This window comes from Agreia sp. Leaf210, assembly GCF_001421485.1.
In the GTDB taxonomy this organism is placed as follows: domain Bacteria; phylum Actinomycetota; class Actinomycetes; order Actinomycetales; family Microbacteriaceae; genus Agreia.
This window is the reverse complement of record NZ_LMKK01000001.1, coordinates 1,193,149-1,238,530: the sequence shown is the minus strand read 5'-3', so window position 1 is coordinate 1,238,530 and position 45,382 is coordinate 1,193,149. Positions and strand designations below refer to the sequence as shown.

Here is a 45,382-nt window from a genome sequence, read left to right as displayed (position 1 = left end):
GGGGGTGTTACTTGGTGTTGACGGTGATCTTGGCGACTCCGACGAGGAGGCCGGCCTTGACGGCGTCGGTCTTGAACGTGTCGTTCAGGAGGCCGGCGGCGTCGGAGGAGATGTGGACGGTGGTGCCTTCGAGGATGGCGGTGTCGTTCGGGCCGGTCTGGAGSGGCTTCAGGGTTCCTCCGTGGAGGTCGAAGAGCAGGGCCTGCTTGACGGCGGAGGTGCCGTTGACGGCGACGTCACCGTAGAGCTTGGAGGTGCCGGGGTCGATGGTGAAGTTGGTGAGTTCGACGACGGTGTCACCGGCGGTGAGGGAGAAGCCGGAGCCTTCGTGCTCGATGGTGCCCTGGACGTAGGGGCGGTACGACTCGTTGGGGTCGTAGTAGTCGACGTTTCCGCCGGTGATGGGGAAGATGAGTGAACCGTCGACGAGGGTTGCGGTGCCGACGGTGCCGGGGGTGAGTCCGAGGGTGGTGAGTGCGGAGGCGAATCCGGCGTCGAGCTTGACGGCGGTGTCGACTCCGGTGAGCGACGGGATCGACGCGACCGGTGTGGGGGTCGACTCGGCGGACGACGTGGGCGACGACGAGGTCGACTCCGTCGACTCACGTTGCGATCGTCGACGATCACGAGTCGGTCCTCCTCGGGCTNGCGGTGTCGACTCCGGTGAGCGACGGGATCGACGCGACCGGTGTGGGGGTCGACTCGGCGGACGACGTGGGCGACGACGAGGTCGACTCCGTCGACTCGGATGAGCTCGAGCAGGCGGCCATCGAGACGGTCAGGATGCCGGCGGTCAGAAGACCGAGTGTTGCTTTCGTGAAGTTGCGCATGGTGTTGATTCCTTCGCTGGGTGGTGTTGCAGACACGAATGATTCGGCACCCTCCCGCGGATGGTTTGGTTCGATTCGAAAGAAATCAGACCAACGACTTTTCGAACAGCAGATAGTCGGTGTCGTAGTAATCGCGCGTGGCGCCGTTTTCGGCAAAGCCGAGCCGCAGGCAGACGCGCTGGGAGGCGAGATTTCGCGGGTCGGTGACGGCGATCACGAACTCGAGCCCCCGCGCCGCTGCGTCGCTCAGCACCGCGTCGGCCGCCTCCGTCGCGTAGCCGTGGCCATAGGTATCCGGATGCAGGTGCCAGCCGATCTCGACAGGCGCCGGCCGGGAGCCTCCCGAGCTCACCGAGACCGGCTTGAGCAGCAGATTGCCCAGGAGCCGACCGGTCTCGGTGAGCGTGATCGCCCAGATCCCGTGCACAGGATGATCGATGGCGCGGCGACGGAGGATCGATGCGGCTGCCTCGTCGAGCGTCGCCATGGTCGTGGGATCGGGAGTGAGATAGCGCACGGTCTCCCAGCGGGACTCGAGATCGAGGAGAAAGGAGGCGTCGCCCGACTCCCACGGCCGCAGGGTCAGGCGGGGGCTCCGAATGATGCGCACGACCCCATCATGCCCCTCAGGCAGGTCGCTTCTCGGCCAGCCAGCTCGTGATCGTGGTGGCGACGAGGTCGAGGTGGGATTCGAGGAGGAAGTGTCCGCCGTCGAGGAGCTCGAGGCGGGCGTTTGGTGCGTCACGCAGGAACGCGTGGGCGCCGGCGGCGTCGAAGATCTCGTCGTTGCGTCCCCAGATCGCGAGGACGGGCACGTTCGAGGTGCGGATCCACTCGTGGACGGCCGGGTAGAGATCCCTGTTGCTCGAGTAGTCGCGGAAGAGAGCCAGCTGCACGTCGTCTTGACCCGCCCGGGCGAGGAGCGCGAGGTCGTGCTCCCACGCATCCGGATCGACGGTCGACGGATCGGGCACGCCGTGCGTGTACTGCCATTCGACGGCCGCACGACCGAGGGCCGGACGAAGCGCGTCGCGCGTCTCGGCGGTACGCTCGGCGGCATCGGCCCAGATCGGGTTCCAGAACTCGGGGACGAATCCCTCTTCGTAGGCGTTGCCGTTCTGCGTGATGACGCCGACGACCGCGGCAGGGTCGCGGAGCGCCAGCCGCCAGCCGATGGGGGCGCCGTAGTCCTGCACGTAGATCGTGTACCGCGTCACGCCGATGGTGCTGAGGAACCGAGCCGTCGTCTCGGCCAGGGCGGCGAAGGTGTACTCGAAGTCGTCGACGGATGGCGCGGACGAGCGACCGAAGCCGATGTGGTCGGGCGCGATGACGCGATAGTGCTCTGCCAGCCTCGGGATGAGGTGCCGGAACATGTGCGAGCTGCTCGGGTATCCGTGGAGCAGGACGAGCACGGGTGCGTCGGCGGGCCCGGCTTCACGCCAGAAGACCTCGAGCCCGTCGACAGAGACGGTGCGGTGGTGGACGGTGACCATTGCTAACCCCTTAAGTTTGTTTTACTGGTTAGCCAGACGGTAGCATAGACGGGACGCTGCACACGGAGCACGGGAGCGAGGAGCCATGGATCGGGACGAGGAACTGCTGTTGGCCGTCTTGAACAGCGCGCCCGTGGTCGACGGACGACCGCTCGACGGCCTGGACGGCACAGCCGGGCGAGAGCTCGCGCGCAGCTGGGGCGGAACCGGCACGGCGAACGAGCTCGCTCAGCTACGGCGCGCCCGCGACGCGATCCAGTCGGTGATTCGCGAAAACGATCCGGCCGCGGTGAATGAACTCGCCGGCCTCCTCGCCGGCACCGCGCGTACGCCGCGTGTCACCCCAGACGGTGTGATGTGGGAGCTCGACGCCCCGACCGAGAGCCGTCTTCCCGTGCAGACCGTTCTCGCCTGGTCGACCGTGACGACGCAGCTGCGCGGCCGGCTTCGCGCGTGCGCGAACGACGAGTGCAACCTGTTTTTGGTCGATCACAGCCGACCCGGTACCGCCAAGTGGTGTTCGATGACCACGTGCGGCAACCGGATGAAGGCACGCACGCACGCGAGTCGGTCGCGACCCTGAGGTCGGCCGCGGGGCTACCCGATCGACGCGGATGACGCCGATGCGGATGCTCGTCGGCGCCGCAGGTACACGACGCAGGCCGCCGCGGTGAGGACCGCGACCCCGGCCCAGAAGAGCGCCAGGTTCAGCCCGTAGTCGAGCGGCAGGATCGTGGGGTTCTTCGTGCCGAGCGATTTCTTGTAGATCTCGGGCAGCACCAGCATGCTCATGATCGCGCCCACCACGACGCCGCCCTGGATGATGGCGAGCACACCGAACGGTATGCGGCGACCGGCGCGGCGCATCCAGACATCGAGCAGCAGGAGCAGCGGCGACAGGATGCCGTCGTGCACGATGATGGCGGCGACGATCCAGACGACGACGCCCACGATCTGGTCGGGGCGCTGCTTCTGAACCATGATCAGGGCGCCCAGGAACAGCCCGGCGAGGCCGAGCACGATCAGGATGACGCGTGTGATCTTCATGCCTCGACCTCCAGCTTGCTGAGCCACTTGGTCTGCAGAACGCCCGGTCTGCCGGGAGCGATCATGCGCGCCGGGTAGCCGTGGTCGATATCGAGAGTGTCGCCGTTGACCTCGAGCGCGACGAGGGTCGACGCGTCGAAGGCGTACTCAGGGCCCATCTGGGTGACCCGGTAGCCGCCCTTCTTCTCGAGGCTCGTGAGCTTGAGTCCCTGCGAGGTGTCTGCTCCCACCTTGTTGAGCAGCTCGCGCAGACGCACGCCTTTCCAGGTGGCCATCTGGCTCCAGCCCTCGACGCACGAGATCGGCAATTCGACGGTGGTCTGGGGCAGTGCCAGCAGCTCGGCGCGGGTCAGCATGACCGTGCGGGGTCCGTTCGAGATGGTGAGCGCCCAGTCGGGCGACACCGCGGTGTCGAGAACCTGCGCCGCCTTCGCCGTGCGGTTCACGGGCAGGGCGTTCGGTCCGGTTCCCTTCACGCGCGGCGCGAAGATGTTGAAGGGGCTGAGCGCGGCGAACGACTGCCCGGCTGTGAGGGCCACGACGGTGGCCGTGGAGACGCCGACCGCGGTCATGAATCCACGTCGACTCACCGCGGGCTCGGGTGACGGCGCGCCGTCGATCCAGCGGAAGATGCGACCCGTGACGCCGCCGACCGGAGCCGATTCGGCGACGGGAGCAGTGGCATCCGGAGCGGTTTCGCCACCCGGTGTTTCGCCGCGCAGCTCGCGCGTGCCCTCGGAATTGCGCGTCCAGAAGCGGGCGATCATGGGCAGCTTCACCGCGATGTGGATGGCCAGCGACCCGATCACGACGAACGAGAGCGCCCAGTGCACCTCGCGGAAGCCGAACTTCCACGGGTACCACTGGTAGGTGTTGAGCAGGCCGATGGTGATCTGCACGAGAGAGGCGCCGACGAACAGCGCGATGGATGCGCGCTCGAGCAGGTGCAGCGGACTCTTCACGGGCGGCGTCTGGAACAGCTGCGGGTAGATCGTGTAGAGCTTGCCGAGGATCAGCGGAAAGCAGGCGATTCCGGCGGTGATGTGGATGCCCTGGGTCACCTGGTAGAGCTGCGCGGGCACCGTCGAGAACCGCATCCACGGCTCCGGCTCCTGCAGAAAGTGACTGTAGAGGCCGGTGCCGAAGCAGAGGAGGAAGGCGATGGCGAGCAGGCGGCCGATGACCACCGCCATGCGGGGGTTGCGAGGGGGCGCCGCGAGAGCCTGCTGCGTCGCTGCGAGAAGGCGTCTCACGATGTCGGCCTAGGCTCTGCGGTCGAGTTGCAGGTCGCGCACGCCAGCCCTGACACTGACGCGGTCGAACACCTCGGCGAACCGTCCGTCGGGAGCGATCGAGGCGACCTCGCGCGCGTCGTCGATCGAGTCGACGTCGTTGATCTCTGCCAGCAGCTTGACCCGTAGCTCGGCCTCGAGCAGGCGTTCGAGCTGATCGCGCCCTGTCTCTGCCTCCGACATGGCGACCCCGCGGATCAGGGAGCCGTCGGGCTCGCGCATGCCGAGAGCCCAGAATCCGCCGTCGCTCGCGAAGCCGAACCACGCGTCGATGTCGTCGTGCCACCGGGTGAGCGCCGGCTCGAGCAGCTCGCGGGTGACCTGCGGTGTGTCCATGCCGATCATCAGCAGAGGGCCGTCGACCGAGTCGAACAGATAGCCCAGGCGCTGGTCGAGCGTTCCCTCGTTCTGCTGCAGAACCTCGAAACCGCCGGCTTCGGCGGGAGGGTTCTGGCCGTCGAAGAACAGGATGCGCCGGTCGGCGGGGATGGCCGACACGACGTCGAGCGTGTCGCCCAGGCTCGCGGATGCGATCTCAGCCGCCTCCTCGAGCGAGAACGGCGGGTGCAACCGCGTCTTCACGCGCCCGGGTATGCACTCCTTGGCGATGACTGCGATGGTGAGCATGAGGCCTCCTGGCTTGGTCTCCGGTTGGTCTCTGTAGCGAGGCACGTTATCGAGCGACCCTTACTGGTCACTGTATGTACTTCGTCGCGAAGGCCCGATCGGATTCCTTTCGCCGATGATGTGCGCTATGTGGCGTCTCGGTCGTACTGCAGGTCGAGGAACGTCGGGCCGGGATCGTGCCGTGGTCTGACGCGGCTCGGATTCACGATTCGTAGAGTGACATCATGCCCGGAGACACCTCAACTCACCCGTCGACCACGCCCCGCACGCCGGAAGACAGACGGCGGCGTCGACGTCGCGCGGGGATCATCGTGGGCGTCGCCCTGGTCGGTGTGGCCGCGCTGGGAGTCGGGGGCATCGTCGCGGCCGCTCCTCTGCTGCGCACATACGGCATCTACGTCGCGCCGCCGTCGCCTCAGCAGTACGCGGAGTATGCGCTCGACGACATGCGCCGCGGACTCGAGGCGACGCCGAGCCGGTATGACGACGTGCGGGCCGAGACTCTTTCCGAGGTGGCGAACGCCACTGACTACGCAGACACCTACGACGCGCTCGCCACAGCAGCCACCGAGCTGGGCGGCCCGCACACGACGTTCGCCGATCCGGTGAAGGCCGCCGAGATGTTCGGCCCGTCGTCGGGCAGCACGTCGGCGAACCAGCTGCCGACGGTCTCGAGTGCCGACGGCGTCACGACCATTCGGCTTCCCACGCTGATCGGCGGCGGCACCGGGAGCGACTCCTTCGGTCAGAAGTACATCGACACGGCCGTCTCCGCGATCGGCACGGCGGCCCCGACCACCTCGGCCTGGGTCGTCGATCTGCGCGACAATTACGGCGGCAACGTCTGGCCGATGCTCGCTGCCGTGGCACCTCTTCTCGACGACGGCACCGTCGAGACGTTCGAATCCATCGACGCCTCGACCGTCATCTCCGTCGACGGAGGCGCGGTCTCCTCCGGCGGCACACAGCAGAGCGAGGCGAGCGCCCCTCATCCGAAGGTCGACGGGCCGGTCGCGGTGGTGGTCAACGGCATGACCGGCAGTTCAGCGGAGGCGGTCGCGATCGCCTTCATCGGCCAGTCGAACGTGCGCGTCTTCGGGCAGCCGAGCTACGGCTTCAGCACGGCGAATCAGCCGTTCAGGCTCTACGACGGAGCGGTGGTGAACCTCACCGTGGCGGTCGACGCCGACCGCACCGGCAAGCGCTACGGCGTGCCAATCGAACCTGACGAGACCGTCGACGACGATCAACTCGACGCCGCGATCGGCGTGTGGCTGGCGACGCGAAGGTAGTCCTCTGACGGAGCGTCAGCCTCGGCGTTCCACCTCGCGCAGCAGCTTCGACATGTCCTTCACGGCGATGTAGGTGCCACGGATCGTTCCGGTGACCTTCGACCGACCGACGCGCGGGCTGTAGGGGGTGTCGAACTCCTCGATGCGCCAGCCCGCGGCGGATGCCTTCAGCAGCATCTCGAGCGGATAGCCGCTTCGGCGATCTGCCAGGTCGAGCGACAGCAGACCCTCTCGACGGGCCGCGCGCATGGGCCCGAGATCCTTGATCGCGATGTGCGCCCGGCGCTTGATGAGAAACGAGAGGGCACGGTTGGCGAAGCGCGCGTGCAGGGGCCAGGCCCCTGCTGTCGTCGGGATGCGTCGGCCGAGCACGAGATCGGCTCGATCGGCCGTGATCCGCTCGACGAGTGTCGGCAGCTCCGTGGGATCCATCGAGGCGTCGGCGTCGCAGAAGGCGACGATCGGCGCAGTCGCGGCGAGCAGGCCGGTGTGCGCTGCCGCGCCGAAGCCGCGGCGCGATTCGGCGACCACCGTGGCGCCGGCCGCGCGCGCGATGTCGGCCGAGCCATCCGTCGAGCCGTTGTCGACGACGATGGCCCGATAGCCGTCGGGCAGTCGCGACAGCACCCAGGGCAAGGCCTCGGCCTCGTTGAGGCAGGGCAGCACGACGTCGACGAGGGCGGCGTCGGTCACGATGCGGCCGAGCGTAGCGGGGCCGTGGCGAACTCGGCCATTCCGGCGTCGAAGTCGACGGCCGCGCGCCAGCCGAGCTCGCGGGCGATCTTGTCGCTCGATGCGGTGATGTGACGCACGTCGCCGAGGCGGAACTCGCCCGTCACGACGGGGTCGGCTCCGGCGGATGCGCGGGCGATCGCGGCCGCCATGTCGCCGATGGTGTGCACGACGCCGCTGCCCACGTTGTAGGCCGCGAACGACGACGATCCGACCGAGGCCGTCGCGTCGAGGGCCGCGAGGTTCGCTGCGGCCACGTCGCTCACGTGCACGAAGTCGCGGCGCTGGGCACCGTCTTCGAAGACCCTCGGCGCCTCGCCGCGAGCGAGCGCCGAACGGAACAGCGAGGCCACTCCGGCGTAGGGGGTGTTCTGCGGCATGCCGGGCCCGTAGACGTTGTGATAGCGCAGAGCGATCGCGCGCCCACCGGCCGAGCGGGCCCACGACGCAGAGAGGTGCTCCTGGCCCAGCTTCGACGAGGCGTAGACGTTGCGCGGATCGAGCGGCGCATCCTCTGTGATGAGCTCGGGGATGAGGGCGGTCTCTCTGCTCGGGTCGAGCGGCTCGAAGAGTCCGGCCTCGAGGTCGGCCACACGTCGCGCGGGAGGACGCACCTTCTCGCCCAGTTCGTTGCGGTAGCTTCCCTCGCCGTAGACGACCATCGACGAGGCCACGACGAAGCGGTCGATGCCGGCACGCGTCATGGCAGCGAGCAGCACGGCCGTGCCGAGCTCGTTCGACGAGACGTAGTCGGGGGCGTCGTAGAAGTCGACCCCGAGGCCGACCTTGCCGGCCTGGTGGCAGACCGCGTCGATGCCCTCGAGCGACCGCGCCACGGTCTCCTCGTCGCGCACGTCGCCGAGCACGAACTCCGCGCGCTCGTCGAGCGCGGGGGCCGTCTCGTGCACGTCGGCCCGCAGCGAATCGAGCACGCGCACCGACCATCCGGCATCCAGAGCCTGGCGCACGATCTCGCTGCCGATGAAACCGGCGCCGCCGGTGACGAGCAGATGCGGCATGTGATGACCCCCAAAGACGTGGATGATCAGCCTAACCGCCACTGCGCATCCAGGCGGTTCCCCGAGCGCGCAGCCCGAGGGTGACCGCCCTCGCCGTCATGTAGCCGAAGCCGAATGCCAGCCACAGCCAGATGAGCCCGGTCGTGCCGTCGGGGCCGAACAGGGCGACGAGCAGCAGGAGCGGCGCGTAGATCAGAACGGTCGCGAGCCCGGCGAGGCCGAGGTAGCGGGCGTCGCCGGCCCCGATCAGCACGCCGTCGAGAACGAAGACGTAGCCGGCCAGAGGAACGCCGACGGCCATCACGAGCACGAGCGCGACCAGGGCCTGCTGCACGTCGCGGCTCGACGAGAAGATCGGGCCGAGCAAGGGAGAGAGGGCGGCGATACCGATGCCGAGAGCGAGCCCGGCGCCGATTCCCCACAGTACGAGGCGCCGCATCACGCCCCGCACGCGCTCGACATCCTGAGCGCCGAGGCCGTGGCCCACCAGGGCCTGCCCCGCGATGGCCAGCGCGTCGAGGATGAACGCCAGCGTGAAGAAGAGCGTCGATGCGATCTGGAACGTCGCGAGTTCGACGACGCCGAGGTCAGACGCGACGACGACCGTGGCGAGCAGGGCGGCGCGCAGGCTCGCCGTGCGCAGAAAGAGCCAGCCGCCGGATGCCGCGGCGCCGGTCACTCCCGCCAGCCCGGGCCGCAGGCTGACGCCGTTGCTGCGGGATGCCCGCACGGCGATCACGAGATACACGGCGGCCATCGCCCACTGGGCTACGACGGTGCCCGCGGCGGAACCGGCGATGCCCGCGCCGAAACCATAGATGAAGAGCGCATTGAGGCCCGCGTTGGCCGCGAAGCCGCTGACCGCGACGATGAGCGGGGTCTTCGTGTCCTGCAACCCGCGCAGCAGTCCGGTCGCGGCGATCACGAGCAGCATCGCGGGCAGCCCGGCGAGCGAGACCGTCAGGTAGATGACGGCCTGCTCCTCGACAGCTGCAGTCGCGCCGAAGAGGTGCACGAGGGGCCTGGCCGCGACGAGGCCGACGACGACGAGCACGACCCCGAGCGCGAGAGCGAGCCAGAGACCGTCGATGCCCGCGCGAATGGCGCCGGGCCTGTCGCCGGCGCCGAGTCGACGTGCGACCGCGGGAGTCGTGGCGTAGGCGAGGAAGATCAGCAGGCCGATCGCGGTCTGCAGCAGGGCGCTGGCGATGCTGAGGCCCGCCAGGGGCGTCTCGCCCAGGTGCCCGACGAGGGCGGTGTCGGTGAGAAGGAACAGGGGCTCGGCGACGAGGGCCCCGAGGGCCGGAACGGCGAGACGCAGAATGTCGCGATCCAGAGCCTTCACACTGCGAGCCTAGCTAGGCTTGCCCAATGACGACTTCCGGCATCGATCTGAACGAACTCGACCCCTCCATCCGCCCGCAGGACGACCTGTTCAGGCACGTCAACGGCAAGTGGATAGCCCGAACGGTCATTCCCGACGACCGGGCTCGAGACGGCTCGTTTTATCAGCTGCACGAAGAGGCCGAGAAGGCCGTGCGCGACATCATCATCGAGGCGCAGGATGCCGAGCCCGGCACAGAGGAGCGCACCTTCGGCGACCTCTACGCCAGCTTCCTCGACGAGGAGCGCGTCGAAGACCTCGGTACCACGCCGATCGAGGCCCAGCTCGCCGACGCGGCCCGCGTCTCGACTGTGCGCGAGCTGCTCGAGACCGCCGCCCACCTCGAGCGCCAGGGAGTCGGCGGCTTCTTCCGCCTGTTCGTCGACAACGATCCGGGCAACCCGGAGCGCTACCTGGTGTTCCTCGAGCAGGGCGGCATCTCGCTGCCCGACGAGAGCTACTTCCGTGAAGAGAAGTTCGCCGACATCCGAACCGCGTACCTCAAGCACATCGAGCGGATGTTCGCGCTCGCGGGACTCTCGGAGCCTGCCGTTAGCGCGCAGCGCGTTTTCGACCTCGAGACCGCGATCGCCGCGACGCACTGGGACAACGTGCGCACCCGCGACGCCCAGGCCACCTACAACCTCGTCGGCTGGAACGACTTCGCCGCGTCGGCCCCCTCCGTCGACCTCGAGCTGTGGCGCTCGGCGCTCGGCGCCCCCGAGGGTGTTTTCGACGAGCTCGTGGTGCGCGAGCCGTCGTTCGTCTCGGGCATCGCAGAGCTGCTCACCGAGGATCGCCTCGATGCGTGGCGCGACTGGCTGTCGTGGCAGGTCGTGCACGGCGCCGCGGCCTATCTGCCCGCCGTGTTCGTGAACGAGAACTTCGACTTCTACGGCCGCACCCTCACGGGAACGCCGACGATGCGCGCTCGCTGGAAGCGCGGTGTGTCGCTCGTGGAGGGTGCCATGGGCGAGGCCGTCGGCCGTATCTATGTCGACCGCCACTTTCCGCCGACAGCCAAGGCGGCCATGGATGTGCTCGTCGCCAACCTCATCGAGGCGTACCGGGCATCCATCACCGACCTCGAGTGGATGACCCCCGCCACGCGCGAACGGGCGCTCGAGAAGCTCGACAAGTTCACCCCCAAGATCGGGTTCCCGGTCAAATGGAGGGACTACTCCACTCTGGTCATCGACGCCGCAGACCTCGCGGGCAACATCCGGGCCACGAGCGAGTTCGAGTTCCAGCGCGAGCTGGGCAAGATCGGCAAGCCCCTCGATCGCGACGAGTGGTTCATGACCCCGCAGACGATCAATGCCTACTACAACCCCGGCTTCAACGAGATCGTCTTCCCGGCGGCCATCCTGCAGTACCCCTTCTTCGACGAGAGCCGGGATGCCGCGGCGAATTACGGCGCGATCGGCGCGGTGATCGGCCACGAGATCGGGCACGGATTCGACGACCAGGGCTCGCGCTTCGACGGCGACGGCCGGCTCACCGACTGGTGGACCGAGGCCGACCGGGAGGCGTTCGAGAAGCGCACCTCGTCGCTGATCGACCAGTACAACGCGCTCGCTCCGGCGCAGGTTCCCGACCAGCACGTCAACGGCGCGCTGACGATCGGCGAGAATATCGGCGACCTGGGCGGCCTGAGCATCGCGTGGGACGCGTACCTGCTGTCGCTCGATGGCGAGGAGCCGCCGGTGATCGACGGCCTCACCGGCGTGCAGCGCTTCTTCCTGTCGTGGGCGCAGGCCTGGCAGCAGAAGTCCCGCGACGAAGAGGTGGTTCGCCTGCTGTCGATCGACCCGCACTCGCCGAACGAGTTCCGCTGCAACCAGATCGTGCGCAACATCGACGAGTTCTACGGTGCGTTCGACGTGAGCGAGTCGGATGCCCTGTGGCTGGCTCCCGAGGAGCGCGTCACGATCTGGTAGCTCACGCTTTCAGGCGTGAGAGGTTCACCCTGTTCGCCATGCCGCTTCGGCGAACGCGGGTATGGCGTCAGCCGGAACCGGTGGCGAGATCAGGTACCCCTGGGCGTAGACGCAGCCGATCTCGGCCAAGAACGTGAGCTCGTCGTTGTCTTCGACTCCCTCAGCAACGGTGTCGATACCCAGTTCTCGAGCCAATCCGACGACGGATCGCAGCAGGGCTCGCGCTCGGGCATCGGCAGTGAGCGTGGAGACAAAGCTGCGGTCGAGTTTGAGTTCGTCGACGACGAGACCGTGAAGCGACGTGAGGGAGTTGAATCCCGTACCAAAGTCATCGAGGGAGATACGGACACCCGCTTCGCGGAGAGGCGAGAGGGCTTCTCCGACACGTTCGGCATCGTCGATGACCTGTTGCTCTGTGATCTCAAGAGTGAGCAGAGCAGGGGAGAGTCCCCGATCGTGGAGCAGCGGCAGCACCCGATCGACGAACCCGGTTCGGTTGAGGGAACTGCCGGAGACATTCACGGCGACCCCCATCGTGAGACCCTGCGTCGCCCAGGCAGCTGCCTGATCAAGGGCGTCTGTGAGGATGTCGTGCGTCCAGCCGGCCATCAACTGCGCATCTTCGAGCAAAGGGATGAACTGATCGGGTCCGAGTAGGCCCCGAGTCGGATGCTCCCAGCGAGCCAGTGACTCGACCCCTTCGGTCACTCCCGTGGAGATGCGGATCTTCGGCTGGTACCGGAGGACGATTTGCTCCCGCCCGATCGCAGACCGGAGTTCGTGGAGGCTTCGGAGTCGGTTGAGTGCCTCGGAAGGCCGGTCGCTGCCGCTTTCACGCGTTGTCTGACGGGGCTTCTTAGCGCGTCGGACTAGAGCCTCAGCGTGTTTGAGTAGCTCGACGAAGTTGTCGCCGTTGTCGGGGAATGTGGATAGACCGATCGTCGATCTCATCACAAGGTCGATGTCGGCGACCCGGATCGGATGGCCGACCGCCGCTCGCGCCGCGGCGCGGACTTCTTCCTGCAGGTCACTCGGAAGCTCAGGGGCGAAGATCACGAACTCGTTCCCGCTGAGTCGGCCGATCGTCGCGTTCCTCGGCGCGGCCGCACGCACGGCTGCTGCCACTGCGCGGAGGACGTCGTCTTTGACCTTGTGGCCCAGCCCCTCGGATATCTCACCGACATCCTCGAGCTCGATGAGGATCACAGTGGCGGTCGACAGGGTGGGCAAGATTTCGTCGGCGCGATGCTCGACCAGGCTGCGATTTCCCAACCCGGTGAGGGGATCGAGATCTCGTTGAACGCGTAGATGACGGCGACGGATGGCGATGGGGGCGATCGTGCACACAATCGTCGCTACCGCCAGGAATATCGCGACGACCGAGCCCGACACCGCGGGAGCGATCACGAGCACAGCCAGAGCGCAGACGATGGAGAGTACGGCGATAGTCGTCCCCACCCTGCTCGGCAGCGTGGGGGACCGTGCAGTCTTGCCCGGCTCGGTCCAGAGACAGATCCACAGAACGATCAGGAACACTCCTATGCTCCATGCTGCGTCGAGGATCGTTCCCACCACGTAACCGGAGTCGGGCACGTTCATCGCGTAGACGATGTCGGCACCCGCGAAGAGCACCAGGCCGAGAATGAGGGAGAGCCAGGGCGCGCCTGACCGATCGGAAGCGCACACACCGACGAGGACCGCGATCAACAGCACGTCCAGAACTGGATACGAGAGCGCCAAGATGGAAGCGAGGGGGTCCGACTTGATGACCGTGCTATCGAGAACGGGTGTGAGCACGAGGGCCAGAATCGATGCGGCTCCGAGCGAGCCCACCACGACATCGAACACGACGACGGCACCCCGGCCTGCCAGGAGATTCCGCGCCGCAGAGACGATCGCTACCAGCATCAAGACGTAGAAACCGAGATAGAGGAGGTCGGCGAGCGAGGGGAATGGTGTCGTGCCGTCCCCGTCGGTTGCCGCGAGAAAAAGCGTATCGCCGAGCACGGTCGATGTCACCGCGGCCGATGCGATGATCGGCGTGACCCGATTCGAGCTCATCAACGCGACTGCTGTCCAACAGGCGGCTACGGCGGTCCACTCCGCGATCATCGACACCCACGCGTCTACGACCAGTTCTGCGCCAGCTACCGGGAAGACAAGCGTGAGGAGGTAGACGATCTGGGTGGAGGCCGCGATCAATGTCAGGGCGCGCACCGGCGCTCGAAGAGACACAAACCTGAGTCGCCTCATAGCCGTTGCTTCGCTTGATCTCTCGACATATTTTGCCCCCGGCTCGAGCGTATTGGGTCAACTGGGCGTGAGGTATCCCGGGGACGACTTTGACGGTCGCGTCCGCCACTGCTCGAAGGGCGAAGAGAAAGAGATAGATCGTCTCTACGCGGTGACCGGGGTCTTCTTCGGCCAGAGCGTGTAGCCAGTAGCCCGAACGAGTTCCACTGCGGCGATGATCCCGAGGATGCCGAACATCGAGGTCAGCGCAGCTGATCGTTGTGGATCACTGCTGATGGTGATGAGTAGCCAGAGAACGCCTGCCGCGATCGCGACCGCGATGCCCGTTCGCACCACATCCCGCCAGCACTCTGCGGTGTAGGTCCATCCGTATCGTTTCGCCGGGGCGGGGCCGTTGGCGAAACGATGGGCGAAACGCGTGTCCGCCCACTGGATCATCTTGTGGCCGTAGGCGACGGAGATACCCAAGTAGATCGCGGCGAGACCGTGCGCGAATGTGGCGGTCGATCCGCGGCTCAGGTCGATCGCGTTCGCAGCCAACAGGATCACATCGAGTACCGGTGTGAGGGCGAGCAGCACAAGCCCGAGGCGTCGTCTTTTCAGGGGGTAACGAGCGATGAGGCCCGCCATGATCACGACCCAGAAGCCGACTTCGCAGGCGATGATGATGGCGAGAATGTGAGGGCTCCTTTGTCGGTACGGTCGTGCTATCAAAAAACTAGCACGGTCGTGCTAATCTCGACAAATGCCGCGACTGATCGACCGTGACCAACGCAAAGTCGAGTTGGCTGAAGCGGTGTGGCGGGTCATCCGGGAGCGCGGGATCGGCTCGGTCTCGGTGCGAATAGTTGCCGAAGAAGCCGGCGTCGCTGTCGGCTCACTCCGTCACCTGTTCCCCAACCGGGCGGGCTTGCTTCGCTACTCGGCGGAACTGATGGCTCAACGCGCAACGGAGCGCATACGCGGCCTTTCCCCGGCCTCGGACCCCATCACGCACGCCGAGGACATCATCCGAGAACTTTTGCCGTTGACGCCAGACAGTCGCACTGAGCTGGAGGTCAACCTTGCCCTCATCGCAGAGACTCCCGCTCTGCCAGAGTTGGCGGACGTGCGCGATGCCGCCACCGCGGAGTTGTTCGGAGCGTGCCAACTCATAGTCGCCGGTCTGCAAGGCGGGCCGCGCCCGACTCAAGAGATCGTCGCCCGGCGGCTCCATGCTCTTCTCGACGGGCTCGCTCTTCATCTCCTGACACAGCCCATCGGTTCCGACACCACGTGGGCAACTCAGATCATCAGTACCGAGATCAAGCACATCGCAGCCAGCTGAGGGTGATGCATCGGGCTGGGATACGAGCAACCTAGGTTGACAACCGGATCGTTAGCAACGTAGGTTGACGACATGGAGTCTTCACAGATCGCGTCGGTGGCAGCCGACACCAGCGACCCCAAAGCTGGATTGCGGGCAGTGACAACGTTGCGCGTTCTCGCGGACACATTGGAGCTTCGGCAAGTCGAGGCCGCACTGCGGGCAGGGATGACTTGGCAGGACATCGCTGACGCGCTGGGGGTCACCAGGCAGGCCGTGCACAAGAAGTACTCCAAACGAGTCGATTCGACGATACCGATCCCCAGGAGGAACACATGAGCAAGTTCGTTCTCGCAGCGCAGACCAGTCAATCTCTTTCACTCGCCGCAATGGAGGAAGCATCTCGAGCGGGGCTCCGCGTAGCAGACCTCGAACACCTGTTCCTTGCCCTCGTGATCAGCGATCAAGCTGCTGGAGGCTCGCTGCGCAGCATGGGCATCGATATCGACGGCGCCCGCCGCGCTGTCGAGGAAGCACACGCGGCCCAACTGGCATCACTCGGAATCGAGGCTTCATTCCCCGAGGCCGGACGAATCGTATTTCACGAGACGGACGGATATGACTGGAGCAAGCGTGCTTACGACCTCATCGCCCGCTCCGTCGACAAAGACAAGAACGGCGACGCCGCCGCAGTGCTTCGAGAGCTTGTCTCGGAGCCCAGCGGACTGATCGCCAACATCCTCGAGCGCCTCGGCACGACTCCTCAGGCCGTGCTCGAACACCTCGACCGGTTCGACGCTGCTGCCGAAAGAACTGCGACAAGGCCCGCGAAGGTGAAGGGACGGGTGTCAGGGTCGATCGAGACATTCGTTCCCGCACCGATTGACGGAGTGTGGCAGTTCCTCGTCGACCCGGAGCGCATCCCCGATTGGGAGATGAGTGTCGGCTCCATCGATCACGTGGTGCAGGGCTTCACGCCCGGCATGGTCTGGCAAGGCCTCGCGCCGGAAAGTCGTCCGGACGGGAAGCCAGTGAACGTGAAGCCCCGGTTTCGCCGCCGCAGCATCGAACTCGTCACGGCGCACCAACCGGAGAGGATCGCGTGGAGCTTCACCTACCCGGATGCCCCAGAAAGCAGTGCGATTCTGACGGAGTTCATCTTGGTGAACACGACCGGAGGCACCCAGGTCCAGATCAGCAAATCATGGTCGCGACGCCCGGGTTGGCGGAGGCTCGTCGCTCTTCCACTGCGTCCCCTTCAGAAGTTCATCGTGTGGATCACCCTGTTCCAGACGGGCGGTGCGGTCAGCCGGGCATTCCGTTGACTCGAAAAGCGACACCCCGTAGACGAACTCGGTGGCGTGAGCGGCTGCTGTCGCGCGTAGGTGCTTTCACGGAAGGTCGGTGCCCGCGCGCTCGGCGGTGCGCACGCGGTCGGGACTTCTGAGAGCGACAAGGCTGACGATCGCATCAGCAACGGCCAGGTGCGCTAGACGACTGGAAGCCGCAGCCATCTGGTCGTCGAGGTCGTCTCCGCCGACGGCAAGAGAGACATCTGCAAGCAGGGCGAGAGGCGACTGAGCCTGGTTTGTCACGGCCACGAGGGACGCCCCACTGGAGGTCGCGGCATCGCATACCGACAGCGTGTGCGGAGTCCTTCCCGTCGCGCTGAAGGCGAGCACGACGTCGCCTTCTCCGAGGAGCCGAGCCCCCACGAGCGCAGACATATGGTCTGAAATGTTCATCGCCGCGATTCCGACCGTGGTGAGTCGGAACGCGATATCGAGGGCGACGGCGGCAGAGGTGCCCGCTCCGACGACAATGACCCGGCTCGAGGCGCTGATCCGCTCGGCTGCATCATCGATCGCGGCAGGGTCGAGGATGCCCTCCGCTGCACTCAGTGAGCGCCTGCCTCCATCCATGACCATGACAACGACCTCGGCTGGTGTGGAGCTGGAGTCGAGGGTGCGAGGTGGGGTGAAGAATCGTGCTGAGCCTCGAGCATAGGCGAGCCCTAACTTCAGGTCTGCGAAACCATCGAACCCGGCCGCTCTCGCCGCGCGCACCACTGTTGGGGGAGAGACGCCCGCGCGCTTGGCCAGCTCCGCCGTGGTCGCCTCCGCCGCGAATCGTGGATCGTCGATCACGAGCCGCAGCACATCCGCCTCACTGGAGCTCATGCCCGCGAGACGGGACTGCAGATACCCCCGCAACTCATCGACACCGAGACGCATCTCTGTAACTGGATTACTCAGTTGTGCTGCCATGTGTAACAGCGTACCATCCTGACCGTGACCTTCGATCAGAGCTATCGCGACCGACTCCGAAAGCCCAACGCCCCTCAGGAGAACCGATGACCGTCATTGCCCATCTCAGTGATCCGCACCTCGACGGTTCACCTCAGCGGCGTCGGCGCTTTCAGGCCACTCTGGAATGCGCCGTCAGCTTGAAGGTCCTCGACGCGGTCGTGATCAGCGGCGACCTGGCAGACCACGGTAGTGCAGCGGAGTACGAGCAGCTCTTCGCTTCATTTCAGCGCGTTGTTCCGTTTCTTCTGATTGCGGGGAACCACGACCTCTCCAGCGCCCTCGTCGACGCGCTCGACCATCATGGATTTCCCGCCACTTTGAACTCCACCCTGGATATCGCGGGGGTCCGGCTCATCGGACTGGATTCCCATATCGACCACCACGACGAAGGCCTCCTCTCCGCCGCAGCCCTCGAGTACGCCCGCGCGCACATCGAGGGCAGTCAAGGCCCGGTCATCCTCGTCATGCATCACCCACCGGTCCCGGTAGGTCACCACGTCATGGATCGCTTCGGCCTCGGAAACTCCGACGAGCTCGCCGAGCTCATCCACACCCACGACAACATCGTCGGCGTTTTTACCGGGCACGTTCACACGGCCCTGGCGACAACCTTCGCCGGCGTTCCACTGCTCGGTGCGCCCGGGATCGCATCGACAATGCGCCTCGGCAGTAGAACCGACCCCATGGCCGATCCGGATGCGATGCCGGGACTCGCCGCGCACACCTTCGATGGCACGACGATCAGCACCGTTTTTCACTACCTCAGCCCATCTGCGCTGTGACTCTGGCGCTCCTAGCCCTGACGGCCCTGCCCTTCGTCGTCAGTCCCGGAGCAAGTTTTGCGATCACCGTCGACGCCACGAGCAAGGGAGAGCTCCGGGCGCCGACGAAAGTCTGGGCAGGAACAAGTGTCGGCATCGTCGCGGTTGCTTCCGCAGCAGCTCTCAGCGGCATCGGCTCGTTCCTAGACGGCCAGCCGACCGTGCGTCAGATGTTCACCGTCGTGGGCGCAGCGGTCCTGATGGTTCTGGGCATCACCTCGGGTGTACGCGCAGTCAGGTCGATACGCAGACCCATGACCGCATTCCGATCGTCACGCGGGCTCATACCCTGGGCATTCATCGCTCTCGTCACAAACGTCAAGGCACTGACTCTCTACATCGTCGTCGTTCCACACCTGCGCGCGGGAGACCTGGGATCAGGGGCCGTCATACCCACATTCGCGGCAATGCACATACTGATGCTTCTCGCATGGCAGGCTCTGCTCGGGCAAGTAATTCGACGCATTCCTCGCCTCAGCACATCACCCCCACTACGCGCTTGCCTCGCAGGACTGGCTTCCGCCTCGCTCATCGCGATGGGCGCCCAGGTTCTCGTTAGTGTCTTGCCATAGGCGTCAGGGACTTTCACGCCGGAGCGCATTGGCACAACGGTCCCGTCTTCGGCGTCATCGAATCAGGGTCTGCGTACTTCCAAGTGGGAGTCAACGCCCAGCGCGTACTCCACCCCGGCGACACCTTCTACGAACCGGGAAACGAGACAATCGCCCGCTTCGACGCGACCAGCGAGGGCGTTACGTTCCTCGCCTGGTTCCCCGTTCCTGCCAACGCAGAACCGGAATTGACGATGGGTGCGCGCGTCGGCTAGCCGACCTTCATCTCGCACGCGTTGTCGCCCAGGTAGTTGCTGAGCAGCACCGAGCCCGACTCGGCACCCGAGGTGGGAACGTACACGGCGATGTTCCCCGTGACGGACTCTCCGGGGGCGAGGTCGGGTGCGAACAGCAGCCACGGCTCGGGCACGACGGCGAACTGGGCAGGCGCCGCGAGGTCTTCGGCGACGCCCTTGAAGGTGGCCCGGGTCGCGCCCGCCGGGAACGACTCGGTGCCCAGCTGCTTGACCGTCACGGAGAAGAGGCCATACCTGTATCCATCGGGAGGGGTCTCGTTGAACGAGTTCTCGTTGAGCATCTCGTCGGTGGCGTCGAGGTTCGCCTCATCGATGGTGACCTCGGCCTGGTTCTCGCCGTTGTAGGTGAAGATTCCGGCCTTGCCCAGGGCGATCGCGGTTCCGTCGGTGCAGACGGTGGCGCCGGCCGATTGGGTCGGATCTCCCGGCACGGCGGTCGGGTCACCGGGCTGGGGAGCGTCGGGCGAGTCCGTCTCGGAGGGGTCGCTGAACGGGCTCGACGTCGACGGGCTGTCGTCGTAGTTGGGAACCGAATCGATCGCCTGGAAGAACGAGACCGTGTAGGTCACGATGAACACGATGCTCAAGACGAAGGCGAGAGCCGAGACGATCGTGCCGATGAGCGACAGCACGCGCGATCCGAACTTGCGGAACACGGCGATGAGTCCGAACACCAGGCCGCCGATCGCGCCGAAGACCGTGATGAAGTTGAGGAACGGGATCCAGCAGGCGAGAAGGGCGAGACCACCGAGGATGAGACTGACGGTGCCCATCCAGCCACCCTTGTTGCGCGGCGGAACCTGGCCGGGCGCGTAGGGAGTCGTGTAGGGCAGCTGTCCCGAGGGTGGTGCGCCGGCCGGCGACGATGTCGAGCCGTAGACGGGCGTCGGCGCAGACGCGTTACCGGATGCTGGGGTTCCGTAGACCGGGGGCGCTCCGTATGACGGCGCAGGCGAGGAGGAACCGGTGGTACTGGGCGGGCCGTACGACGGTGCCGACGGTGCCGCGGGTGCCGACGGTGCAGAGCCGCCGGTGCTCGGCGGACCGTAGCTGGGTGCGCTGGGCGCCGAAGGTGCGCTAGGCGCGGAGGAAGGCGTCTCGATGGGAGCCGGGGGAGCAGCTGCCGGGGCCGGAGGTGTCGGCGGCGACGCGGGCTCGCCAGACGGGAACGGCGGCATGCTCGGAGTGCTTGGCGCGGACTCCGCGGGCGTCGCGGGGGTCTTCTCGGTGGACTCGGGCTCGGAGGGCTCACGGGGATCGGACATGGATCGATTCTGTCAGAGGTCTCCCACCAAGAACGAGGCTTGCGCACCCGCGGCAGACAGCCGACTCGATGGCCGATCACAGGTGAATGTGGCACGATACCCGTTATCCCTCACGCGAGATTCGATCGGTTCGGGTGTGCGGAGAGTGTTTCGGGAGATGTGGGGACGGTATGGCGGAGTCCACCAGAAGGCGCAACAGGCGGGGCGATTCCCCGGATGCGCCCACGGCCCGTCGCGCACGCTCCGGAGCCGCGACCGCCGGAGATGACGCCTTCCGTCGAGGCTTTGCGAGTTTGACCCAGCTCGCCCTCTCGGGGGTTCAGATCACGGCCTGCGTCATCGACGTGAAGACCGATCGACTGTTGTTCTCCGTCGACGACCACCTCTCTGTTCCCACCGCGTCGATCGGCAAGGTCCTCTTGCTCATCGAGATCGCGGCCAGGCTGAGCGCCGGCGACAAGTCGGCCCACGGCATCCTGAATCGCACGGCCCAAGACTCTGTGGCCGACTCGGGTCTCTGGCAGCACCTGCAGGTGCCGGCTCTGCCTGTCGCCGACGTCGCCGCCCTCGTCGGTGCCGCGAGCGACAACCTGGCGACCAACGTGCTCATCCGGCGAGTCGGTCTCGACGCCGTGCGCGCTCGCGGGGAAGCACTCGGCCTGACCCGCACGTTCCTGCTCGACACGGTGCGCGACTATCGCGGGCCGGATGACGCGCCCCAGCTCTCCGTCGGATCGGCGCGCGAGCTCGCGACCCTCTTCGCGGGCCTGTCGCGCGGTGAGATCGTGAACGTGGCCACCAGTCAGCAGGTCATGGAATGGCTCGCGCTCGGCTCAGACCTGTCGATGGTCGCCAGTGCCTTCGGCCTCGACCCGCTGGCGCACCGCACCAGCGATCACGGCCTGCTGCTCACGAACAAGACGGGCACCGACACGGGAGTGCGCAGCGAGGCGGGCGTTCTGCGCGGGCCGAGCGGCTCGGTGGCCTACGCCGTGACCATGCGCTTCAACGACACCGACCTCACGGGTCGTCTCGCCGTGCTCGACGGCATGCGCACCCTCGGAACCGACATCCTCGAGTACGTCTTCTAGTCAGGCGCGCGCTGTCGCAGCCGACCGTCGCGGCACTCTGACGATCAGTCCGTGGTGCTGCACCGAGAGGGACGCAGCGGAGATGAGTCCGTGGGCGTCGCCGTCGAGCTGGATCTCCTGCGCCTCGGGGAAACGCACCCGCATCTCGTAGGCCTGTGCCCAGCGGATCGCCCGCGGCGTCGGGGTGAGGCTGGCGACCAGGCGGCCGAACCGGGTGCGGTGCAGCATCCGGTTGAAGGCGAGGCGGTAGCCGATGTTGGTCCATCCCGACCCGCGGCCGGGGCGGAAGATCACGGCGTCGAGTCGGCCGTCGTCGATGACCGCGCAAGGGAGCAGAAGGAGGCCGCCCGTGAGCATGCCGGAGTTTCCGACGATGACGGTGTGCGCTCGAGTCTGCACCGCCGGCCTGTCGTCGAGGCGGTAGCTGAGGTCGAACTGTCTGTTGCCGAAGATGCTGCGCGCGATGGGGTCGGAGTACGCGAGCCAGCCGATGCGTTTCTTCAATCGTTCGTTGGTGTGGCCGGCCATGTGGGCGTCGAGGCCGATGCCGGCCATCACGAGAAACGCGTGCTGCGACTCGCGCCCATCCGCCCGCTCGAGTATCGCGATACCGGCGTCGACCGGCCGGTCGACACCGCGAAAGGCCGTGGCGATGGATGCTGTCAGGTCGTTCAAAGGCAGGCTCAGCTCCCGGGCGAACAGGTTGCCGGTGCCCGACGGCACCAACCCGAGCGGGATGCCGCTGCCGGTCAGCGCCTCGGCTGCCGCCCGGAGGGTGCCGTCGCCACCGGCCACCACGATGAGCTCAGGTGCCGACCGCACCGCGTCTTCGGCCGCCGCTCTGCCATCGTCGCTGGCGCTCGTCTCGAACCATGCCGAGGGAGACCAGCCCGCGAGGCCCTCTTCGCGAGCAACGGCTGCGCGCAGAGTCTCGATCGAGACCTTGGCGGGATTGACGACGATAGCGGCCCTCCGTCGGGGCGACTCCTCAGCTCGGTCTCCTGAATCTGCGTTCACGCCAGCCAAGAATAGTGCCGCCGAGCGTGCCCGAGGCTGTGTGCGACGGGTGTCAGTCCTCCGGCGAGAGCGATCGGGGCCAGGTACCGTAGCGGGCCTCGAGATCGTCGCCGATCATCGACAATGAGGACTCGGTGTACGGCAGCCAGCCGATATCGAGCTCCACCAGTGCGGTCGCCACGTCGGGTACCGTCCGACCCGCTCCGGTCACGCGGATGACCGCATACCGTTCTGGCGCGACCTCGGTCTGCGACCACACCTGCCTGAGCACCAGATCGAGCAGATCGCGGTCGGAGCCCGTGAAGTCGTCGGAGAGCTCGATGTTGATGCTCATGTACGTCTGAAAACCGTCTTTGGTGGGGCCGATGCGAGCGTCGTCGACACCCGGGATCGCCTCCAGCGTCGCCTCGGCCTCGTCGGCGCTGCGCTCGACCGAGTGGGAGGGCGTCGTGCAGCCCGCGAGCCCGAGCCCGAGAGCGCAGGCCAGCAGTGACGCCGCGAGGGCGACGCGGACTCGGGAGACCATGTCTCGACCCTATCGTCGGCCGTGTGCCACTCTCGATTCATGAGTCCTGTGCGTCTGACCGGCCAGCTCGTCTGCGGCACCGCGGAACAGCGTCGAGCGGTCGAGGAGAATCTGCCGTTGCACACGCGACTCACTCGCGCGGAGCCGGGGTGCGTCTCGTTCGAGGTGACGCAAACGCACGACCCGCTGGTGTGGCAGGTCGACGAGCTCTTTAGTGATGCGGAGTCGTTTGCGGCGCACCAGCGACGCGTCGCCGACAGCGCGTGGGGCCGCGCGACGGCCGGCATCGAGCGCCACTACGAGGTCGAGGGCGCGTAGGCCGCGTTCGTGCTCGAATGCCTCCATTCGTGGCCGGGGGGAGACGCACGTTTGGAGGTATTCGGGCACAAAAGCCGCCGTCAGTGCTGGGTCTCGAGGCCCCAGGCGGCGGCATCCAACGACTGGATCGCGGCGATCGTCGCGCCGATCGCGGGCACGGCGGTGGCGCCCTGCGCGGTGACGAGGTGAACGGTGCGGTAGTCGGTGGCGGCCGGCGGGCGCGTCGCGACGCCGGCGGGCAGCGGCGTGGCCGCAAGGGCGAGCGAGGGCAGGAGCGCGACACCCAGCCCTGCCGCGACCATGGCCAGAACGGCCTGCACATTGTCGGTCTCGTAGCCGAGGGCGGGGGTGAATCCGGATGCCTCGCACAGCTCGACGAGGTGACCGCGGCACCGCGGGCACCCGGCGATCCATCCCGAGTCGGCGAGACTCGACAGCTCGATCGCCCCGTCGCCGAGCCCGGGAGCATCCGGAACCACGAGCAGCATCTGCTCGCGCCACAGCGGCATGGTGACGAGGCCCGACGCGCTCGCGCGGTGCGGATCGTCGGGGTCGCCCGGGTAGCTGAAGGTGAGGGCGATGTCGGCGGCGTGGTCGCGCACGGCCTGCACCGCCTCGGGCGGCTCGGCCTCGAGATAGCTGAAGCGCACCCCGGGATGCCGCCCGGTGATGTCGCCCAAGAGCCTCGGCACGACGGTCGACGAGGCGGAGGGGAAGGCCGCGATGCGCACCAGACCCGAGCGCAGCCCCGACAGATCGGCGAGCTCGTCGGCCGCCGAGTCGATGGCGCGCAGCACCGTGGCCGCGTGCCGGGCGAGCACCTCGCCGGCCTCGGTCAGCTCCACCCCGCGGGCCACGCGAGTGAGCACGGGCATTCCCAGTTTCTCTTCGAGGCGCTTGATGTTCTGGCTGATCGCCGGCTGGCTGTAGCCGAGCGCCGCTGCTGCTGCCGTGATCGATCCACGGTCGGCGATCGCCCTGATCACGCGGAGCGTCTGGGAATCGAGGTCCGTGGCGACGGCGGAGCGTGAGGCGGGCGCAAAGGTCATGGACGCATCATAACGAGCGCTTATGCTCATGATCTCGAAATTGCCGTTGTCGAATGGCTTGAACGCGATCATTCTTGATGCATGACAACACTCGCCGAGGCTCGTTCACAGTTCGTCGGTGGCCGGCGCTACCTCGGCGCGTGTTCGCTCGGCCTGGCGGGCACGGCGACCCTCGCGGCGATGCAGGCCGACCAGGCCGACTGGGCCGCCGGGCTCTGCTCGCCCGCCAAATACGACGCGACCATCGACCGCACCCGCGCATCCTTCGCCCGCATGATGGGCATCGAGGCCAGCCGGGTGGCTATCGGGTCGCAGACGTCGGCCATGGTCAGCGTTCTCGCGGCGGCGGTGCCCGACGGCGCCGAAGTGCTCTGCGTCGACGGAGATTTCAGCTCGATGGTCTTCCCGTTCGTGGTCGCCGAGAAGCGCGGCGTCGTGGTGCGACACGTTCCTCTCGAGGCGCTCGCGGCATCCATCACCCCGACCACGCACCTCGTGGCCTTCTCTCTGGTGCAGTCCGCGTCGGGCAAGGTCGCCGACGTCGATGCCATCGTGTCGGCGGCCCGCCAGAACGGCGCGCTCACCGTGTGCGACACCACGCAGGCGGCGGGCGCGATGCCCGTCGACGCCTCGCTCTTCGATGCCACCGTGTGCCACGCCTACAAGTGGCTGTGTGCCCCGCGAGGAGCCGCCTTCATGACTCTCTCAGAGGAGTACCAGCGCACGCTGTCGCCCATTCAGGCCAACTGGTACGCGGGCCAAGAGATCTGGGGATCCTGCTACGGCCCCACCATGAACCTCGCCGCCGACGCCCGCAGCTTCGACGTGTCGCCGGCCTGGCCCGTGTGGGTGGGGGCAGAGCCCGCTATCGAACTCTTCGCATCGCTCGACCTCTCAGAGGTGCACGCGCACAACGTCGCCCTGGGCGATGCGCTCTGCGACGGGCTCGGCATTCCCCGGCGCGGTCAAGCGATCGTCACGTGGCCGGATGCCGATGGCCGGCACCTCAGGGCGTTGATCGCCGCCGGCATCGTGGCTTCGGGCCGTGCCGGATGCGCGCGGGTGGCATTCCACCTCTGGAACGACGAGCAGGACGTCGCCGACATACTCACAGCACTCGCCGTGGCCCCAACGTCGAGTTGACGTTATAGGCGCCCCGGAGGTCTCGTGTTGCCAGTTCCGTTGGTCTGAACTGGCAACACCCTGGACTCCTCGGCGATCGAATCGGCAACTCGCGAACGACCGACGAGGCGCTAGCTGTCGGCGCGGCGGGTGACGTGCACGATCGCCGTCCCGACGGCCCAGCCGAGCACGGTTCCCGTGGTGTTCGTGAGCAGATCGTTGACGTCGGCGGTGCGGCCCACCTGGGCGAGGTACTGACTCAGCTCGATGCCCACCGACAGCAGCAGCCCGATCAGCAGAGCCACAGAGAAACGTACGCCCGCCGCGACGAGTAGCAGCCCGAGCGGAATGAACACGCCCACATTGAGCACCGCGTCGACGACCGCGCCGGGCCCCTGGAACGACAGCGGCACGAGATTGAGCAGCGTGCCCTTTCCGGAGCTCGGACGCATCGTCAGAAAGAGCAGCCCCGCGAGCCACGCGGCCAGCGAGAGGGCGACGGCGGCGCGGTCGCCACGCGGAGTGCCGTCGGCGCCTCCATCGCCCGTGGTTCGATCGCTCGCGGTTCGACGCGCACGGCGCACCACGAGCACGACGCCCGCGATGCTCACGACGACGAGCACGGCCGCGAATGCGAGCTCGGCAGAGAAACCGGTCACGCGGTGATGCGCAGGCTCACGCGCTTCTTCTTGCCCTTTTTGCCGAGGCGTTCGATGAACATGAAGATGCGGTACTCGAACCGGTATTTGGCCAGGAAGATGCGTTCCTGGCTGGCGCGGGCCGCGTCGCTGTCGACGATCTCAGCGTGAGCCGCGACGGTCGGGGCGCCGTCGGCGACCTTGCCCATGCGGTCTGACGGGCGCAGCTCGACGCGGTCGTTGTTGCGCAGTCGCTTCACCTTGCCGGTTCCGTCGGGTGTCGTGACGATGAGCGCGTCGCCGTCTTGGGCGATCCACACCGGCGTCGGCACGCCCTCGCCGGTCTTGCGAAAGGTGGTGAGCGACACGAAACGCTCGTCGGCGATCGAGGCGAGGCCGGCATCCAAAGTCATGCGCCAACCCTAACCGGTGCCGCAGTCAGTCGATCAGGTCGAGGGCGGCCAGCCGGGCGAGGGTCTCGCGGCCCGCCGGCGGACAGCGGTGGGCGTCGGCGGTGGTCACCCAGTGCACCGCGTCGACCTCGGCGGATGCGACGGGCTCGTCGTTCGTCGACCCGGCGAAGACGCGCATCTCGACGAGCCGGCCATCCGGTTCGCCGTGCGCCTGCACCCTCACAGTGAAGAGCTCGTCGACCGACGCGCGCTCGAGTTCGACCGATACCTCCTCGCGAGCCTCACGGATGGCCGCGTCGAACGCCGTCTCGCCCGGATCGATCTTGCCGCCCGGCATGTAGATGACGTCGCGTCCGCGCGCCGTGACCATGAGAACCCGCCGGTCGCGCACGAGGGCCACAGCCGCGACGAGAATGGTCGGAAGCTCAGCCATCGATCGCGTTCCGGGCGTTCCACTCGACGTCGAGGATCGCGTAGACGGCCAGGTCGGCCCACTCGCCCTTGAAGATCTCGCTGTGCACGAAGTGGGCCTCGTGGCGCATGCCGAGGCGGGTGCAGAGTGCGGCCGACGCCGTATTGCGCGGATCGAGTTCGGCGACGACGCGGTGTGAGCCGAGGTCATCGAAGGCCAGGCTGAGAACCCGGGATGCGGCCTCGGTCGCGAAGCCTCTGCCCTCGTACTCCGGGTTCAACACCCAGCCGATCGTGGCCTGATGGTGTTCGATGCTCGAGAGCACCAGCGTCATGTCTCCGATGATGCGGGGGCGCGCGGTCGGATCGCTCGGCGATGGCGGCAACTTCATGCCGAGAACGATCACGTCGCCGTCGGCGGCCAGCGTCGTGTTGAGCCTGCGCGACAGATGCTCGGCGACCTCGTCGCGATTGCGCTTCGGCCACGGCAGATAGCGGATCACGTCGTCGCGCCCCGCGTAGGCGAAGACGTCGTCGAGATCGTCAGGAGTGAGCGTTCGCAAGACGAGGCGCTCGGTTCGGAGAGGCTCCGTCACGCGCAGCACGGCCTCGTCGCCCACTCAGGCTCCGGGTGCGCGGTGGGTGAGGGGCAGGGTGGAGGCGACGACAGCCTCCGCCGCCACGGGGGAGGCCTGCAGGCCGAACAGCGCCTCGACGGCCGCGAAGACCGTCTCGGTTCCGCCCGTGCGGGCGAGGTCGCGGGCTCTCACCGACGGTGTGTGCAGAATCACGCCGACCAGGTGTCGAAGCGCTCGCTCGGTCTCGTCTGACGAGTCTCCGCGCGATCTGGCCCGTTCGATCTCGGCGTCGAGCAGGTCGAAGAGGTGCGAGCGCAGGGCTACCACGGCGGGGGCGACCTCGGCCTCGGCGCGGGATGCGCGGTACTCGGCCGCGGCCTCGCCCACGAGAGCGCGGGCGTGCGACTCGGCGTTCAGCTCTTCGAGGGGAGCGTGCAGGCTGACGGTCTCGAGGTCGAGCAGTTCGGTTCCCGAGACCGTGGCGACCGCCGGGTCGACGTTGCGCGGCAGACCCAGGTCGATCACGAGGCGGCGCTCGACCGCGCCGTCGATGTCGGCCGCGGCTCCGAGCTGCTCGGCGGTGAGCACGACCGTGGGCGCGGTGCTGCAGGTGACGATCACATCGGATGCCGCAATGGCCCCGACCAGCTCGGCCTTGGCGACGGCCTGCAGCTGATGAGACGCGGCGAAGTTCGCTGCGCGGCCCGACGGCGAGTAGACCCGCACGTTGGTGACGCCGCGGTCGCGGAGGGCGGCGAGGCTGGCACGGGCGTAGCGACCCGTGCCGACGAGAAGAACGGTGGTGCCGGCCCAGTCGGTGACGCGGCTCTCCGCCAGGTCGAGGGCGAGGCGAACCAGGCTGCGCCCCGCTCCGCCGAGGCCGGTCTTGGTCTTGACTCCGCGTGAGGTCTTCGATGCGCGTTGGAACAGGCGCTCGAGATCGCCCGAGGTGGTGTGCTCGACGCGGGCGGTGGTGAGGGCGCGACGAACCTGCCCGGCGATCTCGTCTTCGCCGATGGCGACCGACTCGAGGCCGCTCGACACAGAGAAGAGGTGCTCGGCGACGGTGTCGCCGCAGAGAACCGTGAGGGTGTCGCGCACGTCGTCGACGTCGACGACGGATGCCTCGGCCAACACTTCGATAGCCTGTTCGGCTGCCAGGGCGGCGGCTGCGGTGAGCGGCTCGTCGACGTCGAGGTAGGCCTCGAAGCGGTTGCACGTGGCCAGAACCACGGCGCCCTGAATGAAGTCGCTCTCGGTGACGAGCGAGGTGGCGAGGGAGGGTGCGCCGATCGACAGCTTCTCGAGAAGATCGAAGCTGGCGTTGCGATGGTTCGCAGTCAGGCAGAGCAGCACCTGATAAGTCTACGTCCCGTAGAACACCGCTCAGGTAGCGCAGCTAAAATCGCCCGGTGACTTCGACAACCGCCGCACCCGCCCTGCCCGCCGAACACCCCCTGGTCGACGGGCGCACGGCATCCAGCGCTCTCGTCACCACCTACCGGGGCCGACGCGGCGACGTGACGCCCGTGTGGTTCATGCGGCAGGCGGGCCGCTCGCTGCCCGAGTACCGCGAGCTGCGGGTCGGAACGCAGATGCTCGATGCCTGCCTCGACCCCGAACTCTCGAGCGAGATCACGCTGCAGCCCGTGCGTCGGCACGGAGTCGACGCCGGCATCTTCTTCAGCGACATCGTGATTCCCCTGAAGCTCGCCGGAGTCGACGTCGACATCGTTCCGGGCCGCGGGCCCGTGCTCGGCAAGCCGGTTCGTACCGCCGCCGACGTTGCCGCGCTGCCCACGCTCGATCCCTCCGCCCTCGCTCCTGTGGCCTCGGGCGTCGCACGAACTGTCGCGCAGCTGGGTACCACCCCGCTCATCGGATTCGCCGGTGCCCCCTTCACCCTGGCCGCGTACCTCGTCGAGGGTGGTCCGTCGAAAGACCACCTGCGGGCGCGCACCCTGATGCACGCCGATCCGGATGCCTGGGCCGGCCTGCTCGATTGGGCCGCGACGGTCACGGGTCAGTTCCTGCGCGCGCAGGTGCTCGCCGGCGCTTCCGCCGCGCAGCTGTTCGACTCGTGGGTGGGATCGCTGTCGCTCGCCGACTACACGGCCCATGTGCAGAAGCACTCCGCGAAGGCGCTCTCTTACGTGGCCGACCTCGGTGTTCCCCGCGTGCACTTCGGCGTGGGCAGCGGCGAGGTCCTCGAGGCCATGCACGACATCGGCGCCGACGTGATGGGCGTCGACTGGCGCATCCCACTCGCCGAGGCGAGCCGTCGTCTCGGCGGGGGAGTGCCGTTGCAGGGCAACGTCGACCCCGCGCTGCTCTCCGCGCCCTGGCCCGTGCTCGAGAGGCACGTGCTCGACGTTCTCGAGAGCGGAAAGGCCGCGCCGGCCCACGTGCTCAACCTGGGCCACGGGGTTCCGCCCGAGACCGACCCCGATGTGCTGACTCGCATCGTCGAACTCGTTCACTCGCGATGACCGCCTCGGCCAAGAGCGACGGGCACGCTTCTTTCTCAGAACAAGAGGTCGTCGACGTCGTCGTCATCGGCGCCGGTGTGGCCGGGCTCGTCGCGGCGCGGGAGTGCGCGCGCAAGGGCCTCCGGGTGGTCGTGCTCGACGCGGCCGAGACCCCGGGTGGTTTCGTCGCCACGCACTCTGTGGCCGGCATCCGGCTCGACAGCGGAGCCGAGAGCTTCGCCACCCGAGGGGGGGAGAAGGGCAAGCCCGGCCCCGTCGCGAGCCTGATCGCCGACCTCGGCCTGGGTGACGACATCGTCGCTCCGAACCCCCGCGGCGCGTGGGTGCAGCTGCCCGATGGTGCTGCTCCGCTGCCCAAGCTCAGCCTCCTCGGCATCCCCGGCGCCCCGCTCGCCGACGACGTGCGCCGCATCCTCGGCTGGAAGGGCGCGTTGCGGGCTCAGCTCGACCGCTACATGCCCCTTCTGCGCGTGCGACCCGAGACCGACCTCGGCGGCATCGTGCGCCGCCGTATGGGTCGGGCGGTGCTCGACCGCCTGGTGACGCCGATCGTGGCCGGAGTGCACTCCGCGTCGCCGCTGGTGGTCGACGTGCACGCCGTCGCTCCCGGGCTCACGAAGGCGATGACCAATCAGGGTTCCCTCTCTGGAGCGGTGCTCGCCCTGCTCGAGGAGCGCGGCACCAAGGTGAAGGCCGGATCCGCGGTGGGCGGCATCGACGGCGGTATGTTCCGGCTGGTCGAGGCGCTGGTCGCCGACTGTCAGAAGTTCGGCGTCGAATTCCGGATGTCCACCGCCGTTCGAAGCACCGGCCCGCTTCCCGAAGGCAGCGGCCTCTGGAACACCACGACCGCACCCGTCGGAGACGAGTCCGAGCCGCTCGCGATCACCTCGCGCGCTGTCGTCGTCGCTACATCGTTCCGATCTGGGCTGTCGCTGCTCGGCGCGCTCGGCGTCGACACGGGTGCCGCCGACGCCTGGCCGGAGCCCGCCTCGGTGGAACTGGCCACCATCGTGCTCGACGATGCCCGTCTCGACGCGGCCCCCCGAGGCACCGGGGTGCTGGTCGCCGAGGGAGTCGGCAGCGTTCGAGCGAAGGCGCTCACCCATGCCACGGCCAAATGGAGCTGGCTCGCGGCCCTCGCTGGACCGAGCCGCCACGTATTGCGACTGTCGTACACAATCGCGCCCGGGGCGGCGTCGCCCTCCCAGGCAGAGGCGCTGGCCGATGCCAGCGAGCTGCTCGGCCTCGCGATCGATCCCTCGACGGTGAAAGGCTTCGACGTCACCAGGTGGGACGACTCGCTCGCCTTCGCCACCGTCGGTCACCGCAAGCGGGTCGACGCGGTGCTCGCAGAGACGGATGCCGTGCCGGGCCTGCTCGTGGTCGGCGCCTGGGTGGCGGGCACGGGACTCGCGGCAACGGTCGCGCGCTCGCGCACCGTCGCATCCGACTTCGCCTTCGAGTTGAGCACCGGCGCGCTCTGACCCGGCCGTCGACCGATGACGCAGGTTGCTCAGCCGGCCTTGCGCACCCCGCGCAGGTATTGAGCCTCGGCCTCGTAGTACGCGGCCTCGTCGAGAAGGTGCGGTTTAGACAGCTCCTCTGCCTTCTCGATCGACATCTGCGCCAGATCGACGAGCCGGATGATCGCCACGCGAAGCACGTCGTCCCAACTCGCGTCGGAGCCGTACGCCTCGAGGATGATGCCCACGCGGCGCCGCGCCTCCTCCATGCCGGGCGCCCCCTCGGGTGTCGAGCCGGTCAGGGGAACGATGCGGGTCGCGAAGTAGGCGATGTCCCACAGGCGTGGACCAGGCGAGCACATGTCGAAGTCGATGGCGCCCACGAAGCGTCCGTCGCGGAAGGCCAGATTGTGGGGTGAGAAGTCGTTGTGACAGATCACCTCGGCCGGAACCTTGCCGCGCGACTGCCAGACGGCGTCGTCGAGACCGAAGCCGATACTCGCATCGTGCAGTTCGCGCAGTCGGGCGGCGCACTCGGCGAGCAGGGACTCGCTCCACACCCACTCCGGAAGCGGATACAGCGGAACGTCGCCGTCGATGAACGAGAGCCGCTCGCGCTCTCCCTCGATACCGAGCGGTCGCGGCGCCCACTCGATTCCCGCCAAGGCGAGGTAGTCGAGGTAGCGGTGCACGGTGGGAGTCCAGGGCCCGGCCTGTCGAAGAACCGTGTCGCCGCGACGCTCGACCACGTTCATGTTGCCGCCCGAGAGAAGTCCGTCCATAGCGCCAGCATAGAAGCGAGCGCGTCGGCGAACGGTGTCGCGCTCGCAGCACCCGCCTAACACACCGGCCGAGCGAAAGGGATCCCATTCGCCGCACAGGCGGCAAGGTCTACGCTTATAGCTCACGCCAACTCTCTAGGGATCGGAGTCGTTATGCGCGGCAAATTGATTTTGGTGGTCGGTCTGGCCACAGGCTACGTTCTCGGCTCGCGTGCCGGCAGGCCACGGTACGAGCAGATCAAGTCGGGGGCAGACAAGGTCTGGAACCTCGCTCCGGTGCAGCAGGTCGCGGGCGCGGTCAAGGAATTCGCCGGTCAGCGCGTCGACACCGTGCAGGTGAAGGCAGGAAACGCGACCAAGAAGGCCGTGCGTTCGCTGCTGCACCTCGATGACACGCCCACTAAGGCTGCGGGCTCGAAGTCCGCCGGTTCGGCGAGCAAGAAGTCGGCCGCGAGCAAGACGCCGGCCAAGACCTCGACGATGAAGCCGGCGACGCCCGCCCCCACGGCAGACGACGAGTAGGCCCGTCGTGACGAACCCTCTCAACCCGGCTCGCAAGAAGTCGCTCGGCGAACTCCTCGGTGAGCTTCCCGGCCTGCTCGTGAATCTCGTCAAAGACGAGATCGAGGGCCTGAAGCGCGAGATCACCTCGCGGCTCTCCAAGCTCGGAGTCGGCGCCGCTCTGTTCGTCGTAGCCGCGCTTCTCGGGTTCTTCGCGCTCGCGGTGCTGATCGCTGCGGCGGTCCTGGGCCTCGCAACCGTGTTCGAGCCCTGGGCGGCAGCTCTGATCGTGGCCGGTGTGCTGCTCATCATCGTCGCGATCCTCGTGCTCGTCGGTGTGCGCGCGATCAAGAAGGGCATCCCTCCGGTGCCCGAGAACTCGGTCGACAGCCTCAAGAAAGACGTCAATGCGATCAAAGGACTCGGCCGATGAGCGATAAGAAAGACGCACCCGTCGACGGCGCCGCGGTTCGCGCCACGACCCAGATGGCGAAGACGGCCCTGCAGGGCGACGGCAAGCCGGAGGCTCCGCAGCGCAGCTCCGCGGAACTCGCCGCCGACATCGTGAAGAACCGAGAAGCTCTCGCCTCGACCCTCGACGCCATCGAGTACAAGCTCAATGTGCCGAAGCAGGCAAAGCTCGCTGCGGCCGACATCTCCAACAAGATCCGCGTGCTGCGCGATGAGAACCCGGTGGCCTTGGCCGCGGGCATCGGCGGCATCGCGGTAGCCGTCGGCGGGGCAGTCTTCCTCGCCGTACGACTCATCTCCCGACGCTGACGCGTCGCACATTCATCCTCGCCGTCCGTCGGGCGGCCCGAACCAGCCGAGCGGCGACTTCGCCGAGCAAGTGAATGAGGAACATGACTGACCCGACAGTCGACCAGACGACCACGCCCGCCGATGAGGTCATCGGCTACACGCTGTGGGCGGTCTTCCGACGCAACCCCGACCGAGCGACCGCACTCGACGGACACGATGTGGCACGGGCCGTCGGCCAGCTCGACGACGCCATCGCGATCGTCGAGGCCGAGGGTGTCGTCGTGCGCGGCCTCTACGACGTCTCCGGTCTCAGAGCGGATGCCGATGTCATGTTCTGGCTGCACGGCGCCGTTCCCGAGACGCTCCAGTGGGCACTCCGCGAGCTCCGTCGCACGGGCCTGATCCAGCCGCTGCTGCCCACCTGGAACGCCATGGGCGTTCACCGCGACGCGGAGTTCAGCTCGAACCATCTGCCCGCGTTCATGCGTGGCAAGGAGCCCGCCGCCTGGCTCACGGTGTACCCGTTCGTGCGCAGCTACGAGTGGTACCTGCTGCCCGAGGAGGAGCGCCGCGCGATGCTCGGCGAGCATGGCCGCAAGGGCAGCCAGTTCCGCAGCGTCCTCGCCAACACGGTGGCTTCGTTCGCCCTCGGCGATTACGAGTGGATCCTCGGCCTCGAAGACGACAACCTGCTGAACCTGGTCGACCTCATGCGCGATCTGCGACAGACGGATGCCCGTCGTCACGTCAGAGAAGAGGTCCCGTTCTTCACGGGTCGCCGCATCACCACCGCCGAGGTCATCGAGGTGCTCCAGTGAGCGAGTTGGTACGCAACGCGACGCATGCCGCGGCCGAAGGCCCCGAGCACGTCACCGAGCCGACGCAGTACGACGCGATTCTGCTGGCCTCGTTCGGCGGACCCGAGGGGCAAGACGACGTCATTCCCTTCCTGCGCAATGTCACGCGCGGCCGGGGTATCCCCGAAGAGCGGCTCGAAGAGGTCGCTCACCACTACCGTGCGTTCGACGGCATCAGCCCGATCAACGCGCAGAACCGTGCGCTGCAGATTGCTCTGCAGGCCGAGGTAGACCGCCGCGGGCTCAACCTGCCGGTGATCTGGGGCAACCGCAACTGGGACCCGTACCTCGCCGACGCGCTGCGCGAGGCATCCGATGCCGGCCACAAAAAGCTGATCGCCATCGCGACCAGCGCCTACAGCTCGTATTCGAGCTGCCGCCAGTACCGCGAGGACTTCGCGATGGCGCTCGATGAGTCGGGGCTCGGCGACGTGCTCCAGATCGACAAGGTGCGCCAGTTCTTCGACCACCCCGGCTTCGTCGAGCCCTTCATCGAGGGCGTGCGCGAGGGCTTCGTCGAGTTGGCCAATCAGATGCCCGACCTCAACCTCGAGACCGAGGTCGAGGTTCTGTTCTCGACGCACTCGATCCCGTCGACGGATGCCGCACGCTCGGGCCCCGAGGCCCGTGGCTTCGGCGAGGGCGGCGCCTATCAGGCCCAGCACCTCGCGGTCGCCGAGGCCGTTATGCTCGCGGCCGAGTCCAGTGCCCCCTGGCAGCTCGTGTTCCAGTCGCGCAGCGGCCCGCCCTCGATGCCGTGGCTCGAGCCTGACATCAACGATGCGATCGCCGAATTGCCGGCCCGCGGCATCCGGGCTGTCATCATCGTGCCCCTCGGTTTCGTCAGCGACCACATGGAGGTGAAGTGGGACCTCGACAACGAGGCCCTGACGTCGGCCTCCGAAGCCGGCCTCGCGGCCGTGCGGGTGCCGACCCCGGGCATCCACCCCGCCTACGTCTCAGGGCTCGTCGATCTCGTTCTCGAACGGGTGCAGGCTACGCCCGCTGAGGAGCGTCCGGCAGTCACGAAACTCGGACCGTGGTACGACGTGTGCCGCCCGGGTTGCTGCGAGAACGTACGCTTGGGGTTCAAGCCCGCGATCTCCGGACTCGCGCCCTAACCCTTCGTTCCATCCTGAAAGCTCTTCTGTCTTGACCCGAATACTTCGCATCGCCACCCGTGGCAGCGCGCTCGCGCGCGCCCAGACGGGCATGGTCGCCGACCAGATCACCGCGGCGACGGGCGTTCCGACCGAACTCGTGATCATCAAGACAGAGGGCGACACGTCGAAGGAATCGCTGGCGTCGCTGGGTGGAACGGGTGTCTTCGCGAGTGCTCTGCGTGAGGCTTTGACGCGCGGCGAGGTCGATCTGATCGTGCACTCTCTCAAAGATCTTCCGACGGCGGCCTATCCTGGCCTCGTGATCGGCGGGGTTCCCGAGAGAGAAGATGCGCGCGATGTTCTCTGCACGCAGGGCGGCGTCTCGCTCGCCGATCTGCCCGAGGGTGCTCGAGTGGGAACCGGTTCTCCGCGCCGTCGAGCCCAATTGTTATCACTTCGTCCTGATCTGGAGGTCGTAGATATTCGAGGGAATGTCGACACACGACTACGATCGGTTGAACGGGGAGACCTTCACGGCGTCGTGTTGGCTGCAGCCGGACTCGAACGACTGGGTCGGCTGGCGGAGGCGTCGGAGTTCTTTGATCTTGAGCTGTGGCCGACCGCGCCCGGCCAAGGCGCTCTCGCCATCGAGGCGCGAGAAGGAGACGACATCACTGAGCTGTTGAGCATCGAACACGGGCTGACACGCACCGCTGTTCGAGCCGAAAGATCTGTTCTCGCCACCCTTGAAGCCGGGTGCGCGGCGCCGATCGGCGCGCACGCCACTCTCGACGGCGACCTTCTCGTTCTCACCGCTGTCGTCTACGACCCGTCTGGCGAGGCCGAGCTCGGATGCACCCGCAGCGCGACGCTCACCGGTATCGATGATGGTGTGGTGGCCGAGGCGCTCGGCGCCGCGGTTGCCGCCCAACTCCTCGAAGACGGCGCAGCCGAGCTGGCTCCGCTCGGAGGGGCTGCATGATGACGCCGTGGAGCAATCGTCCGCTCGGCGGATGGCGCGTGCTGGTTCCGCGAGGTGGCCCGTGGGGCCACGGCGTGGCATCCGATCTGCGCGCGGCGGGCGCGACGCCCGTCGTCGCCCCCATGATCAACTTCGCCCCCGCGGCAGACGACGAGGCCCTGAATGTGGCCCTGGCTTCGCTGGCCGACGGTGCCTTCGACTGGCTGACTGTCACGAGCGCCACCACCGTCGACGTTCTCTCGGCCCATCAGGCCACTGTTCCGGCATCGACGCACATCGCGGCCGTCGGAGAGACGACCGCGGCGGCCCTCACGGCGGCCGGCTACCAGGTCGACCTCGTTCCGCCGGAGGACAACTCGGCCAAAGGACTGCTGCGCGAGCTCGCCCAGTTCGAGCAGTACGGCGCAGAGCTGCGCATTCTCACGCTGCGCAGCGACATCGCCAAGCCTGTTCTCACCGAGGGTCTCATCGCTCGCGGTCACACCGTCGAATCGGTCGTCGCCTACAGAACCATCGGTGTTCCGGTCGACGAGGCGATCATTCGCGACATTCAGGCCGGAGAGTTCAAGGCCGTCTTCGTCACGTCGGGAAGTGTCGCGGAGCAGGTGCAGCTGCAGTTCGGCACCCTTCCCGAGACCACGATCGTCGCGGCCATCGGCCCGCAGACGGCCCGCGACGCCGAGTCTTACGGTGTGCGCGTCGACCTCGTGGCGAAGGAGCGCAGTGCGGTGTCGCTGATCGACGCCATCGTCGACGTGGCAAAGGCGCAGAAGTCCGACGGCGAATAGCCACCGGGCGCACAGCATCGCCGACTTAAACTCGCCGAATGAGCGCTATTCGACTTCAGTCGATACACGACGACGAGCTACCCGACTGGATTCGTCGGGGCAGTGCCGCCTACGCCGAGTCTCGGATACGGTCGGGTCAGTCTCCCGAGAGCGCGCACGCGCGATCGCAGAAGGAATGGGCTGAACTCTTTCCGGAGGGCAAGCGACTGGGCTAGTCGGGTGTCGCCGATGGCCGAAGTCGCGTTCAACAGGTGATTCTCGATACCACTCCGCGTGTTGCAGTCAAAGCCGCGGCGCGTTTCGAATCCATCCTGTTGAAGGATGTGACAAGACGACGCTCGCCGGGCTCCTGCCCAGTGCACGAAGATAGGCTGGAACCCATGACTTCCGGCTTTCCCGTCGCGCGTGCGCGCCGTCTTCGTGCCACCCCCGCCCTCCGTCGCCAGGTAGCCGAGACCCGGCTCCACCCCGCCGACCTCGTGCTGCCCCTCTTCGTGCGCGAAGGCTCAGAGCCGCGCCCGCTGAACTCCATGCCCGGGGTCGTGCAGCACACCCTCGACTCGGTCAAAAGCGTCGTGGCCGAGGCCGCCGCCGCGGGCATCGGGGGAGTCATGCTCTTCGGTGTGCCCGAGCATCGCGACGCCACCGGTACCGGCGCGACCGACCCCGACGGCATCCTTAACCAGGCGACCCGGGTGATCGCATCCGAGGTCGGCGACAGCCTCGTGGTGCAGACCGACCTCTGCCTCGACGAGTTCACCGACCACGGCCACTGCGGCGTCCTGGATGCCGATGGGCGGGTCGACAACGACGCCACGCTGCTGAGGTACCAGGACATGGCGCTGGCGCAGGCCGACGCGGGATCTGCGCTGCTCGGCCTCTCGGGCATGATGGACGGCCAGGTCGCCGCTGTGCGCTACGCCCTCGACGATGCAGGACGCAGTGACGTGGCCGTGCTCGCCTACTCGGCGAAGTACGCCTCCGCTTACTATGGGCCGTTCCGCGAGGCCGTCGAGTCGACGCTCACCGGCAACCGCCGCAGCTACCAGCTCGACCCGGCCAACCGCCGCGAGGGTCTGCGCGAGGCGCAGTTCGACGTCGCCGAGGGTGCCGACGTCGTGATGGTGAAGCCCGCCGGCAGCTACCTCGACGTGCTCGCCGACGTCTCGGCCTGGTCGCCGGTTCCGGTCTGGGCCTATCAGGTGTCGGGGGAGTACGCGATGATCGAGGCCGCCGCCGCCAACGGCTGGATCGACCGGGACCGCGCCATCCTCGAATCGGTTCTCAGCATCAAACGGGCCGGCGCCGACGCCGTGCTCACCTACTGGGCGACAGAGCTCGCCACGACCCTTCGACAGGGAGACTGACCCATGACCCGCAACGACGAACTCTTCGACCGCGCTCGCCTCAGCATTCCCGGCGGCGTCAACTCGCCCGTGCGTGCCTACCGCTCGGTGGGCGGCACCCCGCGCTTCCTCGTCGAGGCGAAGGGCCCGTACGTCACCGACTCAGACGGCACGCAGTACGTCGATCTCGTCTCGAGCTGGGGCCCCGCGATTCTCGGCCACGCGCATCCCGAGGTCGTCGCGGCCGTTCAGGATGCCGCCGGTCGCGGCCTCTCGTTCGGCGCCTCGACGCCGGGCGAGACCGAGCTCGCCGAACTCGTGCGCGCCCGCGTCACGAGCGGCGGACAGTCGCCGATCGAGAAGATCCGCCTCGTCTCCACCGGCACCGAGGCCACGATGACGGCCATCCGTCTCGCCCGCGGATTCACGGGGCGCGACGTGCTCATCAAGTTCGCCGGTCACTATCACGGGCACTCCGACTCGCTGCTGGCCGAAGCCGGCTCGGGTCTCGCCACGCTGGGGCTGCCCGCCTCCGCCGGCGTGCCCGCCGCTACCGCGGCGCTCACTCTCGTGCTGCCGTACAACGACCTCGACGCGGTGCGCGAGGCCTTCGCGCTGCACCCCGGCCGCATCGCCGCGATAATCACCGAGGCCGCAGCCGCCAACATGGGTGTGGTGGCGCCGGATTCCGGATTCAACGCCGCGCTGTCGGCCATCGCCCACGAGAACGGCGCCCTGCTCATCATCGACGAGGTGCTCACCGGTTTCCGCGTGCACCCCGCTGGCTACTGGGCGCTCGAGTCCGAGGCGCAGGCCGCCGCGGGGTCGGATGCGGCGGTGTCCCATTCATATGTCCCCGACCTCGTGACCTACGGCAAGGTCATCGGCGGCGGCATGCCCCTGGCGGCGCTCGGCGGACGGGCCGATGTCATGGACTTCCTCGCGCCCCTCGGGCCGGTCTACCAGGCTGGAACGCTCTCGGGGAACCCCGTGGCCGTCGCCGCCGGAATCGCCACGCTGACGCTGGCCGACGCATCCGTCTACGCGCGTCTCGACGCCACCGCAGATCTGCTGTCGTCGTCGGTGTCCGAAGCCCTGGCCGATGTCGGGGTCACGCACTCTGTGCAGCGTGCCGGCAACCTGTTCAGCTTCGTGTTCGGCGACTACACGCCCCCGGCGGGTGGCTCGCCGCGCACCTACGCCGATGTGCAGCGGCAAGAGGTGTTCCGGTACCCCGCGTTCTTCCATTCGATGCTCGAGTCGCGAGTCTCGCTGCCGCCATCGGTGTTCGAGGCGTGGTTCGTGTCGGCTGCTCACGACGAGCAGGCCATCGGTCGCATCCTCGACGCTCTGCCGGCGGCGGCCCGCGCAGCGGCATCCGCGTCGCCGACCCTGGCCGTCTAGGAGCCGAGACCCCCTTGCGCCGGAGCGCCGCCGCGCTACGCTGAGTTCGATAGTAGCAACGCGTGTTCGATAATCGAACGATGCTTGCCCTCGTCGTACAAGGGAGTACATATGAGTTCGGGTTCGTTGACGCCTACGGGGTCATTCGCAGCGGTGGCCGATCGCCGCAGAGTGGTGTTCGCCACCATTATCGGCACGACCGTGGAGTGGTACGACTTCTTCATCTACGCCTCGGCCGCCGGGCTCGTGTTCGGGCAACTCTTCTTTCAGCCCGCGGGCGAGCAGGCCGCGATCCTGCTCTCGTTCGCCACGGTGGGCGTGAGCTTCCTGTTCCGCCCGCTCGGCGCGTTCCTGGCCGGACACTTCGGCGACAAATACGGCCGGCGGGGAGTGCTGGTGCTCACCCTCATTCTGATGGGGGCGGCGACGGCGCTTATCGGACTGCTGCCGACGTTCGCGCAGATAGGCATCGCGGCGCCGATCCTGCTCATCCTGCTGCGCATCATCCAGGGCATCTCGGCCGGCGGTGAGTGGGGCGGCGCCGTTCTGATGGCCGTCGAGCACGCTCCCACCAAGAAGCGCGGCCTCTTCGGCGCATCGCCGCAGATGGGTGTGCCGCTCGGGCTCCTGCTCGCCTCGGGAATGATGGCGATCATGGCCGTGGTCGCTCCCGGCGACGCCTTCCTCGAGTGGGGCTGGCGCGTGCCCTTCCTGCTGAGCATCGTGCTGATCGCCATCGGTTACTGGGTTCGCCGCAGCGTCGAAGAAAGCCCCGTGTTCGCCGAGCTGGCGCAGCGCAAGGTCAAGGCGCGCATGCCGATCGTGCAGCTCTTCAAGAAGCACACGTTGCTCGTCGTGATCGCGGCCCTGGTCTTCGCCGGCAACAACGCCGTCGGCTACATGACCACCGGCGGCTACATCCAGAACTACGCCACGAACCCCGAGGGTCCGCTCGGCCTCGAGCGCGGCCCGGTGCTCTGGGCGGTCGCGGGCAGCGCCGTCACCTGGTTGCTGTCGACGCTCTTCGCCGGATGGATCTCCGACAAGATCGGTCGTCGCACCACCTACCTTGCCGGCTGGGTGTTGCAGCTCGTCGGAGTGTTCACCCTGTTCCCGCTCGTCAACACGGGATCGATCGGCGGGCTGTTCGCGGGCATCGCCATTCTGACCATCGGTCTCGGCCTCACCTACGGCCCCCAGGCTGCCCTGTATGCCGAGCTGTTCCCCGCCTCGATCCGCTTCTCGGGGGTCTCGATCTCGTACGCGATCGGAGCCATCCTCGGAGGCGCCTTCGCTCCGACGATCGCCACCGCGCTCGTGCAGACCACGGGTACGACGATGTCGGTCACCTGGTATCTGGCGGGCATGACGGCGCTCGGCCTCGTGGCCACGCTTCTTCTGCGCGACAGAAGCGGCATCCCGCTCGGCCCCGACCACGAAGAGGAGCAGGCGGTGTCACCGCTCTACGCCAGCAACAGGGCCTGATCGAACCCCGTGCCGCCGGCTGCAGCGACTCAGCCGGCGGCGCGGATGATCTCCTCCTGGTGCGGAGACAGCACGGCCGACGAGATGCGCAGGTCGAGCAGCAGGAAGGGTCGCTGGTCGGCCGGCGTCGCAGCCCAGTCGGCCAGCACGTCGAGTTGCTCGACGGTGTGGATGGCCACGCCTCGCGCCCCCATCGCGGTGGCGAGGGCGGCGAAATCGACCTCGGGGATGCGCATGGGCCCCTCGGCCAGCCCCTTCAGTCCGTAGAGATTCACTTCGGCGCCATACGCCGCGTCGTTCCACACCACGGCGAGACCGTGGCCGCCCGCCACGCGCACGGCGGTCTCGAGATCGGCCAGGGCCATCAAGCCACCGCCGTCACCCGTGGTCAAAACCACGGTCGAGTCGGGCTTCGCGCGCACCGCTCCTGGCACGCTCGCGAAGCCGAGGCCGATCGACTGAAACGCGGTGCCGACCATGAGCATGCGGTCGGGTGTCGCCACGGGCCAGTACGCGTTCGCCCACCCGATGAAGTGGCCGCCGTCAGAGACGACCACCCTGTCGTCGGGCAGTAACTCCCCGATGCGCTGGGCCGCCGAGCGGGGGTCGAGCCGTCCGTCGGGGGCCAGCCCGTCGCCCGGGTGCCGCGCCTGCGTGCCGTTCAGATCGACCGAGTGGCGCCATCCATCTGCTCGCGCTGCAACCGCGCCGCCGCTCTGTGCAGCGAGGTCGTTCAGCATCAGCTCGGCGACGACCCGGGCATCGCCTCGGATGAACGAGCCCACGTGCGGGTGGGTCGCGGTCGGCGCGACGTCGATCTGCACCACGCGGGTACCCGGCGAGAAGAGACTGCCGAAGCGCATGGTGAATTGATTGAGCGAGGCGCCGAACACCACGGCGACATCGGCCTGACCGACGAGCTGCATGGCCTCCTCGGCACCGAACCCGCCGGTCACGCCCAGGTCGTAGCGGCTGTCGGGAAAGACGCCTCGGCCGAGTGCCGTGGATGCGGTGAGTGCGCCGGTGACCTCGGCAAGTGCGCCGAGCGCGGGGCCCGCACCGGAGAGCCATGCGCCGCGCCCGGCAAGGAGAAAGGGGCGCTTCGCCGTCGCGAGCAGGGCCGCGGCATCTCGAATCGCCGCGTCGACGAAGGGGCCCGACGGCGTCAACGGGTTCGGCAGGCGCGGCTCGGGCGCATCCGGAACCGGCCCGGCCTCGAGCGTCGCGACGTCGTAGGGGATGGCGAGGACCGTGGGCACGCCGTAGGTGAGCGCGTGCTCGACGGCGATCACCGTGGTGGCCGCGGCATCCGTTCGCCCGACCGTGTAGGTGCGGGCGCCCACGGCCGAGGCGAGGGCGATCTGATCGACATCCCACGAGCGCGGGCCCGAGGTGGGCTCGTCGCCCACCACGAGCACGAGCGGAACCCTCGCCTGAACAGCCTCGGCCAGCGCGGTGAGCGTGTTCGTGAAACCGGCGCCGTACGTGGCGGTGGCCGCCGCCAGCCCGCCGCCGGCTCGGTGATAGGCGTCGGCGGCCACGACGGCACCCGCCTCGTGCCGCGCCGCCGTGTAGAGCACTGCCGTGTCGCGTTCGAGGGCGTCGAGGAAGTACGCGTTGCCGTTGCCCATCACGCCGAAGACGTGATCGACGAAGCGGGAGAGGGTGAGAGCGACGTGCGCGGAGACAGTGGGCACAGGAGAGCCTTTCGAGACGCAACGGATGGATTCCGTATATGTCTCGCTCGGTGCGACTGCGCAACCGACTTCGTGCCCCTTTTCCGGGCACTGGCTCCCGTGCGGGCGCCTGACGAATCCGATACTACGCGCCCGCACCTGAGACAGGTACCACCGCGTCAGAATCTGCGCCGCACGCGCTCGCGGGTTACAGCACCCGCGCTTCGGCCTCAGGCTCGTTGTCGTCGTCGGAGGCGATGTGCACGTCGACGATGGTCACGTTGACCTCGGTGACCTCCATGCCGACGAGGGCCTCGACCGCAGAGATGATGGATGCGCGAACGCCGTCGGCCACCTGCTGCAGCGGCGCGGGGTACTCGGCCACGATCGTCACGTCGACCGCGACCTGGGTCTCGCCGACCTCGACGCTGATTCCCTGCGAGAGATCGGTGCTGTTCATCGCGCCGCGGATCGCACCGAGGGCGCGCGCTGCTCCGCCTCCGAGAGCGAAGACGCCGGAGACCTCGCGGGCCGCGATGCCGGCGACCTTGGCGACGACGCCGTCGTTGATCACCGTCTTGCCGAGGGCGGTCTGCAGGTTGGTCGGAGTGCTGACGCTCGCGGGGGTCGCCACGTTCGAGGTGCTCGTGCTGGCCATGAGGTTTCTCCTTCTCGGTGTGGAATAGTTCACTGGTAGGTCGTATCCAGTAGCAAGATCGTCACAGATCAGGCAGAACTTTTTTCGAAGTCGAAGGAACAGGGGGGTCGGTGAGCGCAGTTCCCTATCGCTTCTCCCTCGAAGACGCCGACGATCGCATCCTCGCGGGCCGCTCCGCAGACGGCGACACTCGCGCTTTCGAGGTGTTGGCCCGCCGCTACGGCCCGTTGTTGCGCGCCTATGCCCGCCGCATCCTGGGCTCGAGCGACGAGGTCGACGATGTCGTCCAAGAGACCCTGATCACGGCCTGGCGAGATCTGCCGTCGCTCAACGACGGCGCCGTGGTGAAGAGCTGGCTCATGCGCATAGCCAGCCACAAGAGCATCGACCGCATTCGCGCACGCAAGAACCACCTCGACGTCGACGACGTCGATGCGGCCCAGCCCGACAGGCTCTCGCCTCACGCCATCAGCGAGGCGGCCTCGCTGCACGAGGCGGTGTCTCGGGCGCTGGCCACCCTGCCCCTCGATCAGCAGCGCTGCTGGGTGCTGCGCGAGGTGGGCGAACACAGCTACGACGAGATCGCCGAGCAGATGGGCATTCCCGCCAGCACAGTGCGCGGGCTGCTCTCGCGCGCTCGACGCAATCTCATGACTGAAATGGAGGCCTGGCGATGACCGATCTCGACAACGACGCACATGATGCTCGCGATGAGAATGACGATCTCGACGGCCACACGATCGACGAACTCAGCGACTACCTAGACCGCGGACGCACCCCGCTCGACCCGTCGATCGAAGGGTCTGCCGGGTGTCGCATCGCCCTGAGCTCCCTCGAGCGATTGCGCCAGATCTCGAAGTCGCTCGTCGAGGTGGATGCCGCGGCTGAGGCCCCGCGCAACGACGACTGGTTGGGGGGCATCCTCGAGAGCATCGGCCGAGAGGCGCGGGCGGGGCGCGACATCCCGCTGTTGCCGCCCTCGCCGCGAGCGAGCCTGTCGGTGACCGAGGGCGCGGTGCGCGGGCTGATCCGCGCCGCCGGCGACCGCTCCGGTGGACTCATCATCGGTCGCTGCCGTCTCGACGGCGACGTCACCGTGCCCGGAACGCCGATCACCGTCTCGATCGACGCATCCGTCTTCTGGGGCGAGCGCATCGTCGAGACCGTCGACCGTGCGCGGGAGGCCATCTACTCCGCATTGCTCAAGCACACCGAGCTCACGATCGCGAGCATCGACATCACGGTGCACGATGTGTACTTCGCGCAGGTGAGCGAGTCCGATGTGCCGGACGGGCAAGAGCACGGTTCGGCTTCGAACGAGGGAGACGTGCTGTGATCCACGAGACGAACGCTTCGGCCTCGAGCATCGACGATGTCGTGCGGGCCGTTCCCGGGGTCACGAGCGTCTACCCGCAGCTGCCCGAGATCCTCGGCCTACC

The 45,382-nt window shown here is 67.5% G+C and carries 51 protein-coding genes (1 of these 51 cut by a window edge); 28 read left to right on the top strand and 23 right to left on the bottom strand.

Going from position 1 to position 45,382, the window contains the following annotated elements:
• Positions 1–915: 915 nt before the first annotated feature.
• The gene (locus ASE64_RS05965) at positions 916–1,440 is read right to left on the bottom strand and encodes a GNAT family N-acetyltransferase (protein ID WP_055777142.1); all 525 of its coding nucleotides are present in this window, start codon (positions 1,438–1,440) and stop codon (positions 916–918) included.
• Between the two features lie 16 nt (positions 1,441–1,456).
• On the bottom strand, positions 1,457–2,326 hold the full coding sequence (locus tag ASE64_RS05960; RefSeq protein ID WP_055777138.1) for an alpha/beta fold hydrolase: 870 nt from the start codon (positions 2,324–2,326) through the stop codon (positions 1,457–1,459).
• A gap of 85 nt (positions 2,327–2,411) precedes the next feature.
• Here ASE64_RS05960 and ASE64_RS05955 point away from each other — a divergent pair, with 85 nt between their 5' ends.
• A complete protein-coding gene (locus ASE64_RS05955) occupies positions 2,412–2,909 on the top strand; it encodes a CGNR zinc finger domain-containing protein (RefSeq protein ID WP_055777135.1) in 498 nt (165 codons plus the stop codon).
• A gap of 14 nt (positions 2,910–2,923) precedes the next feature.
• On the opposite strand, the gene ASE64_RS05950 is transcribed toward ASE64_RS05955, so the two are convergent.
• The 3 genes from ASE64_RS05950 to ASE64_RS05940 are packed head-to-tail and all read right to left on the bottom strand — an operon-like array spanning position 2,924 to position 5,292.
• Positions 2,924–3,373, bottom strand: a complete 450-nt coding sequence (locus tag ASE64_RS05950) for a hypothetical protein (protein ID WP_055777133.1) — start codon at positions 3,371–3,373, stop codon at positions 2,924–2,926.
• On the bottom strand, positions 3,370–4,626 hold the full coding sequence (locus ASE64_RS05945) for a molybdopterin-dependent oxidoreductase (RefSeq protein WP_055777129.1): 1,257 nt from the start codon (positions 4,624–4,626) through the stop codon (positions 3,370–3,372). Before ASE64_RS05945 ends, ASE64_RS05950 begins: the two co-directional genes overlap by 4 nt.
• Before the next feature lie 9 nt (positions 4,627–4,635).
• Positions 4,636–5,292 carry a TIGR04282 family arsenosugar biosynthesis glycosyltransferase gene (locus ASE64_RS05940; RefSeq protein ID WP_055777126.1) on the bottom strand — a complete coding sequence of 219 codons (657 nt, stop codon included), beginning with the start codon at positions 5,290–5,292 and terminating at the stop codon, positions 4,636–4,638.
• Positions 5,293–5,516: 224 nt separating this feature from the next.
• Here ASE64_RS05940 and ASE64_RS05935 point away from each other — a divergent pair, with 224 nt between their 5' ends.
• Positions 5,517–6,584 carry a S41 family peptidase gene (locus ASE64_RS05935; protein WP_082465920.1) on the top strand — a complete coding sequence of 356 codons (1,068 nt, stop codon included), beginning with the start codon at positions 5,517–5,519 and terminating at the stop codon, positions 6,582–6,584.
• Between the two features lie 15 nt (positions 6,585–6,599).
• Here the strand turns inward: ASE64_RS05935 and ASE64_RS05930 are convergent, their stop codons facing one another.
• Genes ASE64_RS05930 through ASE64_RS05920 form a run of 3 tightly spaced genes read right to left on the bottom strand, consistent with a single transcriptional unit; the run spans position 6,600 to position 9,680 of the window.
• The gene (locus ASE64_RS05930) at positions 6,600–7,277 is read right to left on the bottom strand and encodes a glycosyltransferase family 2 protein (RefSeq protein ID WP_055777120.1); all 678 of its coding nucleotides are present in this window, start codon (positions 7,275–7,277) and stop codon (positions 6,600–6,602) included.
• A complete protein-coding gene (locus ASE64_RS05925; RefSeq protein WP_055777116.1) occupies positions 7,274–8,335 on the bottom strand; it encodes an SDR family NAD(P)-dependent oxidoreductase in 1,062 nt (353 codons plus the stop codon). Before ASE64_RS05925 ends, ASE64_RS05930 begins: the two co-directional genes overlap by 4 nt.
• Positions 8,336–8,366: 31 nt before the next feature.
• On the bottom strand, positions 8,367–9,680 hold the full coding sequence (locus ASE64_RS05920; protein WP_055777113.1) for an MATE family efflux transporter: 1,314 nt from the start codon (positions 9,678–9,680) through the stop codon (positions 8,367–8,369).
• Positions 9,681–9,706: 26 nt separating this feature from the next.
• On the opposite strand from ASE64_RS05920, the gene ASE64_RS05915 reads away from it, so the two are divergent.
• Positions 9,707–11,659 carry a M13 family metallopeptidase gene (locus ASE64_RS05915; protein ID WP_055777109.1) on the top strand — a complete coding sequence of 651 codons (1,953 nt, stop codon included), beginning with the start codon at positions 9,707–9,709 and terminating at the stop codon, positions 11,657–11,659.
• Positions 11,660–11,683: 24 nt separating this feature from the next.
• Here the strand turns inward: ASE64_RS05915 and ASE64_RS05910 are convergent, their stop codons facing one another.
• On the bottom strand, positions 11,684–13,894 hold the full coding sequence (locus ASE64_RS05910; RefSeq protein ID WP_162234545.1) for a putative bifunctional diguanylate cyclase/phosphodiesterase: 2,211 nt from the start codon (positions 13,892–13,894) through the stop codon (positions 11,684–11,686).
• Positions 13,895–14,056: 162 nt separating this feature from the next.
• Positions 14,057–14,542, bottom strand: coding sequence for a hypothetical protein (locus ASE64_RS05905; RefSeq protein WP_055777574.1), 486 nt, complete (start codon positions 14,540–14,542; stop codon positions 14,057–14,059).
• Positions 14,543–14,657: 115 nt separating this feature from the next.
• On the opposite strand from ASE64_RS05905, the gene ASE64_RS05900 reads away from it, so the two are divergent.
• The 3 genes from ASE64_RS05900 to ASE64_RS05890 all read left to right on the top strand — a co-directional run bounded on the left by ASE64_RS05900 (position 14,658) and on the right by ASE64_RS05890 (position 16,543).
• Positions 14,658–15,239, top strand: a complete 582-nt coding sequence (locus ASE64_RS05900; protein ID WP_055777103.1) for a TetR/AcrR family transcriptional regulator — start codon at positions 14,658–14,660, stop codon at positions 15,237–15,239.
• Between the two features lie 72 nt (positions 15,240–15,311).
• Positions 15,312–15,557, top strand: a complete 246-nt coding sequence (locus ASE64_RS17760) for a hypothetical protein (RefSeq protein ID WP_055777099.1) — start codon at positions 15,312–15,314, stop codon at positions 15,555–15,557.
• Positions 15,554–16,543, top strand: coding sequence for an SRPBCC family protein (locus tag ASE64_RS05890; RefSeq protein ID WP_055777095.1), 990 nt, complete (start codon positions 15,554–15,556; stop codon positions 16,541–16,543). Before ASE64_RS17760 ends, ASE64_RS05890 begins: the two co-directional genes overlap by 4 nt.
• 66 nt (positions 16,544–16,609) lie before the next feature.
• Here the strand turns inward: ASE64_RS05890 and ASE64_RS05885 are convergent, their stop codons facing one another.
• Positions 16,610–17,485, bottom strand: a complete 876-nt coding sequence (locus ASE64_RS05885; RefSeq protein WP_055777092.1) for a MurR/RpiR family transcriptional regulator — start codon at positions 17,483–17,485, stop codon at positions 16,610–16,612.
• 86 nt (positions 17,486–17,571) lie between these two features.
• Between ASE64_RS05885 and ASE64_RS05880 the strand changes: the two genes are divergently transcribed.
• From ASE64_RS05880 to ASE64_RS17345, 3 genes are all read left to right on the top strand, one after another.
• Positions 17,572–18,309, top strand: coding sequence for a metallophosphoesterase (locus ASE64_RS05880; RefSeq protein WP_055777089.1), 738 nt, complete (start codon positions 17,572–17,574; stop codon positions 18,307–18,309).
• The gene (locus tag ASE64_RS05875) at positions 18,306–18,920 is read left to right on the top strand and encodes a LysE family transporter (protein WP_055777088.1); all 615 of its coding nucleotides are present in this window, start codon (positions 18,306–18,308) and stop codon (positions 18,918–18,920) included. The genes ASE64_RS05880 and ASE64_RS05875 overlap by 4 nt, the downstream gene beginning before the upstream one ends.
• Positions 18,921–19,003: 83 nt before the next feature.
• Entirely contained in the window at positions 19,004–19,174 is a 171-nt protein-coding gene (locus tag ASE64_RS17345; protein WP_156351658.1) for a hypothetical protein, read from the top strand.
• Here ASE64_RS17345 and ASE64_RS17340 read toward each other — a convergent pair.
• Complete coding sequence (locus ASE64_RS17340; RefSeq protein WP_156351657.1) at positions 19,171–20,481, bottom strand: hypothetical protein; 1,311 nt, start codon at positions 20,479–20,481, stop codon at positions 19,171–19,173. The genes ASE64_RS17345 and ASE64_RS17340 overlap by 4 nt on opposite strands.
• Positions 20,482–20,774: 293 nt before the next feature.
• Between ASE64_RS17340 and ASE64_RS05865 the strand changes: the two genes are divergently transcribed.
• Positions 20,775–21,572: a serine hydrolase gene (locus ASE64_RS05865; protein ID WP_055777082.1), complete on the top strand. Its 798-nt coding sequence runs from the start codon at positions 20,775–20,777 to the stop codon at positions 21,570–21,572.
• On the opposite strand, the gene ASE64_RS05860 is transcribed toward ASE64_RS05865, so the two are convergent.
• The gene (locus ASE64_RS05860) at positions 21,573–22,589 is read right to left on the bottom strand and encodes a diacylglycerol/lipid kinase family protein (RefSeq protein WP_235480505.1); all 1,017 of its coding nucleotides are present in this window, start codon (positions 22,587–22,589) and stop codon (positions 21,573–21,575) included. It lies immediately after the preceding gene.
• Between the two features lie 52 nt (positions 22,590–22,641).
• Positions 22,642–23,115: a hypothetical protein gene (locus ASE64_RS05855; protein ID WP_055777079.1), complete on the bottom strand. Its 474-nt coding sequence runs from the start codon at positions 23,113–23,115 to the stop codon at positions 22,642–22,644.
• A gap of 39 nt (positions 23,116–23,154) precedes the next feature.
• Here ASE64_RS05855 and ASE64_RS05850 point away from each other — a divergent pair, with 39 nt between their 5' ends.
• Entirely contained in the window at positions 23,155–23,433 is a 279-nt protein-coding gene (locus ASE64_RS05850) for a putative quinol monooxygenase (RefSeq protein ID WP_055777076.1), read from the top strand.
• A gap of 80 nt (positions 23,434–23,513) precedes the next feature.
• Here ASE64_RS05850 and ASE64_RS05845 read toward each other — a convergent pair whose 3' ends face one another.
• Positions 23,514–24,482: a LysR family transcriptional regulator gene (locus ASE64_RS05845; RefSeq protein WP_055777569.1), complete on the bottom strand. Its 969-nt coding sequence runs from the start codon at positions 24,480–24,482 to the stop codon at positions 23,514–23,516.
• A gap of 81 nt (positions 24,483–24,563) precedes the next feature.
• Between ASE64_RS05845 and ASE64_RS05840 the strand changes: the two genes are divergently transcribed.
• Positions 24,564–25,625 carry an aminotransferase class V-fold PLP-dependent enzyme gene (locus ASE64_RS05840; protein WP_055777073.1) on the top strand — a complete coding sequence of 354 codons (1,062 nt, stop codon included), beginning with the start codon at positions 24,564–24,566 and terminating at the stop codon, positions 25,623–25,625.
• Between the two features lie 110 nt (positions 25,626–25,735).
• Here the strand turns inward: ASE64_RS05840 and ASE64_RS05835 are convergent, their stop codons facing one another.
• The 5 genes from ASE64_RS05835 to ASE64_RS05815 are packed head-to-tail and all read right to left on the bottom strand — an operon-like array spanning position 25,736 to position 29,000.
• Positions 25,736–26,263 carry a VanZ family protein gene (locus ASE64_RS05835; protein WP_055777070.1) on the bottom strand — a complete coding sequence of 176 codons (528 nt, stop codon included), beginning with the start codon at positions 26,261–26,263 and terminating at the stop codon, positions 25,736–25,738.
• Positions 26,260–26,655 (bottom strand): PPOX class F420-dependent oxidoreductase, encoded by a 396-nt coding sequence (locus ASE64_RS05830; protein ID WP_055777067.1) that lies wholly within the window; start codon positions 26,653–26,655, stop codon positions 26,260–26,262. The genes ASE64_RS05835 and ASE64_RS05830 overlap by 4 nt, the downstream gene beginning before the upstream one ends.
• Before the next feature lie 25 nt (positions 26,656–26,680).
• Positions 26,681–27,088: an NUDIX hydrolase gene (locus tag ASE64_RS05825; protein ID WP_055777064.1), complete on the bottom strand. Its 408-nt coding sequence runs from the start codon at positions 27,086–27,088 to the stop codon at positions 26,681–26,683.
• Positions 27,081–27,686 (bottom strand): GNAT family N-acetyltransferase, encoded by a 606-nt coding sequence (locus ASE64_RS05820; RefSeq protein ID WP_055777062.1) that lies wholly within the window; start codon positions 27,684–27,686, stop codon positions 27,081–27,083. Before ASE64_RS05820 ends, ASE64_RS05825 begins: the two co-directional genes overlap by 8 nt.
• Positions 27,687–29,000, bottom strand: coding sequence for a glutamyl-tRNA reductase (locus tag ASE64_RS05815; RefSeq protein ID WP_055777059.1), 1,314 nt, complete (start codon positions 28,998–29,000; stop codon positions 27,687–27,689).
• 56 nt (positions 29,001–29,056) lie between these two features.
• Between ASE64_RS05815 and hemE the strand changes: the two genes are divergently transcribed.
• A complete protein-coding gene (hemE, locus tag ASE64_RS05810) occupies positions 29,057–30,133 on the top strand; it encodes a uroporphyrinogen decarboxylase (RefSeq protein ID WP_200920102.1) in 1,077 nt (358 codons plus the stop codon).
• Positions 30,130–31,620 carry a protoporphyrinogen/coproporphyrinogen oxidase gene (locus tag ASE64_RS05805; protein ID WP_055777056.1) on the top strand — a complete coding sequence of 497 codons (1,491 nt, stop codon included), beginning with the start codon at positions 30,130–30,132 and terminating at the stop codon, positions 31,618–31,620. Before hemE ends, ASE64_RS05805 begins: the two co-directional genes overlap by 4 nt.
• 29 nt (positions 31,621–31,649) lie before the next feature.
• Here the strand turns inward: ASE64_RS05805 and ASE64_RS05800 are convergent, their stop codons facing one another.
• Positions 31,650–32,381 (bottom strand): phosphotransferase, encoded by a 732-nt coding sequence (locus tag ASE64_RS05800; RefSeq protein WP_055777052.1) that lies wholly within the window; start codon positions 32,379–32,381, stop codon positions 31,650–31,652.
• A gap of 153 nt (positions 32,382–32,534) precedes the next feature.
• Here ASE64_RS05800 and ASE64_RS17335 point away from each other — a divergent pair, with 153 nt between their 5' ends.
• The 11 genes from ASE64_RS17335 to ASE64_RS05750 all read left to right on the top strand — a co-directional run bounded on the left by ASE64_RS17335 (position 32,535) and on the right by ASE64_RS05750 (position 41,609).
• A complete protein-coding gene (locus ASE64_RS17335; protein WP_156351656.1) occupies positions 32,535–32,903 on the top strand; it encodes a YtxH domain-containing protein in 369 nt (122 codons plus the stop codon).
• 7 nt (positions 32,904–32,910) lie between these two features.
• Positions 32,911–33,315 (top strand): phage holin family protein, encoded by a 405-nt coding sequence (locus ASE64_RS05790; protein WP_055777049.1) that lies wholly within the window; start codon positions 32,911–32,913, stop codon positions 33,313–33,315.
• Positions 33,312–33,662: a DUF3618 domain-containing protein gene (locus tag ASE64_RS05785; RefSeq protein ID WP_055777045.1), complete on the top strand. Its 351-nt coding sequence runs from the start codon at positions 33,312–33,314 to the stop codon at positions 33,660–33,662. Before ASE64_RS05790 ends, ASE64_RS05785 begins: the two co-directional genes overlap by 4 nt.
• 74 nt (positions 33,663–33,736) lie before the next feature.
• Positions 33,737–34,462: a hydrogen peroxide-dependent heme synthase gene (hemQ, locus tag ASE64_RS05780; RefSeq protein WP_156351655.1), complete on the top strand. Its 726-nt coding sequence runs from the start codon at positions 33,737–33,739 to the stop codon at positions 34,460–34,462.
• A complete protein-coding gene (locus tag ASE64_RS05775) occupies positions 34,459–35,622 on the top strand; it encodes a ferrochelatase (RefSeq protein WP_055777039.1) in 1,164 nt (387 codons plus the stop codon). The genes hemQ and ASE64_RS05775 overlap by 4 nt, the downstream gene beginning before the upstream one ends.
• A gap of 31 nt (positions 35,623–35,653) precedes the next feature.
• Positions 35,654–36,586, top strand: coding sequence for a hydroxymethylbilane synthase (gene hemC / locus ASE64_RS05770; protein WP_055777036.1), 933 nt, complete (start codon positions 35,654–35,656; stop codon positions 36,584–36,586).
• Positions 36,586–37,374 carry a uroporphyrinogen-III synthase gene (locus ASE64_RS05765; protein WP_156351675.1) on the top strand — a complete coding sequence of 263 codons (789 nt, stop codon included), beginning with the start codon at positions 36,586–36,588 and terminating at the stop codon, positions 37,372–37,374. Before hemC ends, ASE64_RS05765 begins: the two co-directional genes overlap by 1 nt.
• A gap of 38 nt (positions 37,375–37,412) precedes the next feature.
• Entirely contained in the window at positions 37,413–37,589 is a 177-nt protein-coding gene (locus ASE64_RS17565) for a hypothetical protein (protein ID WP_162234544.1), read from the top strand.
• 165 nt (positions 37,590–37,754) lie between these two features.
• Positions 37,755–38,741 carry a porphobilinogen synthase gene (gene hemB / locus ASE64_RS05760; RefSeq protein WP_055777029.1) on the top strand — a complete coding sequence of 329 codons (987 nt, stop codon included), beginning with the start codon at positions 37,755–37,757 and terminating at the stop codon, positions 38,739–38,741.
• 3 nt (positions 38,742–38,744) lie between these two features.
• Positions 38,745–40,124, top strand: coding sequence for a glutamate-1-semialdehyde 2,1-aminomutase (gene hemL / locus ASE64_RS05755; RefSeq protein WP_055777026.1), 1,380 nt, complete (start codon positions 38,745–38,747; stop codon positions 40,122–40,124).
• Positions 40,125–40,235: 111 nt separating this feature from the next.
• Entirely contained in the window at positions 40,236–41,609 is a 1,374-nt protein-coding gene (locus tag ASE64_RS05750) for an MFS transporter (protein WP_055777023.1), read from the top strand.
• A 29-nt stretch (positions 41,610–41,638) separates the two neighbouring features.
• On the opposite strand, the gene ASE64_RS05745 is transcribed toward ASE64_RS05750, so the two are convergent.
• Together ASE64_RS05745 and ASE64_RS05740 are read right to left on the bottom strand one after the other, a co-directional pair.
• Positions 41,639–43,306 (bottom strand): thiamine pyrophosphate-binding protein, encoded by a 1,668-nt coding sequence (locus ASE64_RS05745; RefSeq protein ID WP_055777020.1) that lies wholly within the window; start codon positions 43,304–43,306, stop codon positions 41,639–41,641.
• Positions 43,307–43,493: 187 nt separating this feature from the next.
• Positions 43,494–43,943, bottom strand: a complete 450-nt coding sequence (locus tag ASE64_RS05740; protein WP_055777016.1) for an Asp23/Gls24 family envelope stress response protein — start codon at positions 43,941–43,943, stop codon at positions 43,494–43,496.
• Between the two features lie 110 nt (positions 43,944–44,053).
• On the opposite strand from ASE64_RS05740, the gene ASE64_RS05735 reads away from it, so the two are divergent.
• The 3 genes in view from ASE64_RS05735 to ASE64_RS05725 are tightly spaced (each overlapping or abutting the next) and all read left to right on the top strand, a layout consistent with a single transcriptional unit that may run on beyond the window.
• A complete protein-coding gene (locus ASE64_RS05735) occupies positions 44,054–44,620 on the top strand; it encodes an RNA polymerase sigma factor (protein ID WP_055777013.1) in 567 nt (188 codons plus the stop codon).
• On the top strand, positions 44,617–45,279 hold the full coding sequence (locus tag ASE64_RS05730; protein ID WP_055777011.1) for an Asp23/Gls24 family envelope stress response protein: 663 nt from the start codon (positions 44,617–44,619) through the stop codon (positions 45,277–45,279). The genes ASE64_RS05735 and ASE64_RS05730 overlap by 4 nt, the downstream gene beginning before the upstream one ends.
• Positions 45,276–45,382, top strand: the 5' end (the start) of a protein-coding gene (locus ASE64_RS05725) for a hypothetical protein (RefSeq protein ID WP_055777008.1). 214 nt of this gene lie beyond the right edge of the window; only the first 107 of its 321 coding nucleotides appear in the window; its start codon is at positions 45,276–45,278; its stop codon lies beyond the right edge, outside the window. The genes ASE64_RS05730 and ASE64_RS05725 overlap by 4 nt, the downstream gene beginning before the upstream one ends.

Coding starts and splice junctions, on each gene's coding strand:
- ASE64_RS05960 (WP_055777138.1), bottom strand. CDS start 2,326: ATGGTCACCGTCCACCACCGCACCGTCTCTGTCGACGGGCTCGAGGTC.
- ASE64_RS05955 (WP_055777135.1), top strand. CDS start 2,412: ATGGATCGGGACGAGGAACTGCTGTTGGCCGTCTTGAACAGCGCGCCC.
- ASE64_RS05950 (WP_055777133.1), bottom strand. CDS start 3,373: ATGAAGATCACACGCGTCATCCTGATCGTGCTCGGCCTCGCCGGGCTG.
- ASE64_RS05940 (WP_055777126.1), bottom strand. CDS start 5,292: ATGCTCACCATCGCAGTCATCGCCAAGGAGTGCATACCCGGGCGCGTG.
- ASE64_RS05935 (WP_082465920.1), top strand. CDS start 5,517: ATGCCCGGAGACACCTCAACTCACCCGTCGACCACGCCCCGCACGCCG.
- ASE64_RS05925 (WP_055777116.1), bottom strand. CDS start 8,335: ATGCCGCATCTGCTCGTCACCGGCGGCGCCGGTTTCATCGGCAGCGAG.
- ASE64_RS05915 (WP_055777109.1), top strand. CDS start 9,707: ATGACGACTTCCGGCATCGATCTGAACGAACTCGACCCCTCCATCCGC.
- ASE64_RS05905 (WP_055777574.1), bottom strand. CDS start 14,542: ATGGCGGGCCTCATCGCTCGTTACCCCCTGAAAAGACGACGCCTCGGG.
- ASE64_RS05900 (WP_055777103.1), top strand. CDS start 14,658: ATGCCGCGACTGATCGACCGTGACCAACGCAAAGTCGAGTTGGCTGAA.
- ASE64_RS17760 (WP_055777099.1), top strand. CDS start 15,312: ATGGAGTCTTCACAGATCGCGTCGGTGGCAGCCGACACCAGCGACCCC.
- ASE64_RS05890 (WP_055777095.1), top strand. CDS start 15,554: ATGAGCAAGTTCGTTCTCGCAGCGCAGACCAGTCAATCTCTTTCACTC.
- ASE64_RS05885 (WP_055777092.1), bottom strand. CDS start 17,485: ATGGCAGCACAACTGAGTAATCCAGTTACAGAGATGCGTCTCGGTGTC.
- ASE64_RS05880 (WP_055777089.1), top strand. CDS start 17,572: ATGACCGTCATTGCCCATCTCAGTGATCCGCACCTCGACGGTTCACCT.
- ASE64_RS17340 (WP_156351657.1), bottom strand. CDS start 20,481: ATGTCCGATCCCCGTGAGCCCTCCGAGCCCGAGTCCACCGAGAAGACC.
- ASE64_RS05855 (WP_055777079.1), bottom strand. CDS start 23,115: ATGGTCTCCCGAGTCCGCGTCGCCCTCGCGGCGTCACTGCTGGCCTGC.
- ASE64_RS05850 (WP_055777076.1), top strand. CDS start 23,155: ATGAGTCCTGTGCGTCTGACCGGCCAGCTCGTCTGCGGCACCGCGGAA.
- ASE64_RS05845 (WP_055777569.1), bottom strand. CDS start 24,482: ATGACCTTTGCGCCCGCCTCACGCTCCGCCGTCGCCACGGACCTCGAT.
- ASE64_RS05840 (WP_055777073.1), top strand. CDS start 24,564: ATGACAACACTCGCCGAGGCTCGTTCACAGTTCGTCGGTGGCCGGCGC.
- ASE64_RS05830 (WP_055777067.1), bottom strand. CDS start 26,655: ATGACTTTGGATGCCGGCCTCGCCTCGATCGCCGACGAGCGTTTCGTG.
- ASE64_RS05825 (WP_055777064.1), bottom strand. CDS start 27,088: ATGGCTGAGCTTCCGACCATTCTCGTCGCGGCTGTGGCCCTCGTGCGC.
- ASE64_RS05805 (WP_055777056.1), top strand. CDS start 30,130: ATGACCGCCTCGGCCAAGAGCGACGGGCACGCTTCTTTCTCAGAACAA.
- ASE64_RS05800 (WP_055777052.1), bottom strand. CDS start 32,381: ATGGACGGACTTCTCTCGGGCGGCAACATGAACGTGGTCGAGCGTCGC.
- ASE64_RS17335 (WP_156351656.1), top strand. CDS start 32,535: ATGCGCGGCAAATTGATTTTGGTGGTCGGTCTGGCCACAGGCTACGTT.
- ASE64_RS05785 (WP_055777045.1), top strand. CDS start 33,312: ATGAGCGATAAGAAAGACGCACCCGTCGACGGCGCCGCGGTTCGCGCC.
- hemQ (WP_156351655.1), top strand. CDS start 33,737: ATGAGGAACATGACTGACCCGACAGTCGACCAGACGACCACGCCCGCC.
- ASE64_RS05765 (WP_156351675.1), top strand. CDS start 36,586: ATGACGCCGTGGAGCAATCGTCCGCTCGGCGGATGGCGCGTGCTGGTT.
- ASE64_RS17565 (WP_162234544.1), top strand. CDS start 37,413: ATGAGCGCTATTCGACTTCAGTCGATACACGACGACGAGCTACCCGAC.
- hemB (WP_055777029.1), top strand. CDS start 37,755: ATGACTTCCGGCTTTCCCGTCGCGCGTGCGCGCCGTCTTCGTGCCACC.
- hemL (WP_055777026.1), top strand. CDS start 38,745: ATGACCCGCAACGACGAACTCTTCGACCGCGCTCGCCTCAGCATTCCC.
- ASE64_RS05750 (WP_055777023.1), top strand. CDS start 40,236: ATGAGTTCGGGTTCGTTGACGCCTACGGGGTCATTCGCAGCGGTGGCC.
- ASE64_RS05740 (WP_055777016.1), bottom strand. CDS start 43,943: ATGGCCAGCACGAGCACCTCGAACGTGGCGACCCCCGCGAGCGTCAGC.
- ASE64_RS05730 (WP_055777011.1), top strand. CDS start 44,617: ATGACCGATCTCGACAACGACGCACATGATGCTCGCGATGAGAATGAC.